The sequence below is a fragment of the Dongia sp. genome (assembly GCF_041910485.1).
Lineage (GTDB): Bacteria > Pseudomonadota > Alphaproteobacteria > Dongiales > Dongiaceae > Dongia.
Genome location: NZ_JAYRQR010000014.1, coordinates 1 through 57,671, shown reverse-complemented (window position 1 = coordinate 57,671; position 57,671 = coordinate 1). Strand labels below are relative to the sequence as shown.

Below are 57,671 nucleotides of genomic sequence, written 5' to 3'. Positions count from 1 at the left end.
CGCGCCGGTATATGATGTCGATGGCGTCATGAAAGGCGCGGTTTCCCTCGGCATCCGCCTCAACTGGCTTTCCGCCATCGGACAAGAGCCGGGCTTGCCAGGCATTGCCGAGGTAACGCTCGTCGACCGCGACGGTCGTATTCTGGTCAGTTCGGCAAGCGAAGCGGAAGCCACGACACGCTTGCCGGCCGCAGCCGAGATGGAGGCCATCCTCCACGGCAAGCAACGCCTCCTCGACGCTGACGGCCGCGATGGAACAGCCCGTATCTATGCCGCAAACGCCTTGGGAAACGACAGCTTGTTCGTTCTCCTCAGCATACCCCGGGCGGCCGTGGTAGACCCCTTGCGGCGCGACCTCCTGGTGCAGATCGGCATTCTGTGCCTTGTCTCCATCGCCGGGATGATGGCCGCGATCCTGGGCGCGCGCCTCCTCGTCACCAAATGGACTGAGAAGCTCACCCGTGCCGCCGATGCGATGGCCTTGGGCAGGCTCGACACTCAATCGGAGTTGCGCGGTGCGCCGATCGAAATCTGGCAGCTTGGTGAGAATCTGAAATCGATGGCGACCCGGCTTGAGCATCGCGAAGCGGATCTGCGCGAGACGCTGAGACAGAAGCAATTGATGCTTCGCGAGATTCATCACCGGGTGAAGAATAACCTGCAGATCGTCACCAGCCTCCTCAACCTCTACGCCCGCGTGCCGCGTGGCGATTCATTCCGCCAGGCATTCACGGATCTTCAGGTCCGCATCAACGCTTTGGCGTTGGTGCACCGGCATCTCTACGAAAGCGAGGATCTGAAAGAGATCGACCTGGCGCCCTTCATGCGCAATCTCTGCTCCTTGCTGCAGGATGCATCCGGGGTATCGGCGCGGCGCGTCACCATCAACGTCGCGGTGCCGGCCTTGCGCATGTCCGGTGACCGCGCGGTGCCGCTGGCCTTGCTGACGACCGAGATCCTGACGAACAGCCTGAAGCACGCCTTTCCGGATCAGCGCCGCGGCCGGATCGATATCGAAATGGTGGTCGACGGTGCCGGCGATGCCCATCTCAGCATCATCGACGACGGCATTGGGCCCGCGACGATTGCGGAAGCCGACGCCAGCACGACCATGGGCGCCACCCTCATCGCCGCCTTTGCCAAGCAACTGGGTGGAAAAATGAACGTCGCCGGCCCACCGGGCTCGACGACGCACATCGACTTCAACATTCGTCCCGCAGGACAAGTGACGGATAGATCGCCCGCCTAGGAGTTCGGCTTGGCCGCGGCGATGACCGCATATTCCAGTTCGTCAAGCTCTTGGCGCGGCGCCTTGATTTCGTTGACGATGGTCGACCCTTCATTGGGCGACAGCTTCACCCCTTGCGGCGAGGTCGGGCTTCGCGATTTGCGAATGACGTCCAGCAACCGCCCGATGGCACCCGGCAGGTCCAGCGCCTCGGCGAGCACATCGCCAGCCTCGCGGGGCGCTTGGCTTGTCGCCGCCGAGAGCTGCTTGGTATAGGCTTCAAGGAATGGCGCCCGCCCCACCTTGGCATAGCAGGCGGCATCGAGCAGTACCGATTTCACAAGCGTCGGCCGCCCGGCCCGGTCGGGGTCGGAATAGTCCCGAATCGTCTTGGGCGAAAGATTGGCGGCCTTGGCCGCGTTGGTGACACCCAGGATACGCAGCGCATCCAGGGTGGCATCTTCGAAAGATCCCGCAGCGCGAATTTTGGTCATTCTACCTCCAACTTCCTGCGCCGGCCTTCAGTGACAAGGCCATTGGAAATGCAGAGGGCACAGTTGCCCGACCGGGTCGATAGGGACCTCGGTTCCAGTTAGAACCATCCAGCCAGTACAGAGTTCCGTCGCGCGGAACGCAAGGTCACAGACGATGGCGCTTTGGGCGGAAACGGGCGCGTTAAGGATTGAAAAGACCGCTTTGGCGGGAGGGTCATATTCTACAATGTAGAATAAGCGTCACTCCGAGCGCGGCATCAGATAGCGGGCGGCGAGCAGGCAGAGGAGCGTCGTGAAGGCCAGGATCAGGGCCACCAGGGCATTGATGTCCGGCGTGAACCCGAGCCGCATCATCGCCCAAAGGCGGATGGGCAGCGTATTGTCGGTCCCCGTCACCAGCAGCGTGATCATCGTTTCATCGAACGACAAGGCGAAGGCGAGGATCCCCGCCCCGATCATCGCCGAGGTGAGGTTGGGGAGCAGCACATAGCGGAAGGTCTGCCACGAACTGGCGCCGAGATCGTAGGACGCTTCGACCAGTGAGCGGCTCAGCGATTGCAGGCGGACGAGCAGGGTTCGATAGACGAGCGCCAGCACGAAGACCGTGTGCCCGATGATGACGGTTACCAATGAGCGGTCGAATTCGATCTCGCGGAAATAGATGAGGAGCGACAGGCCGGTGATGATCGGCGGCATCAGGAACGGCAGGAAGATGATGAACTGCAAGACCTGCCGGCCCCGCGAACGCCCACCGTTCACATAGAGGGCCGCGGCAATGCCGAGAACGAGGGAACAGATGACGGCGGCGGCGCCGACCATCAGCGTGTTGCGCAGCGCGATGAGAATGCCCTCGTTGGAGACAAGCGTCACATAAGCTGAAGCGGTGGGCTGCTGCCAATCGACCACACCCTGCTTCAACATAAAGAATGACGAGGCGATCGGCACGAAGATCGGCCCGTAAAGCAGGATGAAGACGAAGCCGGTGATGGCCGCCAACCAATATTGCCGTCCCGTATCGCGCGTCATTGCGGCTTGCTCCGGTCGCGGCCGAAGACGGCGCTGATGCCGATGGCCACAATGACGACGATGGCAAGGATCACCGACAGCGCGGCGCCGAAGGGCCAGTTGAAGGCGGTGCCGAACTGGCTGTAGATGATGCGCCCGAAGGTGAAGCCGCTTTGCCCGCCCACCATCTGCGGTGTCAGGAAATCGCCAATGGCCAGAACGAAGACGAAGGTGAGCGCGGTGACGACACCGGGCAGGCTCAAGGGCAGGATCACGCGCCCGAAGGTTTGCAGGCTGCTCGCCCCCAGATCCGCCGAAGCATCCATGAGCGATTTCGGGATGCGTTCGAGCGACAGGAAGATCGGCAGCACGGCAAAGGGAATGAGAAGAACGGTGAGTGTCAGCAGCACGGCGTTCAAGTTGAAGACAAAGACGGTCAACGGCTCGTCGATGATTCCCAGCCACAGCAGGGTCCGGTTGAGCACGCCGTTGCCACCGAGGATCGAGCGGATGGCGTAGATCTTGATGACATAGCTCATCAAGAGTGGCACCAGCAGCAGCATGAGGAGCACATAGCGCTTGCGGCCGCGCAAGCCGGCCAGGAAATAGGCAACCGGATAGCCTGCAAGCACGGTCAGGCCCGCCACTTCGAGGCAAAGAATGCAGGTCTGCAACAGGACCGGCAGGAAGACGGGATCGGTGAAGAAGCGGATATAGTTGCGCAAGGTGAGCGCGTAGCTCATCTGCCCCTGTTCGGTCCAGAAGAAGCTGTAGGCAAGGAACCCGACGAGCGGGAAGAGAATGAAAGCGAGCGGATAGGCAAAGACCGCCAACCGCGCCGGCCAGGAAATCTCCCTGTTCGCCGCGCCTGCCATCGTCACACCAGCACGAGACGGCATTCGGCCGCACGCCAATAAAGATTGGCGACATCGCCTGGCTTCAGCGCAATGCCTTCAACGCGGCTGGGGAAACGCAACCGCAGCGCGGTCGCGCCACCGCTGCCGGCGGCGATATTGGCAAGAGTGTGCGCCCCGGCAAAGCTGATGTCGGAGACGATGCCCTGCGCCATGTTCGGTGCCTCGCCGGCAAGGGGTGCGAGCGCCACAGCTTCCGGCCGGAAGACAGCAAAAGCGGCCGCGCCCACGGGCGCTGCGGCAAGATGCGGCTGACCGTCGATGGCGCAGTGAAGCGTGCCCAACGCCGTCTCGATGGCGCGGGTGTCGCCGTGCGCTGGGCCGAGGCGGCCTTCGACCAGATTGTTGTCACCGAAGAACCGGGCCACAAACTGGTTGGCGGGGCGGTAATAGACTTCGTGCGCCGTGCCCAATTGCTGAATATGGCCGCTGTTCATGACGCAGATGCGATCAGCCATCGAGATCGCCTCTTCCTGATCGTGGGTAACGAACAGGAAAGTCGTCTTGATTTCGCGCTGAATGTCCTTGAGGAAGAGCTGCATCTGGCGGCGCAATTCGACATCGAGTGCGGCGAGCGGTTCGTCGAGAAGAATGAGGCGCGGCCGGCAGATGATGGCGCGCGCCAAAGCCACGCGCTGGCGCTGGCCACCGGAAAGCTGCCCCGGCAGGCGGCGCGCAAAATCGCGCAGCTGCACGAGGTCGAGTGCTTCGCCAACGCGAGAGTCGATTTCCGATTGGCGCACGCCGCGCACCTTGAGGCCGTAGCCGACATTGGCGGCAACGCTCATGTGCGGGAAAAGCGCATAATCCTGGAAGACCGTGTTGAACGGCCGCTTGTTGATGGGCAAGCCGCTGATGTCGGCGCCGTCGAGGAGGATTTCACCACTGCTGGGATTTTCGAAGCCGCCGATCATGCGCAGGATCGTGGTCTTGCCGGAACCGGACGGGCCCAGGATGGTGATGAACTCGCCGTCCTTCACGGCAAGATCGATCCGCTGCAGAACCTCGGTCTGTCCGAAGCTCTTCGAGACGGCTTTCAGTTCCAGCAGCAATCTGTCAGCGGTCATGTTTGCGGTGCGTTCAATTGTTCGGATTTGATAAATCGAAGCCCCCTCACCCCGTTTCGGCGGAGCAAGGGGGCCGGTTCAAAAGACGTTACTGAGCGGCCTTGATCTCGTTCCAGAGATCGGCGCGCTTGGTCGGATCTTCGACCGCCTCGAGATAGATGAGCTTGTCATCCGGCGCGGCGTTGGCCGAAGGCGCCACGGTGTTGCCGAAGCCGGTGCGCTGCGACAGCTGCTCACCGATCTGCTTCTGGAGAAGGAAGTTGATCCACTCCTCGGCCAGTTCCTTGTCCTCGACACCGCTGGTCAGCGCCCAGGTATCGAGCCAGGCAAGAGCGCCTTCCTTGGGGTTCACATAGGCGATTGGCGCACCGGCATCCTTCATGGCTTTCACCTGCTGCTGGCCGTAATTGGCCCAGATGAGCGCCACATCGTTGCTCTGATAGATCTGCAGGGCCTCGTCGGCGGTCGAATAGAAGGACAGGACGTTGCTCTTCAGATCGGTGAGCTTCTTCTTGATCGTGTCCATCTGCTCGGGCGAGAGATGGAATGGATCCGCGATGCCGAGGGTAAGGGCGGTGAAGGAGAAGTTATGCTCGCCATTGTCGTAGGCGAGTACCTTGCCCTTGTACTGCGGATCCCAGAGGATATCCATCGAGGTGGGCGGCGTCTTCACCTTGTTGGTGTCGTAGATGAGGCCGATTGAATCGAAGCAGAACGGGATGGCGTGAACCTTGCCGTCACGCATCACGCCTTTGACTTTCGTGAGGTCGTTGAAGATCGGCAGCTGGCTCTTCTGGTTCGGGATCTTGTCGAGATCGATCGGCGTGGTGAGGCCGGCATCGATGTAGCGCTGCAGCTGCGCCGTGTTGACGGCGAAGAGATCGAAATCCTTGCCTTCCGAGCCCTTGATCTTGGCCCAGATCTCGTCATCGGTGCCGATGAAGACGACGCTGACGTCGGCACCGGTCTTCTGTTCGAATTCCTTGACCCAATCATCGTCGGCATAGCCTTGCCAAGCGAGGACGCGCAGTTCCTTGGCGTCGGCGGCAGAAACCCCCAGCACCCCGGTTCCCATCAGGACGCAGAGGCCGGCCATCAGCGGCAATCCGCGCTTCACCAGTTTCCCAAACATATTGACCCTCCTTGTTGGTTGTTCGACTGCATCATTCTTCGTTGATGTCTTTAGAGAACCTTTACCGTCACCAGGCCTTCGTCCGGCACCGCCACCATTTTGTTGCGGAGCGTTTTGCCGAAGGCACTGGCCTCGATCTCGAATACATCACCCACCTGGGTCTTGATGCCCGAGGCATAGGACATGACTGCCGCGCCGAAGAAATAGGCGTGGAGATCGCCCGGTCGCCGGAACATCGAATAACGGAAATGATAGTGCTCCAGATTGGCGATGGAATGCGACATGTTCTTTTCACCGGAGAGAAAGTCTTCCTCCCACAGAACCTTGCCGTCGCGCAGGATGCGCGACTTGCCGCGCACATCGTCGGGCAGGTCGCCCACGAGCAGTTCCGGGCCCATCGAACAGGCGCGGAGCTTGGAATGCTGGGTGTAGAGATAGTTCTGCGCCTCGGTCACATGGTCCGAGAATTCATTCCCCAGCGTGTAACCGATGCGATAGGGCGCGCCGTCGGGACCGACGATGTAGAGGCCGACGATCTCGGCTTCTTCGGCGCCGGCAAGCGCAAAGGCCGGCAGGGGGATATCCTCGCCCGGCGCCAGAACGCAAGTGCCGACACCCTTGTAGAACCATTCCGGCTGGATGCCGATCTGGCCCGCGTCAGGCTTGCCACCGGAAAGACCCATGCGAAAGATCTTCATCGAATCCGATTCAGGCGCACCGTCGCCATGTGTCGCGATATGCATCTTGTTGCGGGCCGAGGCGCTGCCGATATGGGTAAGGCCCGTACCGGTGATGAAGAAGCGCGCGGGCTCGGGATGTTCGAGCGGCGCCATCACCTGCTTTTTGGCCAGGAGTTCGGCATAGTCGACCGTGCGGTCGGTCGCCAACTCCTTGACCAATGCTGCGATGTTTGACTGGCGGGCGATGGCCAGATTGGCAAGTTCGAAGACACTCGATACCTGACCGATCTCCTTGGCGTGATCGCCGTCCGGCTGGACCCAGCCGACATGGCGGTGACCGTCCCGGAAATATTGAATGAGGCGCATGGTTCTTGCTCCCTTATGTCGGGTCCGTTAGACCCAACCACCATCGACAATGAAATTTTGCGAAGCGCACATGCGGCTGTCGTCGGCAGCCAGAAACAGCACCATGCGCGCGATATCAGCCGGAAACAGCCGGTCCTTGAGGCATTGGCGATCGTCGATCTGGCGCTCGCCCGCCTCGTTGAGCCACAGTTTGACCTGCCGGTCGGTCATCACCCAGCCCGGCAGAACGCAATTGACGCGGATGCGTTCGGGCCCGAACTCGCGCGCAAGAGCGCGCGTCATGCCCGTGATGGCCGCCTTCGACGTGACATAGCCGGGGCAATCGCCGTCACCCACCAGCCAGGTGATCGAGCCGAAATTGATGATCGATCCACCGCCGGCATCGCGCATCATGGGGCGCACGGCCTGTGCGGCGAAGAATTGGTGGCGGACGTTGACCGCCATGCGGTCGTCCCAATATTCGGGCGTCACATCCTCGCTGCGATGCCGATCGTCATTGCCGGCATTGTTGACGAGGACGCGGATGGGGCCATGTTTCGCGGCCGTCGCCGCAATGGCCCCGCGCAGGGCTTCGATGTCGCGGAGATCGCATTTGATGAAATCGGGCCGCGCATGGCCGGCCGCCGCGATGCGATCGCACACGGCCTTGGACGCATCGGCTGCAATATCGACGAAAGTGACCTTGGCCCCCTGCTGGCAGAGATGCGTCACGATGCTTTCGCCAATGCCGCTGCCACCGCCCGTGACGAAGACGACGCGGTCCTTGAGGCTGGGATAGATGGCTGGCTGGTCGATGAGGCCGGTCATGGTTTTTTGCTATGTTCTAGTGTGATTGCCGGGGGACGCCGGCGCCGCGCTGGCCGACGAGGAAGTCGAAATCGCAGCCGCGATCGGCCTGCAGGACATGATCGACGAAGAGCTTGGCATAGCCGCTGCCCGTCGCCGTGCCGGTCGGGATCGGCGGCTGCCAGGCAGCCTTCCGCGCGGCGAGTTCCGCCTCCGGCACATCGAGGTGAAGGCGCCGGCCGGCAACATCGAGCTCGATCATGTCGCCATCGCTCACCAAGGCCAGGGGGCCGCCAAGGGCTGCTTCAGGCGCGGTGTGGAGGACGACGGTGCCGAAAGCCGTGCCGCTCATGCGCGCATCGGATATGCGCACCATGTCGGTAATGCCCTTCTTGAGGAGTTTCGCCGGGAGCGGCATGTTGCCGACCTCGGCCATGCCGGGATAGCCGCGCGGACCGCAATTCTTCAGCACCATGACGCAGGTCTCGTCGATGTCGAGATCCGGATCGTCGACACGGGCATGGTAATGCTCGATGGTTTCGAAGACGACGGCACGGCCTTTGTGCTGCATCAAGGCTGGTGTTGCGGCCGACGGTTTGATGACCGCACCATTGGGGGCGAGATTGCCGCGCAGCACCGCGATGCCACCTTCCGGCGTCAGCGGATTGCCGAGATCGCGGATCACTTCCTTGTTGTAATTGGGGGCATCCTTGATGACATCGGCGATGGTGCCGCCGGCGACGCTCGCGGCATCCAGATGCAGCATGCCGGCCTCGGCCAGCGCCTTCATCACCGCCTTGAGACCGCCCGCGTAATAGAATTCCTCCATCAGGAAGCGGCCGGAGGGCAGCAGATCGACGATGGTGGGAACGCCGCGACCGAGCCGGTCCCAATCATCGAGCGAGAGATCGATGCCGAGGCGGCGCGCCACCGCAATCAGATGAATGACGGCATTGGTCGAACCGCCGATGGCGCCGTTGACGCGGATCGCGTTCTCGAACGCCTGCTTGGTGAGGATCTGCGACATCGGCACATCCTCCTTCACCAGATCGACGATGCGCCGGCCGGCGAGATGCGCCAGCACGTTGCGGCGCGCATCAACCGCCGGAATGGCGGCATTGTCCGGAAGGCCGATGCCCAGCGCTTCGACCATGCTGGCCATCGTCGAGGCCGTGCCCATCGTCATGCAGGAGCCGGCCGAGCGGCTTTGCCCCTGTTCGGCGGCAAGAAAATCCTCGATCGAGAGGCGGCCGGCCTTCACGTCCTCGAACACTTTCCAGACATGGGTGCCCGAACCGATGGGGGCGCCACGGAAATTGCCGTTGAGCATCGGCCCGCCGGAGACGGCGATGGTGGGCAGGTCGCAGGAGGCAGCGCCCATGAGAAGTGCCGGTGTGGTCTTGTCGCAGCCGACCAATAGGATGACGCCGTCCATCGGGTTGCCGCGGATCGATTCCTCGACATCCATTGAGGCGAGGTTGCGGAACATCATCGCGGTCGGGCGCAAATTGGATTCGCCCAGAGACATCACCGGAAATTCGAGCGGCAGGCCGCCCGCTTCATAGACGCCGCGCTTCACATGATCGGCGAGGTTGCGCAGATGCGCATTGCAGGGGGTGAGTTCGGAATAGGTGTTGCAGATGCCGATGACCGGGCGCCCGTCGAAGACATCTGCCGGCAGGCCCTCATTCTTCATCCATGAGCGATGCATGAAGGCATTCTTGCCCTGACCGCCGAACCATTCCGCCGATCGCAGCTTGCGCGGCCACTTGGCCATGTCCCTACTCCGCCTGCCCTGTTGTTTTGTCCCGGATCGGCACTTGCTCGCCCGATTTTTGTTTGGTATCACGAAACACTGTTTCGCATGACCATGACTGTAAGGCTGAGAGATGCAGGAAGTCAATCACGTGGCGAAAGAAAGCCAGGACGAACGATATCGCGTACAGAGCCTGGGCCGTGCCCTGGACCTATTGGAACTGCTGGCCCGTGCCGGCCGCGACGGCGGGCGGCTGACCGACCTGGCCTTGGGGCTCGGCCTCTCCAAGGCCGCGACCTACGCCATCCTGCAGACCTTCCAGTCGCGCGGCTTTATTTCGGCGATCGGCGAGGGACCGACCAAGCGCTATCGGCTCGGCATGTCGCTCGCCCGCATGGGCGATCTGGCCATCGCCAATATCGCGCTCGCCGACATCGCCATGCCGGTGTTGCGCGCCCTCACCCGCGAAGTGGGGCTGACCAGCCGCGTCGCCATCATGGATGATGGCTATGCCGTCGTCATCGGCCGCGCCGATGCGCCGGGCGCCGTTCGCTTCGATGCGGCCCTCGGCCGGCGCGAACTGCCGCATTCCTCGGCGGTCGGCAAGGCGATGCTGGCGGCGCTTCCCCGCCATCAGGCCAAGGCCATCATCGATGCGGTCGGGCTGCCGCGCCGGACGCCGCACACGCTGACGACGCCGGATGCTTTGCGCGCCGATCTCGACCGCATCGTGCTGCGCGGCTATGCGGTGGATGACGAGGAGGATACCGAAGGCGTCGTGTGCATCGGCACCTGCGTCTTCGACCGCACCGGGAATGCCGTCGGCGCCATCAGCATTACCGGGCTCAAGCAGAATTCAGGCGGCGAGCGGCAGGAACAGCTGGCCGCCATCCTCATCGGCTATGCCGATCAATTGTCGCGGCATATGGGCGGGCTGGGCAGCAGCGATGCCTGGGCGTTGCGCCGGGTGGCGTGATGGCGGAAGTGCGCTTGGAAGCCGGCCCCTATGCGCTGTCGCTGCGGCCGGAGATTGGCGGCGCGATTGCGCAATTCACGTGGCGGCACCCCGATGGGCGCCGTCTCGATTTGATGCGACCGATGAGCGAGACTGCGATTGCCGCCGGCAACAGCGGCGATGCGGCCTGCTTCCCGCTCTTTCCCTATTCCAACCGCATCCGGCGCGGGCGATTCACCTTCGAGGGTGTCGACTATCAGCTGCCGATGAATACCGAGGAGTCCAACCCGCAGCACGGTCATGGCTGGCAGCGGAACTGGAATGTGCTGGAGCGCGCGTCGGCGCAGGCCACGATCGGCTTCACCCACGATCCGGCGCAGGACCCGGGCTGGCCCTTCGCCTATGAAGCGCGGCAAAGCTTCGCCCTCGATGCGGACGGTCTCAGCGTCACCCTATTGGCCCGCAACCGCGACCATCGCGCGATGCCGTTCGGGTTCGGTCTTCACCCCTATTTTCCGCGCGGCGGCGGGGCGCGTCTCACCGCCACAGTCACCGGTTATTGGAACGCGGACCGCGATGTGATGCCGACGGAGCATGTCGGTGTACCGGCCACCTATGACCTCAATCGCGGTCTCACCATGCGGGATGTCGTGATCGACAATGTGTTCACCGGATTCGGCGGACGGGCGGAGATCGATTGGCCTGAATGGCAGACCCGCCTCGTCATGGCGGCGTCCGAGAGTCTTGGCCAACTGGTCGTCTATGTGCCGGATCAGGCAACCCAGGCAGCGGAAAGTGCCACCGGCATGGCGCCCTATTTCTGCGCGGAGCCCGTCAGCAACATCACCGATGCCGTCAACCTCGACCGCGCCGACAACGGGCTCATCGTTCTGGCGCCCGGCGCCACCGTGGAGGCAATTGTGCGATTCACGGCGGAACCGGTTACGAGCGGATGAACTTCATCAGATCGTCCAGCACCAGCGGCTTGGCGATGAGATAACCCTGGGCGATGTCGCAGCCCATATCCCGCAGCAGGTCGAACTGTTCCTGTGTTTCGACGCCTTCGGCGACCGTGGCAAGGCCGATGGCCCGCGCCAGGCCGATGACGCTTTCGACGATCTGCCGGTCGATGGCATTGGTCGTGATACCGCGCACGAAGCTCTGGTCGATCTTGACGCCGTCGAGCGGAAAGGTGCGCAGGTAGGACAGCGACGAATAGCCGGTGCCGAAATCATCGACCACGACACTGACACCCTTGCCGCGCAGCTCACGCGTCACGTTGGCCGCGAAGTCCATGTCGAGAATGACCGAGGTTTCGGTGATTTCCACCTCGAGACCGCTGGGCCCCATCTGATGCGCGCCAAGAGCGCCATCGACGCGGCTGACGAAATTGCTGTGGAGTTCCGCACCCGAGGCATTGACCGCGATCTTGGTCGGCAGGCCCGCATCCTGCAATTGACGCGCGGACTTGGCGGCATGGTTGAGGACCCAGTCGCTGACCCGGTCGACGAAGCCGGTCTTCTCGACGATCGGGATGAAGAGGCCGGGGGAAATGAGGCCGCGTTCCGGACTCTGCCAGCGGATCAGCGCCTCGGCACCGACAACGCGCCGGTCCGTCATGCTGACCTTGGGCTGGAAGGCCAGGAACAATTCGTCCTTGGCGATCGCCTTGCCGATATTGTCCTCGATGAACTGCATGACCTGCAAATGGTCGCGCACCGGATCGTCGACGCGGACCAAACTGTGCCCACCATCACGACGCGAGAAGCGCAGGGCGAGCAGCGCATCTTCCAGCATATTGAGCGGCAGGCGTGCATCTCCCTCGCGATACTCAGCAATGACGATGGTCGACGTCACCGGCAGGCGGATTCCCGTCACTTCCAGCGTGGTGTCGACCAGCGCTCCGACCTTGCGGGTGATTCCGTCCCAATCGTGATTGCCCTCGACCAGGAGCGCAAAGACATCGGTCTCGATCTGATAAAGATGCGCTGCCATGTCGCCGGAGCTCGCGCCAAGGCCCGCCAGGTATTGCTCCAGCAGCAGCTTGGCTGCCTGGCTGCCGAATTGCGGCGTAAAGCGGTGATAGGCGTCGATGCTGGCCAAGACCAGCATGCTGTCCGGAAAATTCTTCTGCTGCAGAACGCCGCGCAGATGTTCGGCATTGGGCAGACTGGTCGAGGTTGACCCGGTCGCCAGATAATCGGACAGATCGCGCTCGAGCTGCTGCGCCTTGCTGACCACCCGGCGCTTTGCCCGCACGACGGATTCCAGCCGCGATGAGACGGTTGTCAGGAGCACGTCGAAATCGATCGGCTTGATCAGATAGTCGTCGGCGCCGAGCTTCTTGCCCCTGATGAGGTCGCTCTTCTCGCCATAGGCGGTGAGGAAGATGAAAGGGACATCCGCCGCCTCGCTGTCGGAGGCGCGCACTTGCTCCAGCACCTCAAGGCCCGTCATGCGCGGCATGTTGATGTCGCACAGCACGATATCGGGCGCCAGTGTCGTGATCGCCATCAGGGCATCTTCGCCATTGGCGGCCTCGATCACCGAATAGCCGGCATCCCTGAGCTCACCGATGATGTCTTCGCGCAACTCCGGCTCATCTTCAGCACAGAGAATTGTTATTCCGTTGCCGCCGTTTTCCATCCTGTCCACCTGTGCTGACTATGCCGCCGCCGCGTCGCCGGCGGCAACGATCGGCAAGCGCACCGTAAACGTGGTGCCGATGCCGACGCGCGAGTTGATCTCCAAAGAACCACCATGCAACGCAACGAATTTCTTCACCAGATTGAGGCCGACGCCCGTGCCGGGAATGCCTGCCGAAGTCGATGCGCGAAAGAAAGTCTCACCGATATGTTTGATTTCATCGGCCGGAATGCCGACGCCGTTGTCGGTCACCGAGATCCTGATTTCACCATTTTCGCCAACCGCCCGAACGAATATCTCACTGTCTTTTGGCGAATATTTGACCGCATTGGCCAGCAGATTGACCATGATGTGATCCAGGAGACGCGCGTCGCCCTGGCACAATGCCGGCAATGCTTCATACTCGTCGACGATTATGTGATCGCGGGTGATGTCGCGCTGTCGCTTCACAGTATGGCGAATGACGGCGCCGACATCGATTTGGGACGGGTTGAATTCGGTCCGACCTTCCTGGGAGCGCCCCGCTTCCAACATCGTCTCGATAAGCTCGCCCATGCGCCCGACGGTCTGGCGGATGCGATTGACTCGGTCGGTAATGTCCTCTGGTGTCATGCGATCGAGCTTGCGCAGCATGCGCTGCGCCGTGCTGTCGATGATGGCGAGCGGTGTGCGGAATTCATGCGAGGCCATCGAGACGAAGCGGCGCTGCATCTGGCTGTTGCGTTGCTCCTCCACCAGTGCACGCTGAAGGGCTTCGAGCTTTGCCTCTTCCTCGCGCTCAAACCGGATACGGGCTTGACGCAGTTCGGTGGCGACTTTGACGAGATGGCGCTTCTGCCGCTCCTGGCGATAGAGTCCATAGAATGCCAGCGCCGCAAAGGCGATCAGGATAATCAGCTGGAAGATGAGGTTGATCCGTTCAAAGTGCTCCTGCGTGACCAACAGGTCACGCATCGAGCCGAGGCGGCGGGAATCGACCTCAACGGCCTTGGCCGTGAGCTCGTCGATTTCGGGAGCGATTTCCCGACTGCGACGCAGGTAGATCTCGACGGCATCGATGTTGAAGCCATTGGGTCCACCGAGCACTTCATCCATCTGCCGGACCAGGGCCGTGAGCGACGACATAGAGCTGACATAGACCTTTTCGGCCATCATGATGCCACGGTAAGACCCGATATCGACCGTGTTCACGCGGCTGACGAAAATCTCGTAGCGTTTGCGCAGAGCCGGCTCCCATTCCTTGCCGGCAAGGGAGTCGCGCCGATCGTCGACCCCTTCGGACAAGGCCTGGAGGCGGTAGAATTCGACACGGAGCTGGTTGAAGGCCCAAGTAAAATTCTCGCTGCCAGATGCGGTAATGGACTCCACCATATGCTTCCGTTTCTCGAAGAGAAGCCCGGAGGTGACGATGCAGCCGATCAGCCCGACCAACATCACCGCGAGGGTGATATTGAGCGGACTGAACAGCCGTCGATCGATCGGTGGTCGCAGCATTTCCGGTATGGTCTATTTCAGTGTGAGCTTGTCCACCTGCCAGACCGACCGCGTGTAATAGACGTCGTGCTGCAGAACAGGATCGCTGTCGTAAGGGTAGATGACGAAGATCGGCCCCTTGTCGCGTATCGACAGCAGCTCGCCATCCATGCGGGTCGCCAGGATCACACCGAACTTGTCGGCATCTTCGACCGGCAAATCGGCGGAATAGTCGTTGAGTGCATGCGCGGTGATGTTGGCGCCGGTCGCGCCGACGGCATCAAGAACGAGGCGCAGGGATGGGCCAGTGAATGTGCGAACACCGTCATGCCATGGCGTCTTCGTCTTGATATCCGTTTGCGCAAGTGCGTCGAGTTGCGCAAGCGTAAAGGTAACGCTTGATCCCTTGCTGATGGCGCCTTCGATCGTGAGAATGACGTCATCTTGCGCCGCCGCGGTTCCACTCAGCAAGATCGCGACTGAAAGCGCAGCCGCGATGCCTGCAAGGGAAGAGAAAACGCGTTTCATGTCATCTGCTCCAAGCAAGGAATAACCGAGCAGACGATACGACGAATTGATTACCAAATACTTGGCAGTTGCCGAGCTAGTGCGCGAGCAAAACGGGAATTTTTGCCTCTGCCAACATGTGGCGCGTAAGGGCACCCAACACCATCTCGCGCAGGCGCGTGTGGCCGTACCCGCCCATAACAACGAGGCCGAAATGTCCGTTATTGAGTGCATCGAGCAGCGCTGTAGGAGAGAACTCCTCGCCTGGATTGACGCGCCTCGTACGGGCTTCGATGCCGCGTAGGACCAAACGCTCAACGAGTTCACGCGGATCGACACCGTCGCATTTTCCACCGGTCATGACGACGACATTGCCGCCGGCAGAGAGGATTGGCATAGTTTGGCCGATTGCACGGGCGGCTTCGATACTGCCGTTCCATAGGATAGCGATACTGCCAAGATCGAGAGCACGCTGACCTGCCGGAATGCACAGGACCGGTCGCCCTGTATCGAAGATCGCCGCCTCGACGACGGCGTCCTGTGCAGAACGTCCGGCGGCGCTTGGCTGCGCCACAACGATGAGATCGGCAAGGCGACCATATTGCGACATAGCGTTTTCGTAAGTGCCTTCGCCCAATCGCCAGGAAGCAGTCGGCTGGTCGCCAGACTGCGGGCCCGCACTCTCAGAAATATCGGCTCCTACCCGCAAGCCGTGCCGCGCTACCCAGCCATTGAATGTGCCGTGGGCGATATGCTGGCGCCGGTCGATATCCTGGCGGATGCCCGTGACGATGTCCGAGGTGCCGAGGCCGTTGAGGCCATCAATGAAACCGGCAAGGACGCGGTAGGGATCGAGGCGCGGATGCAGAACCTCTACGTGACTGTCGAAGAGGCGCGCATAGGCCAGCGCCGATTCCAGGACATCGGAATCCATCGCACCGCCCGTCACGACCGCCAGGATCAGACCTTTTTTCATACCCGCTCCGATACCCGTCCCGCCCGATCCGGGCGGCACGATAGGTGATCTTAGCGGCCATGACGGTCGTGAATTTTGATTTAGGTCAGGCGAATGGGTCTCTGAAGTACAGGAAATCCATAATCCAGATTTCCTAGGGCCTGCCCGGGCTCACCGGGCGTCGCCGGGTTCGTCGTCGAATAGAATGCGCTGCGCTGCACCATCAAGGTCGTCGAATTGGCCGGAACGCATGCACCAGAGGAATCCGAAAAGTCCGAGCCCGCCAAGGAACAGGGCGATCGGAATGAGAAAGAGGAGAACCGTCATGCCTGCCCCGCTGGCGTCTGCCCTACCCCCGGGCGGACACGGCCGACGCGCAGGGAGTTGAGGACCACAATAATGGAAGAACTGGACATTGCCACCGCCGCAATCAAGGGGGTGACAAGACCGACGATGGCCAGTGGAACCGCCGCCAGATTGTAGATGAGCGAAATAATCAGATTCTGCCGCACGAGGCGATCCGCGGCTTTGGCCGTCTGCCAGGCCGTGACGAGCGGACCCAGGCGGTCCCCCTGGAAGACGAGATCGGCGGCGTTCTGCGCAATCTCGGCACCGCTGGCGGGCGCCATAGAGACCGAGGCCGCCCGCAACGCCGGCGCATCGTTGATGCCGTCGCCGATCATGAGGACGTGTTTGCCCTCGGCCCGCAATTCCTCAAGCCGGCGCACCTTGTCGGCAGGCATCTGCTGGGCGTGCCATTCGGTAACGCCGACAGCATCCGCGCAATCGGCAACGGTCGGCATGCGATCACCCGACCAGATTTCGACCGGCCCGATCTGACGCAGTGCGGCGATTGTTTCGGCCGCATCTGGCCGCAGCGGATCGACGAATTCGAAACGTGTCGCCTGCCCCGAGGGGTCGCGCAGATAAAGCGTCATGACGGAAGAGCCGTCATCTGCCTGACCGGTGAAGCGGGTGCTGCCGAGGCGCCAGGTTCCGTCCGGACCGTCCCATTCGAGCCCTTGCCCCGGCACTTCGCGCACATTGTCGAGCTTCATGACGAGCCCCGCCGCGCGGCGCAAGGCGGCCGCCAGGGGATGCCGGCTGGAGCTGGCGATTGCCGCCGCCTTGGCAAGGCGCTGCGGGTCGGAGCAGGCGCTGAGCGTCGGCCGGCCGATCGTCAACGTGCCGGTCTTGTCGAGCAGGATGTGGTCGACCTGGCGCAGCCGCTCCAACGCGTCAGCCGATTTGAGGAGAATGCCCGCTTTTAACAATCCCTGACTGGCCACCACCTGTACCGCGGGGACGGCCAGCGCCAATGCGCACGGACAGGTGATGATAAGGACGGCAATGGCGATGAGCAGGCCCTGTTGCCAAGCCATGCCGCCGATGAAGACCCAGCAGAGGAAGGTGGTGAGCGCCGTCAGATGCACGACTGGCGAATAATAGAGGGCCACCCGCTCGGCGATGCGCACGAAGCGGCCGCGGCGTGCCTCGGCCGCCTCCATCAAGCGGATGATGTCGGCGAGGAGAGTCGATTCCCCCACCTTTTCGACGAGGATGGTGAGCGGCGCGTCGATGTTGAGCGTCCCGGCAAAGACCTCGGTGCCGAGACTCGCCTCGACAGGCAGGGATTCGCCGGAGATCACCTGCAGGTCCATGCGGCTGCTGCCGGAGAGGATCTTGCCGTCGGCCGGCACGCGCGCGCCGGCGACGACGAGGACGCGCTGGCCAACCTGCAGCTGGCGCGGCTGCACGTCGCGCAAGGATCCGTCCACCTCGATGACGGTTGCCGCTTCGGCATTGAGCGCCAGCAATTGTTCGGCCGTGGCGCGCGCGGCGCGGCGGGCGCGGTGATCGAGATAGCGGCCGATCAGCAGGAAGAACAACAAGGTGACGGCTGAGTCGAAATAAGCGTGCTGGCCGCCGGTGAAGGTCTCGTGCAGCGACAAGGAAGGTGCCAGGATGACGGCAAGCGAAATCGGCACGTCCATGTTGGTTCGCTTGACGCGCAAGGCCGACCAGGCGGAGGCGAAGAACGGCCGCCCGGCATAGGCGACGGCCGGAATGGCGATCAGCGCCGAAACCCAATGCAGCAGATCGCGCGTCCAGGGATCGGCACCGAGCCAGACCGAAACCGACAGCAACATGATGTTGCCGGCAGCGAACCCAGCGACCGCCAGACAGCGCAGCAGGCGCTTGACCTCGGCCTCGTCCTTGCCGACGAGGCAACCGGGATCGAGCGGCACCAGCCGATAGCCCAGGGCCTGGACGCCGGCAACGAGAGTTTCAGGCCGGCACTGATCCTTGGTCCAGCGCACATGCAGGCGGCGCGTGGTGAGCGAGACCCGGGCGCTGATGACGCCTTCCTGCTGCAACAGATATTGTTCGATGAGCCAGACACAGGCCCCGCAATGCAGGCCGTCGATCATCAGCGTCAGCTCGGCAGTGGAATCGTCAACCGCCTGCACCCAGGCGCCGAGATCACCTACATGCTGGGCATCCTCTGGACGCGGCTTGCGCTGCTGTGCGTCCAAAATGCGGCGCTGGTAGTAGGCGCCGAGCCCCATATTGCCGATCAACTGATGTGCGGCCTCGCAGCCGCTGCAGCAATAGGCAGACGCCCCCACATTCTCGCCGCCGCAATGCAGACACCTGGGAGTCGGTGCGGCGTCCGAGTGGGCGACGGGTTGCGTCATTTCAGGAAGATCCGTTGCACCTGCTGCCAGGTCACATCGCCACGGCTCGCCTGCAGGCGCAGTTCCCAATTGCCAAGCGCCTTGGGGGCAATGTCCGCGCGATAAAGGCCACCCCCGATGTCGGTCAGGGCGACAGTCTCGTCCATGCCAGCATTGGTCGGGCGTACGAGATAGGCCTCAACCTTCAACTCCGTCACCGGCTGACCGGTACGGTCGGTAATGGCGACGTTCAAGCGACGGTTGCCGTTCTCGCCGGCGACCACGCTGGATTCGGCGTGCCAGCCGGTCTCGGCATTGGCAGCGGCGGCGACGAGGGCCTGATTGTAGTGGATGCCTTTTTCATAGGCGTTATCAGTCTCGAGGCCACTGAAGCTGCTGACTGCCGTGTAGATGAGGACGCCATTGACGGCGATCACCACCAGGAATCCGAATACGAAGATCGCAGGTATCCAGAGCGAGCGACGAACCGGCGCTGAACCGGTGCCAAGCCTATTTGGCGGGACCGCGGAAGATGGCGTCATGGCTGCTTGTCTCATGGGTTGTCTGATCTTCAATCATGACATGGATTGGCGTCGATTCATCGTGCAAATCCTTTGCGGCAGCATGCAGCAGCAGGCGGAAGGTGCCGACCGTGTCACCCGGAACAGTCACGATATTGTCGTCGTCGCCGATGACCTTGATGCGTAGACCGTCGATACCGGTCACGGTGATCGAATAGTCGCCAGGCTGGCGGATCATGTTGAGGATCTTGATGCTGTAACCGTTCTGGATGTCGCCGTTCTTCAGGCGGACGAAGAGCGGCGAGCGGTCAGCCTGGAGCGATACGTCGAGGCGGGAGCGCAGGCTGAGCGACAGAACCATCGCAGCGCCGATGAGCGTGATGACGATCGCATAGAAAACCGTGCGAGCGCGGACAAAGCGATGCTGGGTCGGTTGCCCGGCCGAGCGCTGGACCTGATTGTAGATCGAATCGTAGGTGATGAGATCGAGCGGGCGGCCGACCTTCTCCATGATGCCGTTGCAGGCATCAATGCAAAGGCCGCAGCCGATGCAGGCCAATTGCTGGCCGTTGCGGATGTCGACACCGGTCGGGCAGACATGGTGGCAGAGACCGCAATCGACGCAATCGCCGAGCTTGCTGCCGTCGGCGGCAATCGCTTTGGCCTTGCCGCGCGGCTCGCCGCGCCATTCTTCATAGGTCACGAGCATGGTGCGCTCGTCGAACATGGCGGACTGGAAGCGCGGCCAAGGGCACATATAGATGCAGACTTGCTCGCGCGCCCAACCGGCCAGCAGGTAGGTCGTCGCAGTGAAGAGCGCGATAAAGCCGTACTGGGTAGGCGTGGCGCTCAACGTCACGAAATTGCGTAGGAGGGTCGGCGCATCGTCGAAATACATCGCCCAGGCACCGCCCGTCAGCAAGGCGATGAGCAACCACACCCCGTGCTTGGCCAGCTTCAGACCGATTTTGCGCACGCTCATCGGTTCCTTGTCGAGCTTCATGCGCTTGTTGCGATCGCCTTCGATCCAGCGCTCCACCCACAGGAAGAGATCAGTCCAGACCGTCTGCGGGCAAGTGAAGCCACACCAGACGCGCCCCAACAAGGCCGTCGCCAGGAACAGGCCGAACGCACCCAGCATCAAAAGGCCGGCGAGGTAATAGACTTCCTGCGGCCAGATTTCGATCCAGAAGAAATAGGCCCGGCGACCGGGCAGGTCGATCAGCAGCGCTTGATCGGGCACACCGGCGCCCCGATTCCAGCGCAGCCAGGGCGCCAGATAATAGAGGCCGAGCAGGACGCACAGAGCCACCCACTTGATCATCCGGAAGCGGCCGAAGACACGCTGTGGGTAGATCTTTTCGTGGGCGGCGTAGAGGCTCTTGGGCTGAGCCCCCTTCTGTACGTCCTGCGCGGTCATTTACTTCATATTCCAATCTTGACCAGGGTTAGGTGGCTATTGGCCACCGCCCAGGCTGTGCACATAAACAGTTACCATCTTGATCAGATCGTCGTTGAGGCGACCCTGCCACGCCGGCATGACACCATGCCGCGGGTTGGTCACCTGCGCGACGAAGGCCGCCTTGTCGCCGGTAAACTGCCAGATGTTGGCGGTAAGCGACGGCGCGCCCATGTCCTTGTTGCCGGCACCGGTTTCACCGTGGCAGGCGACGCAGTTTTCCGCGAAGACCTTGGCACCGCGTTCCTTGGCCGCCGCGTCGGCTTCGCCGCCGCTGAGGCTCACGACATATTCGGCAACGTCGTTGATCGCCGCCGCATCGAGAATGGCATCGGCACCAAAGCGCGGCATCTGCGACTGGCGCGCCTCGGCATCCTCGGACCGGATACCGTGGCGAACGGTCTGTTCGATGTCGGCGAGTTGACCGCCCCAGAGCCAATTGTCGTCGGCAAGGACCGGGAAACCCTTCTGGCCCTGGCCGCCGACGCCGTGGCACTGCGCACAATTCTCGTTGAAGACGGCCTTGCCGCCGGCCAGAGAGAATTCAAGCAGTTGCGGATCCTTTTCGATGTCCGCGACGCTCATCTGCGCGATGCGATCGGTGAACTGCTTCTTAGCTTCGGCCGCTGCCGCCGCCTCGGTGTAATAGTCGGCATGGGAGTTATAGCCGAGAATACCCTTGGTGTAGGAGCTGAGGCTCGGCCAAGCCGGATAAAAGACCGTGTAGCCGAGGCCGTAGATCACGGTCGCATAGAGCACCAGCAGCCACCAGCGCGGCAGCGGGTTGTTGAGCTCCTTAATGCCATCCCACTCGTGACCGGTGGTCTGAACGCCCGTGGCGTCATCGCGTTCGATTTCAGCCATGATTGTTCATCTCCTCTTCACGAAACGGAATCTGGGCGCAATCGGTGAAGTAGTCCTTGTTGCGCCGCCGGTAGGCGTGGAAACAGATGGCGCCGAAAATGATCAGCAACCAGACGACCCAGAGCTCACGCGCGAGCGTGGAAAGTTCATGCATGCTCATCACTGGCCTCCCTCCGCCTGCTTGCCGAGCTCGGGACGATAGGTGGTGAAATCCACCATGCGGCCCAGCGACTGCAGATAGGCGACAAGAGCGTCCATCTTGGTGATCCGAGCCGGATCGCCGTCGAGATCGCCGACCACCGCCTTCGGATAGCGCTGCAGCAGGCCCGACGTATCGGCATCGGGCGTCGCCTGGGCGGCAAGATCGGCCGCCGCGTCGGAGATCATCTCATCGGTGTAGGGCACGCCGACGATGCGCAACGTCTTCAGATGCTCGGCGACATCGGGCATCTCCAACGCTTCCTTCGCCAGATGGGCATAGGTCGGCATGATCGACTCCGGCACCACCGAGCGCGGATCGATGAGATGGGCTGCCTGCCAGTCGTTCGAATACTTGCCGCCGACGCGTGCAAGATCGGGACCGGTGCGCTTCGACCCCCATTGGAACGGATGGTCGTAGATGCTTTCGGCAGCGAGGCTGTAATGACCATAGCGCTCGACTTCATCGCGGAAGGGTCGCACCTGCTGGCTGTGGCAGTTGTAACAGCCTTCCGAGATGTAGATGTTGCGCCCGGCGAGTTCGAGCGGGCTCAAGGGGCGGACGCCCTCGACCTTCTCGATGGTCTCGCCGATGGTAAACAGCGGAACGATTTCCACCAGGCCGCCGATCGCCACCGTCAGCAGGATGCCGACCAGCAGGATGATGGAGTTGGTTTCGAACTTTTCGTGTTTGATCATGACAAGTTCTTTCCAGTTCAAGCGCGGGCCGGGACGGGAGCGACGGCACCGATGCCGCGTTCCTGACGCAGGTCGCCACGGATCGTCCGGATCAGGTTGTACGCCATGATGAGCGAACCGATCAGGAAGAGGACGCCGCCGAAGCCACGCACCACATAGTAGGGGTGCATCGCGGCAACCGTTTCGACGAACGAGTATTGCAGGAAGCCGAGGCTGTCATAGGCGCGCCACATCAGGCCCTGCATGATGCCCGAGATCCACATCGAAACGATGTAGAGCACGATGCCGAAGGTGGCGATCCAGAAATGCCACTCGACAAGGCGCAGCGAATAGAGACGCTGACGCTTCCACAGTGCCGGGACCAGGTAGTACATCGCGCCGAAGCTGACGAAGGCAACCCAACCCAAGGCACCCGAATGGACGTGACCGATGGTCCAGTCGGTATAGTGGCTGAGCGAGTTCACGGCCTTGATCGACATGACCGGACCTTCGAAGGTCGACATGCCGTAGAAGCCGACCGATGTCACCAGGAAGCGCAGGATCGGATCGGTCCTGAGCTTGTCCCAGGCACCCGACAGCGTCATCAGGCCGTTGATCATGCCGCCCCAGCTGGGCATCCACAGCATGACCGAGAACACCATGCCGAGCGACTGCGTCCAGTCAGGAAGGGCTGTGTAGTGCAGATGGTGCGGACCGGCCCAGATGTACAGGAAGATCAGCGACCAGAAGTGCACGATGGAGAGGCGGTAGGAATAGACCGGGCGACCGGCCTGCTTCGGCACGAAATAGTACATGATGCCGAGGAAGCCCGCGGTCAGGAAGAAGCCGACCGCATTGTGGCCGTACCACCATTGCAGCATCGCGTCCTGGACACCCGAGAACAGGGAATAGCTCTTGGTGCCGAAGAACGACACCGGAACGGCCAGGTTGCGACCGATATGCAGCATCGCCACGGTGACGATGAAAGCAAGGTAGAACCAGTTCGCTACGTAGATGTGCGGCTCTTTGCGCTTCATCAGCGTGCCGAGGAAGATCAGAAGATAGACCACCCAGACGATCGTCAGCCACAGATCGACATACCATTCCGGTTCGGCGTACTCCATGCTCTCGGTAATGCCGAGAACATAACCGGAAGCTGCCAGCACGATGAACAGCTGGTAGCCCCAGAACAGGAACTCCGCCAACAGCGGACCGCCGAACAGCGACGCCCGGCAGGTACGCTGCACGACATAGAGACTGGTCGCGAACAGCACGTTACCGCCGAAGGCGAAGATCACCGCCGATGTGTGCAGCGGGCGCAGGCGACCGAACGAGGTCCATTCAAGGCCCAGGTTGAGAGCCGGGAAGGCCAGCTGGAAGGCGATGACGACGCCAACCAGAAAGCCCACCACGCCCCAGAAGAGCGAAGCCAAGGTGAACATACGAACGACCCGTTCGTTGTACGATGGCATGACGTCTGCCCGAGAGAGTGCCATGGGATTTTCCTTCAGATAATCAATGCTGCGACGGATACAGCAGAGCGATGATGCGGAACAGCAGGAGGATCGCGAAAACCGCCAGCAGGCCGCCGAACAAGGCAAAGCCACCGGTTACGGAGCGCGAAAATAGAAAGACCCCCAGCAAGGCAATGATGCTGAGGAAAACCACCGCGACAATGCCGGCACCGTGGCCGGCCTGTTCGGCATCCGCTGTTGGCAGCGAGCTAGCGTTTTCAGTCATTTTTTGTCTCCACCAGATCCCGATATGCATGCCAGCTCGCATGCCCGATCAAGGGCATGGTCACCGCCAATCCAATACAAAAGGTCGCAATTCCAGCAACCGTGAACAAAACAATGAGCGCGCCCCAGCCGATGAGGACACGCCAGTTGACGAAAGTCGCACAGATCGACGTCGTGATCGCACGGAGCGTTCCACAGTCACGCTCCATCAGCATCGGAAAGGCAACGACTCCGATGGCGAACGCGGTGATGGCCAGGACACCGCCCGTCGCGGTGCCGACCAGCAGAAACGGAATGCCGTCGGTCGAAAAGAGAACGGCCCCGACGAAATGCTCCCAGCTGGCGAGCTCGATATTGAAAAATCCGGCATAGATCAGCATCGCCAGACGTTCCCAGGCAAGATGCAGGAACATCATGATAAGGCCCATCGTGAAGAGCTGCCCAGCATGGGGGCGCCACGACAGGGCGATATCGACGACGTTGAGCGGCAGACCTTTTTCGAGTCGCCGGCTGATTTCGTAGAAGGCCACCCCCAGCAGGGGCGCCATGAAGAAGAAGCCTGCTGCCAGCGGAAAGGCATAGGGGCGGAAATCGCTTTGCCAGAAACCGAACACCAGCAGAGCACTTATCAGGGCAATACCAATTCCGAAAACGAGGCTCACGGAGCCCGCCCGGCTGAAATCCTGCCAGCCTTTCAATAGCCAACGCCACGGCTGCTCGACATTCACCTGATTGACTGGCAATTCCAGGTCAATCCCGATGATCGAGGTGTAGCGCATGCCTTCTGGGTCGCGCGGTGCGTTGGATCTAGCCATGTCCCATCTCATGATTGATTCCCCCCGTTTCCAATCAGGAAAACCTCGATTGGTTAAACGATGATGAATCAATCCCTTCCCCTATGCAAACTAGCGCGCTGCGAAGCAAGGATTTTTGATCCAGATCAAGGCGCCAATTGGCATTCGGGGACCTTAAATGCGAATATTGACTGGATAACAATCTGCTAGATGGTCGCAGGCAGCATGCTGGAACTGGCTCAGGGGCTCGGCGCCCATTGCCTCGTCGTCGTTTCGACGCACGGTTCCCTGGTTCTGGCCATGTTTTTGGCGGGACTCGTGGGGAGCTTGACCCATTGCGCCGGTATGTGCGGCCCCCTGGTCGCGGCCCAGTCGTTGGAACGGGCGGCCAGACGTGGTCCGGCCGAAGGAGCGGCTTGGCGACGGCTGGCAGGGGGCGCCCTTGTCCCCTATCAGCTTGGCCGCACCACAACTTACATGGGATTGGGCGCCTTGGCGTCGCTGCCGGTGACGGCGGGCGACCGGCTGTTTTCGGCGAGCTGGCTGCCCCCGCTGCTTCTCTGGATCGCTGCCGGTTTCTTCCTGTGGCAAGGCCTGAAGAAGCTCGAGGCGATCCCAGCCGGGTTGGCGGCCGTCCTTTCCCAACCTGCGACATCGGGTCCCACTGGCCAGTTGCTGGCCCCATTCCGCCGCGCCGTCGGATCGCTGATGCAGCAGCCGACCAAGTTCCACGGCTACGCGCTGGGCGTGCTGCTGGGTTTCCTCCCCTGCGGCCTGCTTTATGGCGCCATTGTTGCCGCCGCCGCGACCGGAGATCCGGTTGCGGCAGCTTTTGCCATGCTGGCATTCGCTGCCGGCACGTTTCCGCTCTCCTGGGCGATCGGCTATGGCAGCAGGCTTGCCACCCAGCGCTTTCGCGCAACACTAAAGGTGCCGCTCGGCATGCTGATGATCTTCAATGCCGTTCTGCTGGCGGCGCTCAGCCTGCCACTTCTCTGAAAATCCTTGAATTTGTTACAGAGAGGGCCATGTCGGTGTTAAGAATGCGCGCCTAACGCATTCAAGACACGGGCAACACCAGGACGGCAACACCAGGGGAGACGAGATGCTTGCAATCGATGTGATGACGCCCGCGGTAGTGACCGCGACACCGGATACGACCATCCCGGAGCTCTGTCGCCTGATGTTGCAATCGCGCATCAGCGCGCTGCCCGTGTTGGATTCTGCGGGAAAAATCGTCGGCATCATTACCGAGGGCGATCTGCTGCGCCGCGTCGAAAGCGGCACGGACAAGAAGCGGGCTGCCTGGGTTGAGCTTTTCGTGAGCAACAGCCAATTGGCGGCGGAATATGTCAAGGCGCATGGGCGCAGGGCCAAGGACATCATGTCGACCCATATTGTCGCCGTGAATGAAAGCACGCCCTTGCGCGAGATCGCTGACTTGTTTGAGCGCCACAGCATCAAGCGCGTGCCCGTCGTGCGCGAAAACCGACTGGTCGGCATGGTGAGCCGAGCCAATTTGCTTCAGGCCCTGGTCGCCATGATCGAGGCCAAAGGAGAGCCGGCCGCGCCCAAGGACGACGCAGCCATCCGCGCCGTCCTGGTGAAGGAATTCAGCGACAAGTCTTGGCGACCCAGCAATGTCATCGTGCGGCAGGGCATCGCCCATCTGTGGGGCGAGATAACATCAGATGAGGAGAGGGCAGCCATGCGCGTTGCTGCCGAAAATACGCCCGGGGTCAAAGGTGTAAAGGACCACACCAATTACCCAGTCGTCTGGCCGCCTTTCGCCTGAGGCTATTGTCATGCCCCTGAAGATCACGTTCCTCGGCGGTGCCGGCACCGTTACCGGATCGAAATATCTGCTGAGCTCCGGCGAGCGCAAGATATTGGTGGATTGCGGCCTGTTTCAGGGCCTGAAGCAGTTGCGCCTGCGCAACTGGGCGAAATTTCCCATCCCGCCCAGCTCGATCAGCGCTGTCATCCTGACCCATGCCCATCTCGATCATTCCGGCTATCTGCCGGCGCTGGTGCGGGACGGCTTTTCGGGACCTATCTATGCTTCGCATGGTACGGAAGAGGTCTGCGGCATCATCCTGCCGGACAGCGGCATGTTGCAGGAACGGGATGCCGAGTTCGCCAACAAGCACCGCTTTTCCAAGCATAGCCCTGCCCTGCCGCTCTATACAGCGGATGACGCGCATAAAGCGCTGGAGCAAATCCATTCATTGCCAATCGGTGAGCGGCGCGAGATCGCACCGCACCTAGCTGTCACACTGCGCCGTGGCGGCCATATATTGGGTGCGTCGATCGTCGAGTTGGAGTTCGAAGGCCACAAGATCGTCTTTTCAGGCGACCTCGGCCAATTCGGCGACCCCATGATGGTCGACCCGACACTGGTCAGCGACGCCGATTACCTGCTGGTGGAATCGACCTACGGCAACCGCAAGCATGAGCAGCTCGATCCGGAAGCAGTCCTGCTGCGCATCGTGAAGGAAACGGTTGAGCATGGCGGCACCATTGTCGTCCCCGCCTTCGCCGTAGGCCGGGCGCAGACCCTTCTCTACCATCTCAACCGTCTGCGCCGTTCCGGCCGTCTGGGGCAAGTGCCTGTCTTCCTGGACAGCCCGATGGCGACCGATGCCACCGAGTTGCTGACGGCGCATCCTGAAGACCACCGCTTGTCGGCCGAAGAATGCCGCGCCGCCTTCAGCATCGCACGGATCGTTCGTCATCCAGAGGAGTCGAAGGCTCTGACTGCTGATCCCATGCCCAAGATCATCATTTCAGCGAGCGGCATGGCCACCGGTGGGCGCGTCCTCCATCACATCAAGCACTATATCGGCGATCCCAAGAACACGATCCTCTTTGCCGGCTTCCAGGCGGCTGGTACACGCGGTGCCGACCTGCTGGCTGGCGCCACGAGCATAAAGATCCACGGTGCATATTATCCGGTGAAGGCGCGCATCGAAAACCTGTCCATGCTGTCGGCCCATGCCGACGCGGACGGGATCATGCGTTGGCTGAGGGGATTCCAGCGCCCCCCGAAGACGACTTTCGTTACTCACGGCGAACCGAGTGCCTCCGATGCGCTCCGCCGCCGTATCGAGGAGGAACTGCATTGGTCCTGTGTCGTTCCCGAGCACATGCAGCGCGTGACGCTCGCCTGAACAACTGATTTACATCAAGGCGCAATGGCGCGAGACTTCCTATTCCTTCCCTCGAACGAAGGAGGGGCCGAATGGCCAAGGACAATCTGCCCATACTCGACAAGAGTGTCGAGGACGTGCATTTGTGGCTGAATTCCCTGATGCGCCATTTGAGTGGGCGCGACCGGGTACAAGCGTTCCATCTGCTGAAAGCGGTGCTTCACGCCTTGCGCGATCGGATCGGCCCTGAGAATGCGGTCCATTTCTCAGCGCAGCTGCCGCTGATCATCCGCGGGCTGTTCTTTGAAGGCTGGAAAATGAGCGCGCCGGCCAGTCATGAACGGCATGTGGCTGACTTTCTTGAGCATGTTGGCCGGGAACTCGACCAGGACCATCGCCTGGACCTGGAGGCGAGCGTCCGAGCCGTGTTTGCGGTCATCTGGGAACGGGTCGATCAAGGTGAAGTCGCTAAACTGATGCGCATATTCCCGGTGGAACTGCGCGTTCTGTGGCAAAGCGAAGCGGTGAGCGCCAGAATAGCCAAAGGTTGAGATCCGCTGCGGCGGCCTGTCGCAATACGTAGGACCCCTTAGGTAGCTTCCCTGACTTCTCGGGGACGGCGCATATTAACTATTCTTCCCCTGCCCGCCGCATCCTGCGGGCTTGCTGCCAAAGGGGAGGAAAGTCGATGCCGACCGCCGTAGCCGTGCCCGCCAATACCGCCATTGCCGGCCAAGTGCTGGCGCATCAGCATCTGCAGGGCAACTCGGTCGCAAGCTTCACAGCGCAGATCGCCGTTCCGCAGGCTCTGCCGACATTGTTGGCGCGGGGTCTGACACCGCAGGACATGCTGCGGGTGAATGCCGCGCGGCCCACCTTCCTGACCTTGGAACCAGGCGAATCGCTTTATTATCAGGGCGACGATTGCCACAATATCTATCTGCTCCTCGACGGCTGGGCCTTCCGCCACCAGATACTGGAGGACGGTCGTCGCCAGATTCTCGATTTCGCCTTGCCCGGCGTCGTGTTCGGACTGCCCGGCAGCGGCGTCATGGCGCACAGCCTGGAGACCCTGACCGGTTGCACCTTCAGCGTCTTTACCCGTGAGCGCCTTTTCGACTTGATGCGCGATGTGCCGGCGTTGGGCGTCCGGCTTCTCGAAATCATGGCCGATGCCGAATCGCGCGCTTTTGAGCACCTGACCAGTGTCGGTCGCCGCACCGCCAAGGAACGCGTGGCTCATCTCCTCCTTGAACTCGTCATGCGGGCTCAGGGTCCAGGTTCGTCACTGCGTGAAAATTCGATGACTCTGCCACTAATGCTGCCACACATTGCCGATGCGCTGGGTCTTACGAGTGAGACCGTATGCCGGGCGCTGTCGGCGATGCGCAAGGAGCGAATCGCGACGCTGCGCGGTCAAAAGCTCGATGTCTTGGACTTCAAGCGCCTGGCCACAGCGGCGGGCGTCGACCTCGGCCAGGGAAAGCGTGGATCAGCAGGGCGAGCCGCCTTGCGCGTCGCCTGACACGGCCATTCTGCTATCCTTTCCTCCAGAACGAAGTGGCAATGCCTTCATTGCCACTTCGTCATTTGTTGGCAACATGTCGCCGACATGATCGCCGACGACGAGAGGGAGATATTTCTTGACCATACGGAATCTTGACAAGTTGTTCCGGCCGCGCTCGGTCGCGGTCATCGGCGCCAGCGACACTCAAGGCGCGCTTGGCCGCGTTGTCGCCCGCAACATGTTGCAGGACGGGTTTCACGGTGAGATCAGCTTCATCAATCCGAAATATAAGAGTGTCCTGGGTCGTCCCTGCGTCGCAGACCTGAAGCAGCTTTCCCGGGTACCTGACTTGGCCGTCATCGCAACCCCTGCCGCAACCGTGCCGGGCCTTATTGAGGAACTCGCCGAGTTTGGAACGCGCGCCGCCATCATCATCAGTGCCGGATTTGGCGGTGCCGACGGGGCCGCCATGAAGCAGCGCATGCGGCTTGCGGCAAAGCCGCACCTGTTGCGCATGATCGGGCCGAACTGCCTGGGCGTGCTGGCACCGGGGATCGGACTCAACGCCAGCTTTGCCCACATCAAGCCCAAGCCCGGATCGATCGCTCTTCTCGCCCAATCGGGTGCCATTCTCACGTCGGCGCTCGATTGGGCGGCCGCGCGTGGTATCGGTTTTTCGCATCTCGTCTCGATGGGCGAGATGCTGGATATCGATTTCGGCGACATGCTGGATTATCTGGCCGGCGATGCCGCGACCAAGGGCATCCTGATCTATGCCGAGGCAATCACCAACGCCCGCAAATTCGCGTCCGCCGCGCGGCGCGCCGCGCGCCTGAAGCCGGTTGTAATAATCAAATCCGGTCGACACGAAGAGACCGCCAAGGCCGTCGCCTCGCATACCGGCGCCCTGGCCGGTGCCGACGCGGTCTATGACGCGGTGTTCCGCCGCGTCGGACTGGTGCGTGTCGACGAACTTGGTGAGTTGTTCGAGGCGATGGAGACGTTGGCCTTGATGGGCCCGGCGAGCGGCGAGCGGCTGACCATCGTCACCAATGGCGGCGGCGCTGGCATCCTGGCCGCCGACGCCTTGGTCGGCCAAGGCGGTCATCTCTCACCACTCGATCCAGCTGTCATCGAGCGCCTCGACACTATCTTGCCCAAGGGGTGGTCGCGGCAGAATCCGGTCGATATCATCGGCGATGCCAATCCCGAACGCTATCGGGCGACAATCGATATCCTGGCAGGTGACGACAAATCGGACGCCTTGCTGGTACTGAACAGCCCCACCGCCCTGACTTCGAGCGATGAAGCCGCCGAAGCCGTCATTGCGGGTCTCGGTGGCCGCAAGAAAGCAGTCCTCGCCTCGTGGATCGGCGACCAGACATCCCGACCGGCCCGCGCCAAATTCGCCGCCAATGGGATCCCCAGCTATTTGACGCCAGAACAGGCGGTGCGCGCCTTCCGGTACATGGTTACCTATCGGCAGAATCAGATCAAGCTGATGGAAACGCCACCATCGCTGCCGGCCAACTTCGCTCCCGACCGCGCGACGGCGCGCGGCATTATCGACGCCGCCATCAAGGCAGGCCGCGATTTTCTGACGTCGCCCGAATCACTCGCGGTTCTTCGCGCCTATGGTGTCGACGCCGTAACCGATGTCACCGTGACGACGCCCGCGGAAGCACGGCGAGCGGCCGAGACAATGAGCGGTGCGCTGGTTCTTAAGATCCTGTCACCGGACATCACGCACAAGTCGGATATTGGTGGTGTGATTCTTGGCCTGATCGGTGCCGACGCGGTTGAGAAAGCGGCAACCGCAATGTTGGCGCGCGTCCAAACGGCCAGGCCGAATGCCCGCATCGACGGCTTCACCCTGTCACCCATGATCGACCGGCAGGCGGGCCAAGAACTGATCGTCGGCGCTGTCGTCGATGGCCAGTTCGGCCCGGTGATCCTTTTCGGGCAAGGTGGAACGGCCGTCGAAGTGACGGCCGATCGTGCCTTGGCATTGCCGCCGCTCAACCTCAAGCTTGCCCGCGACCTCATTGCCGAGACCCGCGTCCACAAGCTTCTGCTCGGCTATCGCGACCAGAAGCCTGCCGATCTTGACGCCATCGCACTCAACATTGTCCGAGTGGCGCAGTTGATCATGGACTTTGCGGAGATCACCGAACTCGACATCAATCCGCTCCTCGCCGGACCAGAGCGCGCCGTAGCACTTGACGCCCGCATCCGCGTGCGTCAGACGGATGCCACACCGGTCACGCGCCTGGCCATCAAGCCCTATCCGCGTGAACTGGAGGAGTTGATCACGCTGCACGACGGCACGCAGCTTATGCTGCGCCCGATCCGACCCGAAGACGAACCGGCAATGATCGAGGCATTCCGACATCTTTCGTCGGATAGCGTCGAAATGCGCTTCTTCCGTCCGGTGGCGAGCCCCACCCATCAAATGGTCGCCGGCCTTACCCAGATCGACTATGACCGCGAGATGGCCCTCGTTCTCACGACACTCGAAACGGCCTATGGCGGCATGCCGGACATCTATGCCGACGTGCGACTCCTCATGGATCCGGACCGGGTTACAGCCGAGTTCGCGATCATCGTGCGCGACGACATGGTGGGCCGCGGCATCGGTCGCTTGATGATGGAACGGATCGTCGCGTATGGACGCTCCATCGGGCTATCCAGCATTACCGGCTCGGTCCGCGCCGAGAACGCACAAATGCTGTCGATCTGCGCGCATCTCGGTTTCACTCGACACTTCGATCACGACAGTCCGGGGATCTTCCACGTGGTGAAAAACCTAGCTGATTCTGAGGGTGCCTAGCTCCAGTGCCATGCGCACAAGTTCAGGCAGGCTTTTCGCCTTCATCTTTTCCATGACGCGAGCGCGGTGAATCTCCACCGTGCGGATGCTGATATCGAGGGCGTGAGCGATGATCTTGTTGGCATCGCCCGCCACCAGCAGATCAAAGACCTCGCGTTCCCTGCTCGTCAGACTGTCGAGCCGCGCCTGCAGTTCGGCGCTGGCGGGGCGCAATCTCAATCTGTCCTGATGCTTGCGGATGGCGCTTGAGATCGCGCCGATAATGGCATCGTCGTTGAACGGCTTTTCGACAAAATCGGCAACACCGGCCTTCATCGCCGCGACCGCCAGAGGCACTTCGCCGTGGCCGGTCATGATGATGACGGGCGCATCGACACCGGCCTTGGTCAAGGCTGCGAACAATTCCATGCCGTCCATGCCGGGCATTCGGATATCGGTCACAATGCAATCCGGCGTCTTCTTACGCGCCCGGGCCAACGCCGGGTCAGCACTTGGGAACGCCTCGATGGTCAGGCCAGCAGATTCCAGCAAAATGGACAGGGAATCCCGCACCGCATCGTCATCATCCACAATGTAAACCAGAGTCATACCATCTTTCCGTCCATATCGCCGGCAATCGGCAATGCCACGTAGAAGGTGGCACCCCGCTTAGCATTTGGGCTCGCCCACAGGCGGCCGCCGTGAGAATCGATAATCGTCTTGCAGATGGATAGCCCCAAGCCCATGCCACGCTCCTTGGTCGTCACGAAGGGCTGGAAAAGCTGGGCCAATACCTTTGGCGCGAGTCCGGGACCGCTATCGCTAATCGAGATCTGCGCCGTATCCTCGCCGACGAGGCCGGTCGTGACGGTCAGATCACGCGGCAATGGATGCTCGCTCATCGCCTCAACGGCATTGCGAATGATGTTGAAAACAACTTGCTGAATCTGGACCTTGTCTATCAGAACAGGCATCGGATCGGTACCGAGCACCCAGCGTACGTTGATGCTGCTCTCCTTGGCGCCGACCAGGGCCAGCGCCGTCGCCTCTTCGACAACGTTGTTAAGTTCTTCGATCTGCCGTTCGACTTCGCCGCGCTGAATGAAACTGCGCAGATGGCGAATGATTTCGCCTGCCCGCGCCGCCTGCGCCACAGCTTTTTCCATGATCTCGGAGATCCGAGGTGAAACCGCCGTTTCCGACTGCAGCATGCGGCGGACTGCCTGCACGTAATTGACAATGGCCGCCAGCGGCTGATTGAGTTCATGCGCGAGGGTCGAGGCCATTTGCCCGACATCGCTGAGGCGCGATACATGAAGAAGCTCAAGCTGCAGTTCGTGCAGGCGGTTCTCGGTCAGCTGACGTTCCGACAGATCGCGCACGAAACCGGTGAAGTGACGTTTGCCGCCGATCATCGCCTCACCCACCGAAAGTTCGATGGGAAAAGCACTACCGTCCTTGCGTTGACCGACAACGATTCGCCCGATGCCGATGATGCGCCGCTCTCCTGTGTCGATATAGTTCCGGATGTAGGAATCGTGGCGTTCTTGGTACGGAGAGGGCATCAGGATACTGACGTTCTTGCCGATCGCTTCGGCCTGCTTGAAGCCGAACAGTCGTTCTGCCGCCGGGCTGAAGGATTCAATGATCCCGCGCTCATCGATCACCAAGATGGCATCGGGCGCCGTTTCCAGAATCGAGCGCAGACGCGCCTCGCGCTCGCGCAACATTTCATGCGTGACGGTACTTTCCGCGTCGTTCATGTCCCTGCCCTTCTCCCTAAATCATAGTATAAGGGTAAGTCGCGTGGGAAGCAGGATTGATGGCGGACAGGAACAAGACGATTGCTGGACAAGGCTGGCGCGGCCTCAGTGAGAGCGAGGCGGCGCTGCGCCATCGGCGCGACGGCCCCAATGAACTGCCGCGCGGACAGCGGCGCTCTATCCTCGCCGTCCTCGTCGGCGTGCTCAAGGAGCCGATGCTGCTGCTGTTGCTCGCAGGGGGCGCCATCTACTTCCTGATCGGTGACGCTGCCGAAGCAACGCTCCTCCTGCTATTCGGTACCTTTTCCGTTTTGGTGTCATTGATACAAGAGTCCCGCACAGAGCGAGTCCTTGAGAGCCTGCGTGACCTATCGAGTCCACGCGCCCTGGTTATCCGCGACGGCATGCAGATGCGCATTCCAGGGCGCGATGTCGTCTGTGGCGACTTCATCATCCTCGCCGAAGGAGACCGGGTCCCCGCCGACATCTGCCTTCTTGAAGCGCGTAATCTCTCTGCGGATGAATCGCTCCTGACCGGCGAATCGGTTCCCGTTCGGAAATGCAGCGGCAATCCAGGTGACGCCATGCAAGGCCTCCGCCCTGGCGGGGATGATTTGCCGGTCGCCTTCTCCGGCACGCTGGTCGTCCGCGGTTCGGGCATGGGGGAAGTGATCGCGATCGGCGCCAAGACGGAGATCGGGAAGATTGGCGCGAGCCTGTTGTCGCTGCGCCCGGAAACTCCGCGGCTGCAGGCACAGACTGCCCGGCTGGTGCGAATATTCGGGGCTATCGCCGCGATCTGCAGCCTTGTCGTGCTTGTCTATTACGGCCTGCGCTGGAAAGAATGGCTTGACGGTGTCCTTGCCGGCATCACGTTGGGCATGTCGCTGATTCCAGAAGAATTCCCCGTGGTTCTCACTGTCTTCACAGCCATGGGCGCCTGGCGGATCTCGCGGGCGCATGTTCTCACCCGAAAGGCAGCGGCCATCGAAACATTAGGTGCCGCGACCGTACTCTGCACCGACAAGACCGGCACGCTGACCGAGAACCGCATGTCGATCGCGGAACTGCGTCCCTGGAAGGGAGCCGGTATCGCCATCGGTGCCGGGATAAGATTGCCGGTCGACTGCTATGATTTGCTGGCGACCGGCATTGCAGCGAGCGCCGTTCTGCCATCCGATCCGATTGACCGGGCTTTCCATGCGATGAGCGATCAGTTGCCGGCGACCACTGGCCGGCAGTTCGTCCGCGAATACGGCTTGCAGCCCGACCTTCTCGCCATGACCAATGTCTGGCAGGAAGCCAGTGCCGACGGGAAGGGTCTCATAGCAGCGAAAGGCGCACCAGAGACGATTGGTGCCTTAAGCGGCTTGAATGCCGATGAGCTCGATATGCTGCGCCAGAATGTGGACGAGATGGGCCGCGAAGGCATGCGCGTCCTGGGCATAGCGCGCGCCAGGGGCGATCTCGGTGCGCTGCCAGGGTCCCAGCTTGGTTTCAACTACCAGTTCATCGGTCTCGTCGGCTTACGAGATCCGCTGCGAACTGACGTTCCAGCTGCCGTTGCACAATGTCGTTCGGCCGGCATTCGCGTGGTAATGATGACCGGTGACTATCCGGCAACGGCTGGGGCCATTGCTGCAGCTGCCGGGATCGACACGGCCGGGCTCATTACCGGTGACGAACTCGAACGGATGGATGAAGCCGCCCTCGATGCGCAGATTGGCCATACCGGCATCTTTGCCAGGATCATGCCACAGCAGAAATTGCGCCTTGTAGAAGCCTTCAAGCGACGCGGCGACGTTGTGGCGATGACCGGCGACGGCGTCAATGACGCGCCGGCCTTGCGCGCGGCGCATATCGGAATCGCCATGGGTGGCCGCGGCACTGACGTTGCGCGTGAAGCAGCTTCCATCGTTCTGCTGCGGGATGACTTCAGTTCAGTCGTCGCCGCGATCCGTCTTGGGCGAAGAATCTATGACAATCTCCGCAAGGCCATGGCCTTTATCGTGGCTGTCCATGTGCCCATCGCGGGCCTCGCCCTGCTCTCGCTCGTCTTTGGATGGCCAATGTTGTTCGGCCCGATCCATATCGCCTTCCTGGAGATGGTGATCGATCCGGTTTGCACCCTCGTCTTCGAGGCTGAACGCGAGGAAGAGAATGTTATGCGGCGACCACCGCGCAACCCCCGCACCTCACTTTTCTCCGTCAATCTGCTGGGCTGGGGCTTCGTTCAGGGTGCTATCACGCTTTTGGTAACTGGCGGCCTATTGCTTTACGGCTGGCACAATGGCGTGGCAGAAGACGATAGTCGCGCCCTTGTCTTTACGGCGCTTATGGCCTGCTTGGCTACGCTGATCATTGTCGATCGCAGCTTCAGCACGTCGCTGCGCGCGGCGATCATGCGCAGGAATCTGCCACTCGGGATTGTCCTTTCCATCGTTGCCCTGTTCATAGTCTCAATTCATAGTTTTTCTCTGTCGCGGGAATTGTTCCGCTTCGGCACACTTGACGGTGGCGACATTGCACTGATCGCCGGCGCATCCCTTCTGTTGTGCATTTTATTGGAAACAACCAAGAAATTGTTCACGCGCCGGGCCGATTGATGTGTCGGGCCATGAAGCTCGAATTTTCGGAATTAGTGAAAAATCTGTGACGGCGCTCTTTCGGAGAACACAGCTTTTCGCGCGGACTTTTTTTTGCCGCGCTATACCCTGCCAGCAGCAAAGCGGAGGGTCGAATGCTGCGCTTCCTCAATGAAACGCCCGTTTACAATTTCGATTTGGAGCGCTTGCGCTTCGTCGGGTTCGACCGCGATAGGCATGTCGTCTGCCGCGTAACCAAGGATGCCATTCTTGCCTGCACGGACGCAAACGACGCACCGGCAAGCGAATTGCTTAAGATCTTCGAGCGAAATCGCCGCCTCTTCGAAGATATTGCAAGCATTGAGCATGCCGCCGGGTCACGGGAAGAGGTCTATATCGAGCGCTTTCACGTCGAGCATCCCTGGTTCCGCAATGTCCAAACCAGGGTCGCCGTGAACGCCTGAGCAACTCATCGCGGGCGCAGCAATTCGATTTTATGCTTTAAATATGATTGCTCGGAGCTATCTCTGAGCATCTTCTCTTTGCGACCGCCTGATCAGTTGAGCGTATGCGTGGCCTTGCGTTGCGACGCCAGATTTAGCCCCGGATCTTGTCCGTCACCACCGAACTGCGGCGTTCCTGCCGGTTCTGGCACGATATCGGCCAGGCTCTTAAGGTAGGCATCAAAGAGGGGGGCTTCGCCGGCCTTTTCAAGGCAAGCCATGTCGAGCTTTACGGCCTCGGCAAGACGGGGGCGCCCGGCACGCGCTGGATCCGAATAGTCCCGGATGGTCTTGGGCGAGAGATTAACGATCTCCGCCGCCTGCGTCGCGCCCAGCAGTTTAACAATTCGCATCATGGCTTCTTCGAAAGATCCGGCGTCTCGGCGCTTGGTCATGACTCCTCCAACAGATCTACCGAGTCATTAAAGCGCCCTGGGGCATATAGTTCCACGCGCGCGCAAAAGATACGCACCGCGATCTAATGCGACGATCCCGGGGCGATTGCGTTCGCGCTTAACTCCGCAGAAAAGCTGCCGATCAGACTGCGAGGGCCGAGGCCGCCTCAACCGAGGTGCGATCTGACGGCCTGATGGCACGATGCTCTGTTCCGGCAGCGGATTGCCGATCCGATGGCTGGGCCAAGTCTTGTCCGATCTCTGTGCGAACCCAATTGCTGAACGCCTCGACACCGGGACGCTTGGCGCGTTCGCTGGGATAGACGAGGAAGTAAGCGAGTTCAACCGGAAGCGAATTGTTCGACAGGCGCACCAAGCGGCCCGAAGCGACATCCTCCTGAACGAGCGATGCTTTGGCTAGGGCGATGCCGAGGCCACTTGCCGCCGCTTCAAGCACGAAGTTCGACTGATTGAAGCGCGGCCCTCGGCGCGTATCTATGCCATCAAAGCCTGCGGCTTTGAGCCAGCTGGCCCAATCGGGATTGGCCTGCTCCTTGTCGTCACTGTCATCATGCAACAGCGGTGAAGCCCGCAGGATTCCTTCGAGATCGGCGCCGTTATGCTGGGCCAGGAGGCGCGGTGAAGCTACTGGGAACACCGACTCGCGCAGCAATAATTCACTCACAAGACCAGCATAGCCGCCGCGCCCATAGCGAATGGCGAGATCGACGGAATCGCGACCAAAATCGACGAGTTCAGCGCTCGCAGAGACGCGCACATCGATTTCCGGATGCAAAGAGCAGAATCGGTCAAGCCGCGGCATCAACCATTTGGTGGCGAAAGATGGGGCAACCGACAAGGTCAGGCTGCCCTGCAGATCGTCATCGACGATTTTTGCCAGCAGTGTTTCCTGCAATTGCTGGAAGGCGCTGTTGATGCCAGGAAGAATGGCCGCGGCCTCCGCCGTCAAGGACAACCCGCGCGGGGTTCGCTCGAAGAGCTTCTGATTGAGCTCCTGCTCCAGTTGCCGTACCTGGAGGCTGACCGCAGATGCGGTGACGTGGAGTTCTTCGGCGGCACCGACAAAGCTGCCATGGCGAGCGGCCGCCCAGAACGCTTTGAGCGCATTCAACGACGGCAAGCGGTGCCTGAGCTTCGACATGTTGCATCCCTCCAAGCAGATCGGAGCCTCCTTACCGGAGGCGCTTAATTCGATACACCCTAATCTCGATCAACTCAATAGACAATAAAGTTTCGCTCGCCTGGGCCATAAGGTTTCCTTACGTGGTGCGAAATTTCCCTTGTAAAGCCAATGGTTAAAGAAAGGCCGGACAGCGGGGCTGCTGTCCGGCCAAGTGAGGCTTGGTTCTGGGAGGCCGAAAATGCTGCGGAGGACAGCAGATCCGGTCGTGTGACCGACTTTCCTTCGGGACATTGGCATGGCCCCTCACTTGGTGAGGCAGTCCTTGTTTATGGCGCCAAGAAGAAGCGATCGGCCCGGTCATATGACCGGCGGCACATCAGAGCCGCAATCGAGTCTTCCTCGCCGCCCAATCAGTTTATCTGCACTGCGAGTTTTCTTGCGATCCCTTGGCAGGGAAACTCGTGAGCGGTGTAACACTGCACCCCATCGCCGGCACCAATCCAAAGATTGCCATCGATATCGAGCCGGAAGCTGTCCGGAATGCCAGGGTTAATTTCCGCAAAGACGCGACTGTTCTTCAATTAGCCCATATCGCTCACGTCGAAGGCACGCATGTGATGCGGTTTGCCTTCTTCATGCGAGCGGCCTCAGTCAGCAATATAGAACGTGCGCTCGCGAAGCAGATCGGCAGCGCAGCGCAGGATGCGCGGTCGTTCAAGCGTCCAAACGCGGCGCCATGCGGCGAAGTCTTTGCGGGTCGCTGCCATGGCGGCATTCAGATTCTCGACTTCAGCATGCGCAAGCCCGCCGATCCTTGGTCATTGGTGGGCGTTGTTGAATGCGCGATTGTGGTCCCGCCCCTTTACCCACTCACACGCATGTCAGCACATGCACTGTCAGCGCAGCGAAGATGCAGGGGTTGGCATATGGTGACGTACCGATGCTATGTCATTGGCCGAGATATGCCCCACGACTCTTCCCGCATCAATCACATTCACGGCCGCCTTGCCCGCTTCAAGCATGGTCATCAGCGCATCGGTGAGGGTGGAGGCTGGAGCTATCGACGGCCCATCTATCGCCGTGCCTGTGGGCGTTAAGACATCCCTGACAACCAGGGTTCGCAGCAGCTTCAGATGACGGTCACTCCCGAGAAGCGATGCAACGAAGTCGTCGGCGGGCTCGGCTAGCAGATCTTGTGGCCTGTCGTATTGAATGAGAGCGCCACCGCGCAAGACAGCGATACGGTCACCAAGATAGACGGCTTCTTCGATATCGTGGGTAACAATCACGATGGTCTTGTTCAATTTCCGCTGGATATCTTTCAACTCGGCCTGCAAACGAATTCGCGTGATCGGATCGAGAGCCCCGAATGGCTCGTCCATGAGGAGGACGGGCGGATCGGCCGCAAGGGCCCGGGCAACACCGATGCGCTGCTGCTGGCCGCCGCTCAGGGCCCGCGGCTTGCGGGATCGGTACTCAGCTGGCGGCAGACCGACCAGTTCCAGTAATTCATCAACTCGCGCATCGATCCGACGTTGGGGCCAGCCGAGAAGCCGCGGCACCACCGCAATATTGTCAGCGACGCTCATATGTGGAAACAAGCCCACATATTGTATAACGTAACCAAGCGATCGTCGGAGCTCCAACAAGGGCAGGCGCGAGATCGACTGCCCTTCGAGCAGGATTTCGCCGCTGGTCGGCTCGATCAGGCGATTGATCATCTTGAGGCTGGTGGTCTTGCCGCAACCGGAAGGGCCGACAAGCGCCACGATCGATCCCGCTTCGATCTTCATGGAGAGATCGGCGACGGCGACGCCACCAGCAAAGTATTGCTTGGTTACGTTACGAAATTCAATTGTTTGAGCCATAGCCGAACCTCACATCGCATAGCGTGCGGCCGTGCGCTCCGCACTGACCAGCAGATAGTTCACGGCAAGCGCCAGTATTGCCGTCAGCAATGAGCCCGCAATCAGCGGGTCCGTATCCATCCTGGCGATGCCGCGGACGATCAGCGTCCCCAGGCTTTCGACCCCGATATAGGCGGTCAGGGTCAAAACTGAGATCAACATGACGGCGGCGATACGCACGCCGGAAATGATGATGGGCAATGCCGCCGGAAGTTCGATACGGATTAGAATCTGGACTGAAGTAAGACCCAGCCCGCGCGCCGCTTCCACCAGGCGCCGGTCGACGCTAGCGATACCACTGCTTGTGTTGCGCAGGATTGGCAAGATGCCTTTGACGAAAAGCGGGATAAGCGCTCCCTCAAAGCCAATTCCAAGGAGCGGGATCGAGACTGCCAGCAGGACGATTTCAGGGCAGGCCTGCAGCACGTTCATGATGGGCACAGCGACCGCTTCGACCAAGCGCAGCTTGGCGACAGCAACACCTAGGCTCACGCCCAGGACGACAGCGGCTGCCAACGACAGAAAGAACAGCAGCAGATGTTGCCAGGCAAGATAGCCAATCTCGGCTGCGTTCGCTTCCAGATAACCGGCCACATTCATAGCGTCGGATCCGCAGTGAGACGGCGTTCAATGTTCTTCAGGCCCAGATCGGCAACAAGTGCCAGCGCTAGTACCGGAAGGCTGCCGAAAATGACGAACGGCCAAGAAACCGTGGAAATTCCCCGGAAGATCAGATCACCGAGACCGCCAGCGCCAATGAGCGAGGCCAACGTCACCATGCCGATGGCGTTGACAACGGCGATGCGAATGCCGGCGAGAATGACCGGAAAGGCCATTGGCAATTCGACGCGCAATAGACGAGTCCCCGGCCCCATGCCTATGCCAGTCGCCGCCTCGCGTACATCGGCCGGCACGGCAGCAAGGCCTGTCGCCGTATTCTGCACCACCGGCAGCAGAGAATAGAGAACGATAGCAACCAGAGCCGGTACGATGCCAATGCCAAGAAGCGGAATCATGATGCCGAAGAGTGCCAGCGTCGGCACGGTATAGATGATGCTGATGATACTGAGGATGATGTTGGCCAGTGCGCGAACGCTATGGCACAGGATGCCAAGGGGCATACCAATCACGAGCGCAATGCCGACGGCATAGAGCGACAGTTCAATATGGCCGAGCGTAAGGTCGACCACGCGTATGCCGTTATATTGGAGGAAGGTCAAAAAGTTCATGCCGGCTGGAAGAATACTCTGAAGTGCCTAGGAATAACGGCCGGGGAAGTAAACCCCGGCCGTCTAGCAACCAATCTCTATCTTCTATAGGCGCCAGATCAGAGAATTCCCAGTTCCTTGAGATATTCCTCGGCGACAGCCTCGGCAGGCACGCCTTCGATATCGACACGTCCATTGAGACGAATCTGCACTTCGGTCGCAAGCGTACTGGTCGCTGCCTCGACCGCCGCTGGCAGATCGGGATGTGCGGCGATGACCGCGTCACGCACCGTGATGGCCGCGTTGTAGGAAGGGAAGAACAGCTTGTCGTCACTGAGCACGCGCAAGCCCACCTTGCCGATACGAGCATCTGTCGCGAAAGCCACGATGACGTTGACATCGCCGCTATCGACCGCCGTATACATGAGACCGACATCCATCGGTTTCACCGTGCCGAATTCAAAGCCATAATGCTTTGACAAACCTGGATAGCCGTCAAGCGGCCGACCGGCAAATTCCACCGAACAGCCCAGGGTCCAGCCCGGAGCTTCCTTGGCGAGATCGCTGATGGTCTTGATTCCCTTCTCTTCCGCAACCCCCTCTTTGAGGGCCAAGGCGTAAGTATTGTTGAAGGGCGTCGGCTTCAGCCAAGCGATCTTGTACTGGTCAGCATACCCTTTCTTGACCGCTTCCCACGATTTTGCTGGGTCAGTAATGATATCCTGCTTCAGCACGTTCGCGAGAGCGTCGCCGGTATAGTCAGGATAGATATCGATGGCCCCGTCGATAATGGCCTGGTGGGCAATGCCAGTGCCACCGAGATTGCCGACGCGCTCGACCTTAATGCCGAGTTTCTTCTCGAGAATAAGCGCCGTGATGTTGCCGAGGATCGACTGTTCGGTATCGGTGGTCCAACCGACCTTGACCGCGTCGGCAGCCCAGGCAATGCGCGGCAGTCCTGCCATAGCGGCCGCCGTACCCATACTACCGATCAGCTTACGCCGCGTGATGTTCCAAGATTTGTCTGTCACGATCCGTCTCCCAAAGATGAAAAAAGACTCCACTGCAGATGGCTATCGTTATTTTCTGCCGGCGGTCGATCGCGGAATTGCCACGTTCCACGATCTTGAGAACAGCCGGGTCTCCCCTTCAAATGCATCCAGTGTGGCGACAAAGCGCCAGTCCGACCCTTCCGCACGAAGCTCCGATTTCGTGACAATGGCTGCGTGCCAGTCGTCGCGTTTGAATTCTGCCCGCCGCATGGCCACGGAATGCGCTGTCGCAGGATCATCAGGCGAGATGCTATAGGCTTCCGACCCCAGAGCCTGCAGTTCCAGCCCCGTTTCCTTGATTCGAATTGCGCCGAGATTGCGCACGACGTCGACAACGGTGCGGTTCTCCGCCAGATCGCGCGTGATCTTGAGGCGACCGCGCGCTGGTGGGGTCAACACGTCAACAGCAAGTGGCGCCGGCCCTCGGGCCGTGCCGAGTTGCGGCGGCACAGCCGGGAAAGATCCCGTAAGACGCTGTGGCAATGTCAGGCTCGCCTCATGAATTGTCACCTGAGCCGCCATCGGCACTGGCATGGCAAGAGGCCAATAAACGGTCGAAATAGCGACACGCAGCCGATGACCGACGGGCATTTCATAGGCAACGTCTTTTAGGCGAACAATTGCCTGATATCGCTGCCCCGGCACCAAAGCAATGGCGCTCTCGTGCCCTGCATGATGCTGGAGGTTGATGAGGCCATATGTTATGCGCGAAATGCTCCCGTCAGGCGCTACGTCATTGAGGCGCACAGCCAGCATCGCCTCGGGTCGGTCAGACGAAAAGGAAACGGTCAACCTTGCACCGCCCAGAAGCTGGAACGGTGCTGCCAGGATATCGTCATCGAAACAACGCGACCCGGCATCATCCTCACCCTGGTCGGTCGGCATGTCTGGCCCCCAACCGTACGGGCACCACTCACCAGAGGCGATTCCCGTTGTGGCCGGAGATTGGACGACGATATCCAAAGCCTTCGGCTCCTGGCCGGCAACCAGTCGACCCGCGGTCAGCTGCCGCACAAGCGGCACACATTCCGAGCTTGGCCAGGTCGCCTCGGCAATCCAGCGGCCACGCCGCTCGGTATATCGGGCCCGAGGCCTTTCGCTCTCCTGTAGCCAACAGGTCAGCATCGGTTCCGCCATGATGCCGGTGTCGCGACCTTTCAGCCAATGATCCCACCAGCGAATGACATAGCCCAGAAAGTCGATCTGCGGCCCCGGCGTTGCCACATGAGGGAAGGCGTGTGCCCACGGACCGATCAGGCCCTTGCGCGGCCCGGGCAAGCCGGCCAGCAAACGCATCACGGCATTTGTATAACCATCTGCCCAGCCACCAACTGCCAGCACCGCCGCTTTAACACGGCTGTAATCCTCACAAACTGAACCGCTCTGCCAATAGGCATCACGGTCGGAATGGCTCATCCAGCGCGCCGCAGGTGGGCTGACCTTGTCCAGGCGGCGCAGCCACATTTCGCGCCACTTGTCACCGACAATTTCAGGATCCGGCGGCGTACCCAGCCAAGTGAACAGGGTAGCTCCATATTGCAGGTTGTCGTTGAGCAAACAGCCGCCCATATAGTGCATGTCATCGGCGAAACGGTCGTCCGACGCGCAAGTAGTTACGATCGCCTTCAGAGCCGGTGGCGCCTTCGCCGCTATCTGCAAACCGTTGAAGCCGCTCCAGGACAAGCCGATCATGCCAACGTTGCCGTCGCACCACGATTGGCTTGCAATCCAAGCAATCACATCGACGGCATCTGTCCATTCGCGCTCGGTATATTCGTCTTCCATGACGCCGTCGGAATCACCGGCACCACGCATGTCGACGCGGATTGCGGCATAGCCCGCCTCGGCAAAGGCGGGATGCAGGATAGCGTCGTCTCCGCGATGCCTGTCACGACGGCGATAGGGTAGATACTCCAGAATAGCCGGAACTGGGCCGGTATCGGCAGAAGGCAACCACAGTCGAGCTGCTAGGCGGCATCCGTCAGGCAGCGTTATCCAGACAGTTTCCTCCACTCGGATATCTGTGCGGACGTCGCTCACTGGACCCCACCTATTCGATACATTGCCGCTCCCGGATCAAGCCACATGTACCCGGCCAAGCGTACCGGGGGCATTCAACAGGCGATCGAGCAGCGGCCGCACGTCCACCATTTCCGGCAGCTTCTGAATGAGGTGGTGCAGCGCCTCAGCCTCGGCCACACCGAGCGTCCCGTCGGCCAGGGCATGGTATTTCTCGACGATCTCGGCGTCGCTCAACGGTCGCTCAGCATCGCCGCGCGCGGGTGTCGACTCACTCCTAAGCACAGTTCCATCGTTCATCTGGAACTCCACCCGCGCATAACGTTCTGCCGGGAATTTGGCATTGAGGTCGTCCGCTTCACGAAGTTCGATGCGATCACTCATCGATAGAATTTCACCATCAGTCAACGCAGCGCCGGAGATGTCAGTAGGCGACAATTTGCCACGCACGATCGCCGCGGCGACGGGAAACGGAAGGCTATATTGCGCTTCCTCGGTGCTTGCGGGTCGATGCTGGTCCAACCGCACAGCTTCGTGGAAAGTTTCGACCACCACTTTGGCGATCTTGGCTGGATCGACATTGTGCGCACGGCGCAAGTTGAGCGATGCTTCGACCGGCGGCTGTGCCCAACGGCAGATCGGATAGGGTTTGAAATACATCTCGAGCATGCGCCAGCGCGTGCCGAGATCACTCCAAAGGTCCTTCACAGCATCGCTTTCGACCACCAGTGCCGGCGCGCCGGTAAAGCCGTCGGCAGCCAGATAGGCCGCGCTCAGCCCAACCATGGCCCCCCAACCAGAGCCGTCTTTCACCATGGTCGGAAAATCGATGCACCGCATCATCTGGCTGCGCGGCCCGTGATATTCTGCTGTGCCGAGGGCGTGGCGGAGCTGGGATTCGTCGAGCTGCCCCTGGCGCGCCGCGATGGCGGCGACACCAAGTGCATTCCAAGCGCCTGAGGTATGGTAATCGGGTGCTGTCGCGTGCTGCGCGATACCGGCACGAATAGCGATTTCGTAACCGATCACCAGCATTGCCAGAAAATCTGCGCCAGATACAGGCATGTCAGCGGCATCTGACAAGGCCAGCAATCCGGGCAGCACGGCAGCTCCAGCATGACCCTTGGTCAATACATGTCCGTCATGAGAGTCGAAGCTGTCGATGATCATTCCGCCGGCCAAAGCCGCGCCAAGTGGACTGGCTGCGCGTCCATCGAACAGAATACGGGCTGGTCGCATATCCGCACCGGTGCCGAACGTCCGGACAGCGTGATTGCTGATGATGCGTGCCAGCGGTGTCGAAATGCCCGAGGCGCCCGTCCCAGTCAGATCAAGCAGACAGCGTTGCGCCATGTGTTGCACCTTGGCGGGCAAAGCGCCGAAAGTCGTCTCGCGCACGAATGAGTAAAGGGCGGAAGTCATGCAAGTATAGCCGTTTCTTTTGCTCCCCATTCCTTTTTGAACGGGGCGAATGTGAAAAAGAGTATGAACGATTTTCCTGACCACATCGTCGCAATCCGACAGAATCTGTGCGCGGTACGCCAAACTTGACGACTGCATTTGGTCCTGGCAAATCGCCTCTCCCAAGGCAAAGCGAGGCACCCATGCGTGTGGCAGTCGGTCAGGAGGTTGGCGTTCTTGGCGATATCAGCGCCAATCTGCAACGGATGGAGGAGTTGGCACGGGAGGCCATCCGCGTTGGAGCGGATCTGCTTGTGCTGCCGGAGTTGTTCCTCACTGGCTATAATCTGGGTGATGCCGTATCGCACCTTGCCGAACCGGCCGACGGTGCTGCCGCACTAAAAGTGGCAGACATCGCTCGGACTTTTGGCATCGCCATCGCATATGGCTTTCCGGAACGCACGGCGACCGACTTCTTCAGCAGCGCCGCGCTGATTGATCGCAATGGACGAATGATTGACTGCTATCGAAAAGCGCATCTTTGGGGCGCTTGGGAGCAACATTGGTTCAAGCCCGGGGGCGCTCCACGGATCTTCGACTTCGATGGCCTGCGCACAGCGTTTCTGATTTGCTACGACCTCGACTTTCCGGAGATGGTGCAGGAACTTGCTCGGCATGGCGCCGAGCTCGTCATCGCGATCAGCGCGACGACGGAGCCCTATCAGGTCGTGCCGCGCCATGTCATTCCAGCACGCGCCTACGAGAACCGCCTATTCATGATCTTTGCCAACCGCTGCGGCAGCGAGAAAGACCTCGACTATGTGGGCGAAAGCTGCATTCACGCACCTGACGGGAGTTGCATTGTGCAAGCTGGCCCCGCTCCAACCCTTGTCGTCGGCGAAATCGATCGCCATAGCTTTGCCCGCTATCTGAACATTCACGCCCAAGGCAGTTCCTCCGCAGCCGGAATCTGACCGTGAGGAGGTTTGACTTCAGAGCTCAGTGATCAACGCCCACAAGTTCTTCCTTGCGACGGGCAACGAAGGCCTCTAGCCCTTCAGCAATACCGGGATCGAGCGGCGGTGGGGTATAAATCTCCAGGGCCTTTTGCCATATAGCGGTCGCACGTTGCGTCGCGTCACGAGCGCCTGCTAGTTCCCAATTCTCATAATTCTGCCAGTTGGAGACCAGCGGTTGGTAGAATGCCGTTTCATATCGTGCGAGCGTATGAGCTTCGCCGAAGAAATGGCCGCCGGTCGCAACCGCGCCAATCGCCTCAAGCCCTTCGGCGATCTCGGTCGAATTGATATCGATCGGCTTGATGGTCTCCGCCATCATTTGCAGCATCTCAACATCCAGCACGATCTTCTCAAATGATGCCGTTAGGCCGCCTTCCATCCATCCTGCGCCATGATAGACGAGATTGGCGTGACCCATGACCGAAGACCAGATCGACATTTCCGATTCATACGCGGCCTGGGCATCGACGGCATTGCTGGCGCTGGAATTGCTGGCCCGATAAGGCAATTTATAAAGCCTCGCCAGCTGCCCTGCAGCAAGCGTGGCCCTTGCATTCTCCGGTGTGCCGAAAGCCGGCGCGCCGCTACGCATGTCAACATTCGATGTAAAGGCGCCATAGACCACGGGTGCCCCCGGCCGCACGAGCTGAGTGAGGACAATGCCCGCTAGCGCCTCGGCATTCTGCTGCACCAAGGCGGCAGCCAGCGTCACCGGAGTCATGGCGCCCATCAAGGTAAAGGGCGTCACCACCACCGCCTGCCCCCATTCCGCCATTGCCATCAGCCCGTCGCTCATGGCCTCGTCGAAGCGACGCGGCGAGTTGACCGAGATAATGGTGAGGACACCCGGCTGCTCGATCATCTGCTCGCGCGTCATCCCACGTGAGATTGCCATAATGTCGATGCCGTCCAGAGCCCGGTGCCGACCGATCGAAGTACAGTGATAGACCTTGTCGGCATAGGTGACGTTGGCGAGATAGCAATCGAGATGGCGCGTTCCTGCCGGTAGTTCAATTGGCGCGGTTGGCTGATTGCCGATGAAATGGATGATGTCGAAGCTCTGCGCGAGACTGATCAAGCGTTTGTAGTCGCCGTAATTGCCCGCACGCCGCCCGTTGACTGCATCATGAATATTGGGAGGGCCCGCAACCAGGCCAAAGGAGATATGATTGCCGCCGACATTGAGGGCTCGCTGCGGATTGCGTGGCGTCAGCGTAAAACTGGCGGGCGCGGTGGCGAGAGCCTGTTCGATCAGTTCGCGCGGGATCCGGACCAGACCGTTCGCTTCGTTGACCTCGGCACCTGCAGCCCGAAAGGCAGCACGGGCAGCCGGCCCCATGAATTCGATCCCGGTTTCGCGCAAGAGCTTCAGCGAAGCCTCGTGCACGGCCATGAGCTGGTCTTCGCTCATGGGTTCGATCGGCTTCAGGTAGTTGCGCAGCGGCGGCGCCTTGAGCAGCTGTGCGCCGAGCTGGACGGTTTCGCGCGACCGGCGGTTGCGCCGGGGTGACGGATGTTCTGCCATGGCACCATTCCGTAGGTGGCAAATGCGATTCTAGTGGATTTTGTCGCACCAGCGGGCCAAGTTTCACTAGCCTGATTTCGACATCGACTGTGCGCATTTAGTTCCCCGGCGGGACAAAGATGAAATCCAACGAGCTGTTCCGGGTCGGCGTCGTCCTTACCCCCGGTTTTTCGCTGATGGCGTTCGCCTCATTGGTCGAACCGCTACGCGGCGCCAATTTGATCAGCGGTCAGACGCTTTATGAATGGCATCATCTGTCGCCCGAGGGTGGTACCGTTTCCTCCGGCGGCGGCTTGGCCGTACTGACAGAGCCCCTTCCCGGGACACAAGGGCCAACCTTTGACATGGTCGTCGTCTGTGGTGGCATGGGCAGTGATACTTACCGCAATACGCGGCTCAGGAGCTATCTCGGCCGGCTTGCGCGCCACAACGTGATCATCGGCAGTGCCAGCACCGCAAGCTTCATCCTGGCGGCCTGTGGCCTGCTTACCGACCGTCGCTGCACGGTACATTGGGATTACATGGAGGCGTTCCAGGAGGCCTATCCACGCATCCGCGTGACCAGTGATCTCTTCGTGATCGATCGCGGCATCTTCACCTGTGCCGGCGGCACATCAGCCATGGACGTCATGCTGCAGATGATCCGCCAACGCCAGGGCGCGGAATTTGCCAGCAAGGTCGCCGACCAATTCGTCTACGGCACGATACGTCAGGCCAAGGACGACCAGCGCATGAGCCTGCGCAATCGGCTCGGTATCGTGCAGCCGGCGCTGGTGAAAGCCATCGAGGCTATGGAAGGGCATGTCGAAAGTCCCCTGCGAACACCACGTCTTGCCAAGCATGCTGGCGTCTCAACGCGGCAGTTGGAGCGGCTTTTCCTGCAGCAGTTCGGCCGCTCGCCGACTAAATATTACGTGATGGTCCGTCTTGAGAAGGCGCGCAAGCTTCTGCGGCACAGCTCACTATCGGTCCTGGAGGTTGGCGTCTCCTGCGGCTTCACTTCTGCCTCCCATTTCGCCCGGGCTTATCGCAACCAGTTCGGCACGTCACCCAGCGCCGACCGCGTGCCGGAAATGATGACCTTCGATGCAGCCTCCCCCGCTTTCCGCCGCGACCGCACGCGCTAGAGCGTCTTTTGTCCAATAGCAATATCACAGCTAGAAATCAGACATGAAATCCAAAGCGCACGGTTATCTCTTCGCTCTCGCGGCTACAACGATCTTTTCCTTCCAGGACGCGGTTTCGAAGCATCTCGGCGATCAATATTCACCGATATTCATCACTATGATCCGCTATTGGGCGTTCGGTGCCTTTTGCATCTTGCTGGCGTCGCGCAGGCAAGGCGGCTGGAAAGCCGCAGCCCAAACGACTCGCCCCATCCTCCAGATCATGCGCGGCGTCCTGCTAGCATCTGAGATCATGATGGTCATCACCGCCTTCGCACATGCAGGCTTGGCCCATACAACGGCCGTCCTATCCGCTACCCCGCTTGTTGTGACGTTGCTTTCGATCCCGCTGCTGGGCGAGCATGTCGGGTGGCGGCGCTGGTCGGCAATTGCCGTTGGCCTCGTCGGCGTCCTGCTGATCCTCAAGCCCGATGCCAGCGGTTTTCTCGATCCTTGGCTGCTTCTGCCTGTCGGCTGTTGTTTCATGTATGCGATCTACCTGATCGCGACGCGACTGGTCAGCCGCACGGACTCGTCCGCAACCAGCTTCTTCTACATTGGCGTTGGCGGGGCGGTAACGGCGACCCTGGTTGGCCCGTTCTTCTGGACCAGTCTTGAAGGCTGGGACAAAGCCTGGATGGGCCTTTTGTGCATTACCGGCATGACCGGCCACTATCTGGTGATCCGCGCATATGAACTGCTCGACGCCTCCGCGGCACAGCCGATCAGCTATCTCGGCCTGGTCTATGCCTCCTTGTTCGGCGTGCTTCTTTACGGTGAGTCACTGACCTGGAACATGGTCGCCGGGTCCGTAATCGTCGTTGGTGCGGGCGTCTTCACATTCTGGCGAGAATACGTGCGTCGCCATCAGGATACCGGCCAGTCTGCACGATGATGCAGGAGGCATGATCATCACTGCCGCAAGTTGCTCACAAGCGCTTCAACTTTGGGGCTGATTATATCTTTGCCTTATGTGGCGCAGAACAATTCTGTTCGTCTTCTGGACGCGCGGCCGGTGATAGCATTCTTCCAATGAGCGCGCGAACGCGCCAATTTCGATCGGGGAGGATTTCAAAAATGCAAGGTTGGGCGATTGTGGAGACTGGCGCTCCGCTACAGGAAATTTCTGCGCCGACGCCCGAGCCGAAGGGTGGCGAGGTTCTCCTGGAAGTGACGCATTGTGGCGTTTGCCATTCCGACCTCTATCTCCAGGATGGCTACTATGATCTGGGCGGAGGCAAAAAACTGCTTCTATCCGATCGAGGCGTCGTCTTGCCGCTCGTGCCTGGGCATGAAACTGTGGGCCGGGTGATACAGATTGGGCCCGAAGCCACGGGCGTGAGCATCGGTGACCAGTGTGTCGTCTATCCCTGGATCGGGTGTGGAGATTGCCGGCGTTGTCGTGAAGGCAACGAGCAGCTGTGCCTGAAACCCGCCACCGTTGGTATCTTCCGTCACGGAGGGTTTGGTTCGCACGTTTTGGTCCCGCGAGCAGAGCATCTCGTAAAGCTGGATGGGGTTGATCCAGCAGTCGCCGCAACATATGCATGCTCCGGCATCACAGCTTATTCCGCTATCAAGAAGATCATGCCGCTCGCCCTCGATGAGCCGATTGCGATCATCGGGGCCGGCGGATTGGGGCTCGCCGCCGTAAAGATTTTGCGCGCCCTGAAGTATGAGAACATCATCGTTGCCGATGTCGATGAGAACAAGCGCCGGCTTGCCTTGAGCGCCGGAGCCACCGTATCGGTTGGTAGCAAGGATGTTGACTTGACTGCCGCGATCATCGGCGCGGCCAACGGCCCGATCATGGCAGTGATCGACTTCGTAAACTCCACTGCGACTGCGAACGCGAGCATCAATGCGCTCGCCAAAGGCGGGATCTTCGTGCCAATTGGCCTGTTTGGCGGTGATCTGACGATTGCGCTCCCCATGATCCCGCTCAAAGGACTGCAGATCCGCGGTAGCTATACAGGCAGCCTCCATGAACTGCGCGAACTCATCGCTCTGGCAAAGACTGGTGCATTGGAGGCATTGCCGGTCGAGCTGGTACCACGAGCGCAAGCAAATGACGCAATTGACCGCGTGCGTCGTGGAGCCGTGCAGGGCCGATTGGTTTTAGAGGCACCGCGGTTCTGATGGCAGGAGCAAGCAGACGCACGAAGCGTCTATTTTAGCAATCCGGGGTTTGGGTGCTGAGGATAGATCGATGGGCCAAGGAACGCGGGCAATCGAAAATCCCGCCCTTTGCTGAGAATCTCAGTGAGCTAGCAGCGATGTCAGGGCCGGCAAGGAAAGCTTCTGGTGCTGGCTGTGCTAGCAGTTCATGACTAACCGTTCTCTGGCTGTTTCCCTGCTCTTCAGGGAAGAAACAGGGAATTTCACCAAATTGGCGTTCCTGCGCCAACTCCAATGCCATTTTCTTACCCAAAGACTATACGGATTAATGCCGTATTCCCTATCGCGCCGAACAGGGAAATTCTACCCAGTTGCAGGGAGTCCATCCGCTGAAACAGGATAGCTGTCCGGCAATCGACAGTGCCCACAACTTCGCATCGTTATCGCCCACACGCCCTTTCAAACTGCCGTAGTGTGGTATTAGGATTTACTTAGATCGTCATATACTGAAGTGGCTTTGGCACATGGGGTACTCGGACCTTTGCCTGTTCTCCGGTGGTCTATCATTGGGCACGATCCGCGCTGACCATGCCTGCATGGCGCAAAAGTCACATGTGGCTTGCATGGGTTAGGAAAGGCACAACAAGCGCAGTCGCCGGGGCACATCATTGATGTGTGACTCAACGGCCTCCCACCAGCCCAGCGTAGGCGCCACCAAGCGCCATCAATTGCTCGTGGGTCCCCGCCTCCGCGATCCGCCCCTTATTGAGGACAATGATCTGATCCGCGTGCCGAACCGTTGACAGACGATGAGCGATCGTGATCGTGGTGCAGTTCTTGCCCAGCGCCGCCAAGGCCAGCGACATCGCCCGTTCCGTCGCCGGATCGAGTGCGCTGGTTGCCTCGTCCATCAACAGGATATGCGGTCTTCGCAGGATTGTCCTGGCCAGCGCAAGGCGCTGCCTTTCGCCGCCAGACAATCGATAGCCCCGCTCTCCCACGGATGCGTTGTAGCCGTCTGGAAATCCAGCGATCACATCATGGATCTGCGCAACTTTGGCTGCGGCAACGAGTTCCTCGTCGCTAGCATCTGGCTTGGCAAAGCGAAGGTTTTCGGCCACCGAGGCATTAAACAGGTATGGTTCCTGGGTGACTACGCCCAGGATGCTCGACAGCGACTCAAAGCTCAGGTCGCGCACGTCGATGCCGTCGAAGCAGATCGATCCTGAATCAACATCATAGAGCCGTGCCAGCAAGTAGCCGAGGGTGGTCTTGCCCGATCCGGTGGCACCGACAATGGCGGTGTGCGATCCCGGCGGGATATCGAGAGAGACACAGTCGATTGCCGGGGCCTGGTCCGGCGCATAGGTAAATCGCACGTCACGCAAGCGTACCGCGCCGCGAAGGCTCGCTCGGTCGAGAGACACCGCCGTGGCCCTTTGCGTGATCTCGACCGGATGATCGAGATACGCGAAGATTCGCGTAAACAGGGCGCGCACAGGACCAAGTTCTGCGCCGGCGCGCAACACCTCCTCCAAAGGCCAGAGCAGCTGTTCCTGTAGGGCGATCATGGCGACGAGCGTACCGATAGTGACAACGCTTGGGTCTTGGCGCAGCAGAAGCCCGCCCAGCAGCAGAGTGAGCGCCGGCAGCATTTGGAGCAACACGTCGATGACGGCCCATTGCCACGCACCGGCGGTGTGTGAACGCACTTCCGACTCTGCCACCTCGGCAGATGCCTGCGCGAACCGGCACTTCAGGTAGTCGCCCCGCCCCAGGGTGCGCCCGAGGATGATGCCGGAAATCGACAGGGTCTCCTGCACCGTGGCGGACATCCTGGCCATCCGCTGCTGCTGATCGTGGGTCAGCGCTTCGCGGCGGCGTCCCACATGCTCGCTGATCCAAATGGCGATCGGCAGCACCAGAAAAGAGATGAGAGCAATGCGCCATTCCAGTGCCAGCATGGCTATCGTCGTCATCACGACGAGACTGAGATTGCGGGCGAGGTTGCTTGCAGTATGGATCACAAATGTCTGTAATCCCCCGATGTCGCTAGCGATCCTGGATTGAATCTCACCGACCTCGATCACGCTGAAGAACCGCAGCGACAGCGACTGCAGATGCCCGTAGAGCTGCACGCGCAGGTCATGCATAACCGACTGGCCGACCTTGGTGCTGATCAGGACCTGGAGAACGCCGCAGGCGGATCCGACGCAGACCAAGACAAACAGGGCGGCGACCAGCAAAAAAGAGAGCGGGAGGTCACCTGCGGGAATAGCGACGTCGATCAGTTCTCGGGTGACAAACGGTGCCGCGATGCCAAGGAGCGCCGATAAAAGGATGAGGCACAGCACCGCAGCAAGTCGGCCGGCATAACCGTGGAAAAGCTGAAGCACGCGCCTGGCGGACACCGGCGCCGTTGCCGCGGAGCTACAGCTGCGCAAGCTATCGTCGCTTGGAAAGCCACTCGTTTCCCCCTCCAATCTGCGATCAAGGATCATCCTGAATCACCTTTGCTCCGGCGTCGGCGTGGTTCGGACCGCAGCAGAAGTTTCCTCGATCCTTGGGCCACCCCCCAGCACCAGACACAGCTTGGTGTGATTGATTGGCCGGTTGTAGCGGTTCTCCGACAGAGCTTCCTCCGCGGTGCGACGCATCTGCTGTGCGTCCAACCATGGCTTCAGAGCAACCGCACCCGCCCGATAGCGCGTCTCATATATCCGCTCAGTCGCGCGCGCCGCGGCCAGCGACTGCGCAAGCCGATCGCCTTGCTCGGCGTACTGGCGCCGGGCGGAAAGCGCGTTCTCCACGTCGTTGAAGGCGGCGTATAAGACCTGCCGGTAGTTCACGATGGCGGCCTCGTATTCAACCTTGGACACCTTGATGTTCAGCAGCATCGAATTGATGTTCAGGAATGGCAGGGTTATGCCGGCACCGAGAGTGCCGATGGGATTCTTCAAGATTTCGGTGAGCGCCACACTGCTGCTTCCGAGCGACCCGGTTAAAGACAGAGTCGGCAGGTATTGCGCCTTGGTGGCGTCCACCTCCGCCAAAGTCCGGCGCAGGCGCATCTCCGCCGCCTTGAGGTCGGGGCGCCGGCCAAGAACCTGCGCGGGGAGCCCAGCGGCGACCTCCGGCAAAGCGGCACGCGGCATGGCTGTCGGCTCCGCATGGGCCGTGCCCGGTGGGCTGTCGAACAGGATGGCCAGGGCGTTGCGCGCCTCCGATTGCTGCTGGACCAATTGGGTCCGGTTAGCCAGCTGGGCCGCCAGGCTCTGCTGTGCCTCTAGCTCTTCGAGCGCCGAAGCTGCGCCGGCGCCGTGCTGCGCTTTGACCAGTGCAAGTGTCCTTTCCGCATAAGCGATGCTGTCATCGCTCAGGGCCAAACGTTCGGACAGGTAGCCGAGTTGCCAATAGAGATCTACCACTGTGCCGACCAGCGAAAGCGCGGTTCCATCGCGATCCTCGGCGGTCGCCTTTGCCTCCCAGGTCTTGGCATCGGTTTCGCGTGCAATACGACCCCACAGGTCGAGCTCCCAACTGACCGATCCGTTTACCGAATAGGACTCAGTTACGCGCGCAATCTTATCCGAACTGCTACCTCCCTCGCCGTTCTGCTTGGTCTTCTGCGGGTTGAAACGCTCTTCCCGGCTCGCATTGCCAGTCGCGCCTAGGACAGGCAGGAAATCGTTGGCAGCAAGACCGGCGGCGAGCTGTGCCCGCCGCACCTTGAGGGTCGCCACGGCCAGATCGTTGTTCCGTGCCAGCGCCTCAGCCACGTGAGCGTCCAGTGCGGGATCATGAAACTCGACCCACCAGCGATCGATCGACGGTCCGGCCGACTCCGACGCGGTCTGCCACTCGGCTGGCACTGCGACTTCCGGCGCCGTATACTCACTTTGCAACAGAAAGCCGCATCCGGAAAGCAGAAGCAAGAGTGGGACCGAGCCCACCCGGTAGAGACGTACAGCCATTCGACTACTCCCGCGCCAGTGCTTCGACCGGATCCAGGCGGGCCGCATTACGCGCCGGAAGAAAGCCGAAGGTGACGCCGATTAGAGTGGCGCTCGCGGTGGCGAGCACCATAGAGGCACCGGAGAAAATCATGTTGAAGTTGGAGCCAAGCATGTCCATGGCCGCACCCACAGCCAGTGCCCCACCGACACCGAGCAATCCGCCGATCAGACAGATCATGACGGCCTCGATCAAGAACTGCTGAAGAATGTCGCTGCGCCGAGCGCCTATTGCGACCCGCACGCCGATCTCGCGCGTGCGCTCCGTGACCGATACCAGCATGATGTTCATAACGCCTATGCCACCCACCATCAGGGAGATGACGGCAATGGCCGAGATCAAGAGATTCAGCGTCGTCGAAGTATTGGCTATCGCCCGCTTGAAGCTGGAAGCATTGAAAGTGAAAAAATCCCTGGAGCCGTGGCGTTGAGTGAGGACATGCACGATGCTGCTTTCGGCCGCGGCATCCGACACGCTGTCGGCCAAGCGCACCACGATGCTCTGCAGGTGGGACTGACCGATCAGCCGCCTGAGGGCGGAGGAATAGGGCATCCAGACTTCGAGATTCTGGCCTCCTTCGAAGACATTGGTGCGTTTGGCGGTAACGCCTATCACCCGGGCCGGAACATCACCGAGGAATATCACTTTGCCGATCGGGTCGATTCCCGGCTTGAACAGCCGTGCACGGGTGTTGGCATCTATAACAACGTCCTGGGCAAGTGCGCGCACGCCGGCCGCATCGAACAGCTTCCCCTCAGCAAGGCGCAAGCCGCGGGCCTGGAAGAACCGTTCACTCACCCCGTTGATCGTGCCGCTGACCGAAACATTGCCGTAGCGCAAGCTTGCACCCTTGCTGACGACGGGCGAGACGCTGTCGACATAAGGCTGTTGCGACAGGATTTCGGCGTCGCCAGCGGTGAGAGTCTGAATCATTGCCGCGCGCTCATCGCCGAAATCGCGACCTGGATAGATCTCGATCGTGTTGGTACCAATGGCATTGATTTCCGCCAGCACGCGCTCCCGCGACCCAGCACCGAGCGCCACCACCGAAATTACGGCGGCAATGCCAATCACGATCCCCAACATGGTGAGAAAGGTACGCATGCGGTGTGCTTTCATGGCAATCAGAGCCATGCGGAAGGCGGCAGCGAACCGGCGGGGAAAACCAGCCAGCCAGCTGGCGCTAGCCGCCTCAATCGCCACGGCAGCGCTACGCTTGTGCATAGCCACGGAAAGTCCGGCGCCGGGTCGGTCGGCAACGATCTCGCCATCACTGATTTCGATAATGCGCTGGGCATGCTGCGCCACGCCCATATCATGAGTGACGATGATAATCGTGTGGCCGTCGGCATTGAGCTCTTGGAGGATCCGCATCACCTCCTCGCCACTGTGCCGGTCGAGCGCGCCGGTTGGCTCGTCGGCCAGGATGATGGCGCCCCCGTTCATCAGCGCGCGGGCGATGCTCACGCGCTGCTGCTGGCCGCCGGAGAGC

At 60.7% G+C, this 57,671-nt stretch carries 52 protein-coding genes (1 of these 52 running past the window's edge); 15 read left to right on the top strand and 37 right to left on the bottom strand.

Annotated elements, in window-relative coordinates; genetic code table 11:
• Positions 1-1,249: the 3' portion of a histidine kinase dimerization/phosphoacceptor domain -containing protein gene (locus tag ACE3PP_RS04775; protein ID WP_374378482.1), read on the top strand. 500 nt of this gene lie to the left of the window's left edge; only the last 1,249 of its 1,749 coding nucleotides appear in the window; its start codon lies off the left edge, out of view; the stop codon is at positions 1,247-1,249.
• On the opposite strand, the gene ACE3PP_RS04770 is transcribed toward ACE3PP_RS04775, so the two are convergent.
• The 8 genes from ACE3PP_RS04770 to ACE3PP_RS04735 form a co-directional block, all read right to left on the bottom strand.
• A complete protein-coding gene (locus tag ACE3PP_RS04770; RefSeq protein WP_374378480.1) occupies positions 1,246-1,722 on the bottom strand; it encodes a hypothetical protein in 477 nt (158 codons plus the stop codon). The genes ACE3PP_RS04775 and ACE3PP_RS04770 overlap by 4 nt on opposite strands.
• A 240-nt stretch (positions 1,723-1,962) precedes the next feature.
• Positions 1,963-2,748: an ABC transporter permease gene (locus ACE3PP_RS04765; RefSeq protein ID WP_374378477.1), complete on the bottom strand. Its 786-nt coding sequence runs from the start codon at positions 2,746-2,748 to the stop codon at positions 1,963-1,965.
• Complete coding sequence (locus tag ACE3PP_RS04760) at positions 2,745-3,626, bottom strand: ABC transporter permease (RefSeq protein WP_374378473.1); 882 nt, start codon at positions 3,624-3,626, stop codon at positions 2,745-2,747. Before ACE3PP_RS04760 ends, ACE3PP_RS04765 begins: the two co-directional genes overlap by 4 nt.
• On the bottom strand, positions 3,605-4,708 hold the full coding sequence (locus ACE3PP_RS04755) for an ABC transporter ATP-binding protein (protein ID WP_374378470.1): 1,104 nt from the start codon (positions 4,706-4,708) through the stop codon (positions 3,605-3,607). The genes ACE3PP_RS04760 and ACE3PP_RS04755 overlap by 22 nt, the downstream gene beginning before the upstream one ends.
• Before the next feature lie 88 nt (positions 4,709-4,796).
• Positions 4,797-5,840 (bottom strand): ABC transporter substrate-binding protein, encoded by a 1,044-nt coding sequence (locus tag ACE3PP_RS04750; protein WP_374378467.1) that lies wholly within the window; start codon positions 5,838-5,840, stop codon positions 4,797-4,799.
• Positions 5,841-5,890: 50 nt separating this feature from the next.
• Positions 5,891-6,886 (bottom strand): AraD1 family protein, encoded by a 996-nt coding sequence (gene araD1 / locus ACE3PP_RS04745; protein ID WP_374378464.1) that lies wholly within the window; start codon positions 6,884-6,886, stop codon positions 5,891-5,893.
• Positions 6,887-6,913: 27 nt separating this feature from the next.
• Positions 6,914-7,693 carry an SDR family NAD(P)-dependent oxidoreductase gene (locus tag ACE3PP_RS04740; protein WP_374378461.1) on the bottom strand — a complete coding sequence of 260 codons (780 nt, stop codon included), beginning with the start codon at positions 7,691-7,693 and terminating at the stop codon, positions 6,914-6,916.
• A 16-nt stretch (positions 7,694-7,709) separates the two neighbouring features.
• Positions 7,710-9,449, bottom strand: a complete 1,740-nt coding sequence (locus ACE3PP_RS04735) for an IlvD/Edd family dehydratase (protein ID WP_374378458.1) — start codon at positions 9,447-9,449, stop codon at positions 7,710-7,712.
• A 130-nt stretch (positions 9,450-9,579) separates the two neighbouring features.
• On the opposite strand from ACE3PP_RS04735, the gene ACE3PP_RS04730 reads away from it, so the two are divergent.
• A complete protein-coding gene (locus ACE3PP_RS04730; RefSeq protein WP_374378455.1) occupies positions 9,580-10,404 on the top strand; it encodes an IclR family transcriptional regulator in 825 nt (274 codons plus the stop codon).
• Complete coding sequence (locus tag ACE3PP_RS04725; RefSeq protein WP_374378452.1) at positions 10,404-11,339, top strand: aldose 1-epimerase; 936 nt, start codon at positions 10,404-10,406, stop codon at positions 11,337-11,339. The genes ACE3PP_RS04730 and ACE3PP_RS04725 overlap by 1 nt, the downstream gene beginning before the upstream one ends.
• On the opposite strand, the gene ACE3PP_RS04720 is transcribed toward ACE3PP_RS04725, so the two are convergent.
• From ACE3PP_RS04720 to ACE3PP_RS04655, 14 genes are all read right to left on the bottom strand, one after another.
• Positions 11,326-13,029 carry a putative bifunctional diguanylate cyclase/phosphodiesterase gene (locus ACE3PP_RS04720; protein WP_374378450.1) on the bottom strand — a complete coding sequence of 568 codons (1,704 nt, stop codon included), beginning with the start codon at positions 13,027-13,029 and terminating at the stop codon, positions 11,326-11,328. The genes ACE3PP_RS04725 and ACE3PP_RS04720 overlap by 14 nt on opposite strands.
• Positions 13,030-13,047: 18 nt before the next feature.
• Positions 13,048-14,523, bottom strand: a complete 1,476-nt coding sequence (locus tag ACE3PP_RS04715; RefSeq protein ID WP_374378447.1) for a sensor histidine kinase — start codon at positions 14,521-14,523, stop codon at positions 13,048-13,050.
• Positions 14,524-14,535: 12 nt separating this feature from the next.
• Positions 14,536-15,030 carry a molybdopterin-dependent oxidoreductase gene (locus ACE3PP_RS04710; protein ID WP_374378445.1) on the bottom strand — a complete coding sequence of 165 codons (495 nt, stop codon included), beginning with the start codon at positions 15,028-15,030 and terminating at the stop codon, positions 14,536-14,538.
• Positions 15,031-15,106: 76 nt separating this feature from the next.
• A complete protein-coding gene (locus tag ACE3PP_RS04705) occupies positions 15,107-15,985 on the bottom strand; it encodes a universal stress protein (protein ID WP_374378442.1) in 879 nt (292 codons plus the stop codon).
• Positions 15,986-16,135: 150 nt separating this feature from the next.
• Positions 16,136-16,291 carry a cbb3-type cytochrome oxidase assembly protein CcoS gene (ccoS, locus tag ACE3PP_RS04700; RefSeq protein WP_374378439.1) on the bottom strand — a complete coding sequence of 52 codons (156 nt, stop codon included), beginning with the start codon at positions 16,289-16,291 and terminating at the stop codon, positions 16,136-16,138.
• Positions 16,288-18,663 carry a heavy metal translocating P-type ATPase gene (locus ACE3PP_RS04695; RefSeq protein WP_374378437.1) on the bottom strand — a complete coding sequence of 792 codons (2,376 nt, stop codon included), beginning with the start codon at positions 18,661-18,663 and terminating at the stop codon, positions 16,288-16,290. The genes ccoS and ACE3PP_RS04695 overlap by 4 nt, the downstream gene beginning before the upstream one ends.
• Positions 18,660-19,184, bottom strand: a complete 525-nt coding sequence (locus tag ACE3PP_RS04690; protein ID WP_374378434.1) for a FixH family protein — start codon at positions 19,182-19,184, stop codon at positions 18,660-18,662. Before ACE3PP_RS04690 ends, ACE3PP_RS04695 begins: the two co-directional genes overlap by 4 nt.
• Positions 19,153-20,583, bottom strand: coding sequence for a cytochrome c oxidase accessory protein CcoG (gene ccoG, locus ACE3PP_RS04685; RefSeq protein ID WP_374378432.1), 1,431 nt, complete (start codon positions 20,581-20,583; stop codon positions 19,153-19,155). Before ccoG ends, ACE3PP_RS04690 begins: the two co-directional genes overlap by 32 nt.
• Before the next feature lie 36 nt (positions 20,584-20,619).
• On the bottom strand, positions 20,620-21,486 hold the full coding sequence (ccoP, locus tag ACE3PP_RS04680) for a cytochrome-c oxidase, cbb3-type subunit III (RefSeq protein WP_374378430.1): 867 nt from the start codon (positions 21,484-21,486) through the stop codon (positions 20,620-20,622).
• Positions 21,479-21,646: a cbb3-type cytochrome oxidase subunit 3 gene (locus tag ACE3PP_RS04675; protein WP_374378428.1), complete on the bottom strand. Its 168-nt coding sequence runs from the start codon at positions 21,644-21,646 to the stop codon at positions 21,479-21,481. The genes ccoP and ACE3PP_RS04675 overlap by 8 nt, the downstream gene beginning before the upstream one ends.
• A complete protein-coding gene (ccoO, locus tag ACE3PP_RS04670) occupies positions 21,646-22,383 on the bottom strand; it encodes a cytochrome-c oxidase, cbb3-type subunit II (RefSeq protein ID WP_374378426.1) in 738 nt (245 codons plus the stop codon). The genes ACE3PP_RS04675 and ccoO overlap by 1 nt, the downstream gene beginning before the upstream one ends.
• Positions 22,384-22,400: 17 nt before the next feature.
• Positions 22,401-23,858, bottom strand: a complete 1,458-nt coding sequence (gene ccoN / locus ACE3PP_RS04665; protein ID WP_374378424.1) for a cytochrome-c oxidase, cbb3-type subunit I — start codon at positions 23,856-23,858, stop codon at positions 22,401-22,403.
• Between the two features lie 19 nt (positions 23,859-23,877).
• Complete coding sequence (locus tag ACE3PP_RS04660) at positions 23,878-24,102, bottom strand: hypothetical protein (RefSeq protein WP_374378422.1); 225 nt, start codon at positions 24,100-24,102, stop codon at positions 23,878-23,880.
• A complete protein-coding gene (locus ACE3PP_RS04655) occupies positions 24,095-24,988 on the bottom strand; it encodes a DUF2189 domain-containing protein (RefSeq protein WP_374378420.1) in 894 nt (297 codons plus the stop codon). The genes ACE3PP_RS04660 and ACE3PP_RS04655 overlap by 8 nt, the downstream gene beginning before the upstream one ends.
• A 117-nt stretch (positions 24,989-25,105) precedes the next feature.
• Between ACE3PP_RS04655 and ACE3PP_RS04650 the strand changes: the two genes are divergently transcribed.
• From ACE3PP_RS04650 to ACE3PP_RS04625, 6 genes are all read left to right on the top strand, one after another.
• Complete coding sequence (locus ACE3PP_RS04650) at positions 25,106-25,894, top strand: sulfite exporter TauE/SafE family protein (RefSeq protein ID WP_374378418.1); 789 nt, start codon at positions 25,106-25,108, stop codon at positions 25,892-25,894.
• A gap of 106 nt (positions 25,895-26,000) precedes the next feature.
• On the top strand, positions 26,001-26,690 hold the full coding sequence (locus tag ACE3PP_RS04645) for a CBS domain-containing protein (protein WP_374378416.1): 690 nt from the start codon (positions 26,001-26,003) through the stop codon (positions 26,688-26,690).
• A 10-nt stretch (positions 26,691-26,700) separates the two neighbouring features.
• Positions 26,701-28,065 carry an MBL fold metallo-hydrolase RNA specificity domain-containing protein gene (locus tag ACE3PP_RS04640; protein WP_374378414.1) on the top strand — a complete coding sequence of 455 codons (1,365 nt, stop codon included), beginning with the start codon at positions 26,701-26,703 and terminating at the stop codon, positions 28,063-28,065.
• 71 nt (positions 28,066-28,136) lie between these two features.
• Positions 28,137-28,595 (top strand): DUF2267 domain-containing protein, encoded by a 459-nt coding sequence (locus ACE3PP_RS04635; protein ID WP_374378412.1) that lies wholly within the window; start codon positions 28,137-28,139, stop codon positions 28,593-28,595.
• A gap of 137 nt (positions 28,596-28,732) precedes the next feature.
• The gene (locus ACE3PP_RS04630) at positions 28,733-29,569 is read left to right on the top strand and encodes a Crp/Fnr family transcriptional regulator (RefSeq protein WP_374378410.1); all 837 of its coding nucleotides are present in this window, start codon (positions 28,733-28,735) and stop codon (positions 29,567-29,569) included.
• A gap of 118 nt (positions 29,570-29,687) precedes the next feature.
• On the top strand, positions 29,688-32,381 hold the full coding sequence (locus ACE3PP_RS04625) for a GNAT family N-acetyltransferase (protein ID WP_374378408.1): 2,694 nt from the start codon (positions 29,688-29,690) through the stop codon (positions 32,379-32,381).
• Here the strand turns inward: ACE3PP_RS04625 and ACE3PP_RS04620 are convergent.
• Both ACE3PP_RS04620 and ACE3PP_RS04615 read right to left on the bottom strand, forming a co-directional pair.
• Positions 32,358-32,969, bottom strand: coding sequence for a response regulator transcription factor (locus ACE3PP_RS04620; protein WP_374378406.1), 612 nt, complete (start codon positions 32,967-32,969; stop codon positions 32,358-32,360). The genes ACE3PP_RS04625 and ACE3PP_RS04620 overlap by 24 nt on opposite strands.
• Positions 32,966-34,123 (bottom strand): nitrogen regulation protein NR(II), encoded by a 1,158-nt coding sequence (locus ACE3PP_RS04615; protein WP_374378404.1) that lies wholly within the window; start codon positions 34,121-34,123, stop codon positions 32,966-32,968. The genes ACE3PP_RS04620 and ACE3PP_RS04615 overlap by 4 nt, the downstream gene beginning before the upstream one ends.
• A 59-nt stretch (positions 34,124-34,182) precedes the next feature.
• On the opposite strand from ACE3PP_RS04615, the gene ACE3PP_RS04610 reads away from it, so the two are divergent.
• Together ACE3PP_RS04610 and ACE3PP_RS04605 are read left to right on the top strand one after the other, a co-directional pair.
• Positions 34,183-36,729 carry a cation-translocating P-type ATPase gene (locus ACE3PP_RS04610; RefSeq protein ID WP_374378402.1) on the top strand — a complete coding sequence of 849 codons (2,547 nt, stop codon included), beginning with the start codon at positions 34,183-34,185 and terminating at the stop codon, positions 36,727-36,729.
• A gap of 134 nt (positions 36,730-36,863) precedes the next feature.
• Positions 36,864-37,172, top strand: coding sequence for a DUF1488 family protein (locus ACE3PP_RS04605; protein WP_374378400.1), 309 nt, complete (start codon positions 36,864-36,866; stop codon positions 37,170-37,172).
• A gap of 92 nt (positions 37,173-37,264) precedes the next feature.
• Here ACE3PP_RS04605 and ACE3PP_RS04600 read toward each other — a convergent pair whose 3' ends face one another.
• The 9 genes from ACE3PP_RS04600 to ACE3PP_RS04560 form a co-directional block, all read right to left on the bottom strand.
• A complete protein-coding gene (locus ACE3PP_RS04600) occupies positions 37,265-37,606 on the bottom strand; it encodes a hypothetical protein (protein ID WP_374378398.1) in 342 nt (113 codons plus the stop codon).
• 142 nt (positions 37,607-37,748) lie between these two features.
• The gene (gene gcvA, locus ACE3PP_RS04595) at positions 37,749-38,768 is read right to left on the bottom strand and encodes a transcriptional regulator GcvA (protein WP_374378396.1); all 1,020 of its coding nucleotides are present in this window, start codon (positions 38,766-38,768) and stop codon (positions 37,749-37,751) included.
• Between the two features lie 629 nt (positions 38,769-39,397).
• A complete protein-coding gene (locus ACE3PP_RS04590) occupies positions 39,398-39,562 on the bottom strand; it encodes an aldehyde dehydrogenase family protein (RefSeq protein ID WP_374378598.1) in 165 nt (54 codons plus the stop codon).
• A gap of 84 nt (positions 39,563-39,646) precedes the next feature.
• Positions 39,647-40,618: an ABC transporter ATP-binding protein gene (locus ACE3PP_RS04585; protein WP_374378394.1), complete on the bottom strand. Its 972-nt coding sequence runs from the start codon at positions 40,616-40,618 to the stop codon at positions 39,647-39,649.
• 9 nt (positions 40,619-40,627) lie between these two features.
• Positions 40,628-41,257, bottom strand: coding sequence for an ABC transporter permease (locus tag ACE3PP_RS04580; protein WP_374378392.1), 630 nt, complete (start codon positions 41,255-41,257; stop codon positions 40,628-40,630).
• Positions 41,254-41,886 (bottom strand): ABC transporter permease, encoded by a 633-nt coding sequence (locus tag ACE3PP_RS04575; protein ID WP_374378390.1) that lies wholly within the window; start codon positions 41,884-41,886, stop codon positions 41,254-41,256. The genes ACE3PP_RS04580 and ACE3PP_RS04575 overlap by 4 nt, the downstream gene beginning before the upstream one ends.
• 98 nt (positions 41,887-41,984) lie before the next feature.
• On the bottom strand, positions 41,985-42,896 hold the full coding sequence (locus ACE3PP_RS04570; protein ID WP_374378388.1) for a glycine betaine ABC transporter substrate-binding protein: 912 nt from the start codon (positions 42,894-42,896) through the stop codon (positions 41,985-41,987).
• Positions 42,897-42,944: 48 nt separating this feature from the next.
• Complete coding sequence (locus ACE3PP_RS04565) at positions 42,945-44,957, bottom strand: CocE/NonD family hydrolase (RefSeq protein ID WP_374378386.1); 2,013 nt, start codon at positions 44,955-44,957, stop codon at positions 42,945-42,947.
• 36 nt (positions 44,958-44,993) lie between these two features.
• On the bottom strand, positions 44,994-46,496 hold the full coding sequence (locus ACE3PP_RS04560; RefSeq protein ID WP_374378384.1) for an MmgE/PrpD family protein: 1,503 nt from the start codon (positions 46,494-46,496) through the stop codon (positions 44,994-44,996).
• 44 nt (positions 46,497-46,540) lie between these two features.
• On the opposite strand from ACE3PP_RS04560, the gene ACE3PP_RS04555 reads away from it, so the two are divergent.
• A complete protein-coding gene (locus tag ACE3PP_RS04555) occupies positions 46,541-47,311 on the top strand; it encodes a carbon-nitrogen hydrolase family protein (RefSeq protein ID WP_374378382.1) in 771 nt (256 codons plus the stop codon).
• A gap of 25 nt (positions 47,312-47,336) precedes the next feature.
• Here the strand turns inward: ACE3PP_RS04555 and ACE3PP_RS04550 are convergent, their stop codons facing one another.
• A complete protein-coding gene (locus tag ACE3PP_RS04550; RefSeq protein ID WP_374378380.1) occupies positions 47,337-48,881 on the bottom strand; it encodes a trimethylamine methyltransferase family protein in 1,545 nt (514 codons plus the stop codon).
• A gap of 119 nt (positions 48,882-49,000) precedes the next feature.
• Here ACE3PP_RS04550 and ACE3PP_RS04545 point away from each other — a divergent pair, with 119 nt between their 5' ends.
• From ACE3PP_RS04545 to ACE3PP_RS04535, 3 genes are all read left to right on the top strand, one after another.
• On the top strand, positions 49,001-50,008 hold the full coding sequence (locus ACE3PP_RS04545; protein WP_374378378.1) for a GlxA family transcriptional regulator: 1,008 nt from the start codon (positions 49,001-49,003) through the stop codon (positions 50,006-50,008).
• Positions 50,009-50,051: 43 nt separating this feature from the next.
• Positions 50,052-50,942: a DMT family transporter gene (locus ACE3PP_RS04540; protein WP_374378376.1), complete on the top strand. Its 891-nt coding sequence runs from the start codon at positions 50,052-50,054 to the stop codon at positions 50,940-50,942.
• Between the two features lie 182 nt (positions 50,943-51,124).
• Complete coding sequence (locus ACE3PP_RS04535) at positions 51,125-52,186, top strand: alcohol dehydrogenase (protein ID WP_374378374.1); 1,062 nt, start codon at positions 51,125-51,127, stop codon at positions 52,184-52,186.
• Between the two features lie 659 nt (positions 52,187-52,845).
• Here the strand turns inward: ACE3PP_RS04535 and ACE3PP_RS04530 are convergent.
• From ACE3PP_RS04530 to ACE3PP_RS04520, 3 genes are all read right to left on the bottom strand, one after another.
• Positions 52,846-54,666, bottom strand: coding sequence for an ABC transporter ATP-binding protein (locus ACE3PP_RS04530; RefSeq protein WP_374378372.1), 1,821 nt, complete (start codon positions 54,664-54,666; stop codon positions 52,846-52,848).
• Positions 54,667-54,672: 6 nt separating this feature from the next.
• Entirely contained in the window at positions 54,673-56,139 is a 1,467-nt protein-coding gene (locus ACE3PP_RS04525) for an efflux transporter outer membrane subunit (protein ID WP_374378370.1), read from the bottom strand.
• A 4-nt stretch (positions 56,140-56,143) separates the two neighbouring features.
• A partial coding sequence (locus tag ACE3PP_RS04520) for an ABC transporter permease (protein ID WP_374378368.1) occupies positions 56,144-57,671 on the bottom strand: 1,528 nt, incomplete at its 5' end.

Coding starts and splice junctions, on each gene's coding strand:
- ACE3PP_RS04770 (WP_374378480.1), bottom strand. CDS start 1,722: ATGACCAAAATTCGCGCTGCGGGATCTTTCGAAGATGCCACCCTGGAT.
- ACE3PP_RS04765 (WP_374378477.1), bottom strand. CDS start 2,748: ATGACGCGCGATACGGGACGGCAATATTGGTTGGCGGCCATCACCGGC.
- ACE3PP_RS04760 (WP_374378473.1), bottom strand. CDS start 3,626: ATGCCGTCTCGTGCTGGTGTGACGATGGCAGGCGCGGCGAACAGGGAG.
- ACE3PP_RS04755 (WP_374378470.1), bottom strand. CDS start 4,708: ATGACCGCTGACAGATTGCTGCTGGAACTGAAAGCCGTCTCGAAGAGC.
- ACE3PP_RS04750 (WP_374378467.1), bottom strand. CDS start 5,840: ATGTTTGGGAAACTGGTGAAGCGCGGATTGCCGCTGATGGCCGGCCTC.
- araD1 (WP_374378464.1), bottom strand. CDS start 6,886: ATGCGCCTCATTCAATATTTCCGGGACGGTCACCGCCATGTCGGCTGG.
- ACE3PP_RS04740 (WP_374378461.1), bottom strand. CDS start 7,693: ATGACCGGCCTCATCGACCAGCCAGCCATCTATCCCAGCCTCAAGGAC.
- ACE3PP_RS04735 (WP_374378458.1), bottom strand. CDS start 9,449: ATGGCCAAGTGGCCGCGCAAGCTGCGATCGGCGGAATGGTTCGGCGGT.
- ACE3PP_RS04725 (WP_374378452.1), top strand. CDS start 10,404: ATGGCGGAAGTGCGCTTGGAAGCCGGCCCCTATGCGCTGTCGCTGCGG.
- ACE3PP_RS04720 (WP_374378450.1), bottom strand. CDS start 13,029: ATGGAAAACGGCGGCAACGGAATAACAATTCTCTGTGCTGAAGATGAG.
- ACE3PP_RS04715 (WP_374378447.1), bottom strand. CDS start 14,523: ATGCTGCGACCACCGATCGATCGACGGCTGTTCAGTCCGCTCAATATC.
- ACE3PP_RS04710 (WP_374378445.1), bottom strand. CDS start 15,030: ATGAAACGCGTTTTCTCTTCCCTTGCAGGCATCGCGGCTGCGCTTTCA.
- ACE3PP_RS04705 (WP_374378442.1), bottom strand. CDS start 15,985: ATGAAAAAAGGTCTGATCCTGGCGGTCGTGACGGGCGGTGCGATGGAT.
- ccoS (WP_374378439.1), bottom strand. CDS start 16,291: ATGACGGTTCTCCTCTTTCTCATTCCGATCGCCCTGTTCCTTGGCGGG.
- ACE3PP_RS04695 (WP_374378437.1), bottom strand. CDS start 18,663: ATGACGCAACCCGTCGCCCACTCGGACGCCGCACCGACTCCCAGGTGT.
- ACE3PP_RS04690 (WP_374378434.1), bottom strand. CDS start 19,184: ATGACGCCATCTTCCGCGGTCCCGCCAAATAGGCTTGGCACCGGTTCA.
- ccoG (WP_374378432.1), bottom strand. CDS start 20,583: ATGACCGCGCAGGACGTACAGAAGGGGGCTCAGCCCAAGAGCCTCTAC.
- ccoP (WP_374378430.1), bottom strand. CDS start 21,486: ATGGCTGAAATCGAACGCGATGACGCCACGGGCGTTCAGACCACCGGT.
- ACE3PP_RS04675 (WP_374378428.1), bottom strand. CDS start 21,646: ATGAGCATGCATGAACTTTCCACGCTCGCGCGTGAGCTCTGGGTCGTC.
- ccoO (WP_374378426.1), bottom strand. CDS start 22,383: ATGATCAAACACGAAAAGTTCGAAACCAACTCCATCATCCTGCTGGTC.
- ccoN (WP_374378424.1), bottom strand. CDS start 23,858: ATGGCACTCTCTCGGGCAGACGTCATGCCATCGTACAACGAACGGGTC.
- ACE3PP_RS04660 (WP_374378422.1), bottom strand. CDS start 24,102: ATGACTGAAAACGCTAGCTCGCTGCCAACAGCGGATGCCGAACAGGCC.
- ACE3PP_RS04650 (WP_374378418.1), top strand. CDS start 25,106: ATGGTCGCAGGCAGCATGCTGGAACTGGCTCAGGGGCTCGGCGCCCAT.
- ACE3PP_RS04645 (WP_374378416.1), top strand. CDS start 26,001: ATGCTTGCAATCGATGTGATGACGCCCGCGGTAGTGACCGCGACACCG.
- ACE3PP_RS04640 (WP_374378414.1), top strand. CDS start 26,701: ATGCCCCTGAAGATCACGTTCCTCGGCGGTGCCGGCACCGTTACCGGA.
- ACE3PP_RS04635 (WP_374378412.1), top strand. CDS start 28,137: ATGGCCAAGGACAATCTGCCCATACTCGACAAGAGTGTCGAGGACGTG.
- ACE3PP_RS04630 (WP_374378410.1), top strand. CDS start 28,733: ATGCCGACCGCCGTAGCCGTGCCCGCCAATACCGCCATTGCCGGCCAA.
- ACE3PP_RS04620 (WP_374378406.1), bottom strand. CDS start 32,969: ATGACTCTGGTTTACATTGTGGATGATGACGATGCGGTGCGGGATTCC.
- ACE3PP_RS04615 (WP_374378404.1), bottom strand. CDS start 34,123: ATGAACGACGCGGAAAGTACCGTCACGCATGAAATGTTGCGCGAGCGC.
- ACE3PP_RS04610 (WP_374378402.1), top strand. CDS start 34,183: ATGGCGGACAGGAACAAGACGATTGCTGGACAAGGCTGGCGCGGCCTC.
- ACE3PP_RS04605 (WP_374378400.1), top strand. CDS start 36,864: ATGCTGCGCTTCCTCAATGAAACGCCCGTTTACAATTTCGATTTGGAG.
- ACE3PP_RS04600 (WP_374378398.1), bottom strand. CDS start 37,606: ATGACCAAGCGCCGAGACGCCGGATCTTTCGAAGAAGCCATGATGCGA.
- gcvA (WP_374378396.1), bottom strand. CDS start 38,768: ATGTCGAAGCTCAGGCACCGCTTGCCGTCGTTGAATGCGCTCAAAGCG.
- ACE3PP_RS04585 (WP_374378394.1), bottom strand. CDS start 40,618: ATGGCTCAAACAATTGAATTTCGTAACGTAACCAAGCAATACTTTGCT.
- ACE3PP_RS04580 (WP_374378392.1), bottom strand. CDS start 41,257: ATGAATGTGGCCGGTTATCTGGAAGCGAACGCAGCCGAGATTGGCTAT.
- ACE3PP_RS04575 (WP_374378390.1), bottom strand. CDS start 41,886: ATGAACTTTTTGACCTTCCTCCAATATAACGGCATACGCGTGGTCGAC.
- ACE3PP_RS04560 (WP_374378384.1), bottom strand. CDS start 46,496: ATGCAGTCGTCAAGTTTGGCGTACCGCGCACAGATTCTGTCGGATTGC.
- ACE3PP_RS04555 (WP_374378382.1), top strand. CDS start 46,541: ATGCGTGTGGCAGTCGGTCAGGAGGTTGGCGTTCTTGGCGATATCAGC.
- ACE3PP_RS04550 (WP_374378380.1), bottom strand. CDS start 48,881: ATGGCAGAACATCCGTCACCCCGGCGCAACCGCCGGTCGCGCGAAACC.
- ACE3PP_RS04545 (WP_374378378.1), top strand. CDS start 49,001: ATGAAATCCAACGAGCTGTTCCGGGTCGGCGTCGTCCTTACCCCCGGT.
- ACE3PP_RS04540 (WP_374378376.1), top strand. CDS start 50,052: ATGAAATCCAAAGCGCACGGTTATCTCTTCGCTCTCGCGGCTACAACG.
- ACE3PP_RS04535 (WP_374378374.1), top strand. CDS start 51,125: ATGCAAGGTTGGGCGATTGTGGAGACTGGCGCTCCGCTACAGGAAATT.
- ACE3PP_RS04530 (WP_374378372.1), bottom strand. CDS start 54,666: ATGATCCTTGATCGCAGATTGGAGGGGGAAACGAGTGGCTTTCCAAGC.
- ACE3PP_RS04525 (WP_374378370.1), bottom strand. CDS start 56,139: ATGGCTGTACGTCTCTACCGGGTGGGCTCGGTCCCACTCTTGCTTCTG.